The organism is Phytobacter sp. (assembly GCF_059074235.1).
The window spans coordinates 57,672-115,342 of the sequence record NZ_JCACPZ010000008.1; the positions used below are offsets into that span (position 1 = coordinate 57,672).

Sequence of the window (57,671 nt, forward strand, 5' to 3'; positions counted from 1 at the left end):
GGAGCCACTGACTGATACTGCCGCCGCGTTCGCTCCCACAAACACAGATTCACCCGGTAAGAGAGGCTGACAGTTTGCCCCGCTTTGCACGGTGAGTTCACCTTCAAGGCAGAGCAATATGGCCACGCTGCCTGCCGGGAGTGATGTTTCGCTGTCATCCAGTGTATAAATTGAAAAAGCAAAATCGTCGACCGGCACCGGGAAGTGGCTGGCTGCCCCCTCCAGAACGGGCACGGTCAGCAACTGCGACGCCGGTTTTGCGCTAAACGCAACGTTTGCAACCAGCTCCGGGATGTCGATGTATTTTTCGGTAAGTCCAGCGCGCAACACGTTGTCGGAATTGGCCATCACCTCCAGCGCAACGCCATTCAGGTAGGCATGCGGCGTTTTGGCAAACAGGAACATTGCCTGCCCTGGTGACAGCTTCACCACGTTCAACAACAGGGGCGAAAACAGGCCGCAATCCTCCGGGTAGAGCTGTGCTATTCGGCGGATCGTCTCCCAGGGTTCGCCCCGACGGGTTTCAAGCTCGCGTGTCAATGCCGCCAGAGCATACGCTTTTTCTTCGCCCTGCATCGCCAGCAACGCACTGAACAACAGCCGCAACGGCTGTTCATTCGGCTGAGCAACAAACTCAGCAATGGCCGGATGGGCATCAGCCAGAGGTTCCAGCAGCAGAGCGATGTCAGTAAATTCACGAAACCCGTTCATGGCCTCAAAGTCAGTTAGGGCGTAAACCAGCTCCGGCTTATGGTTTGCATCTTTGTAATTACGCGTCGGGTCGGTGAGCGAAATCCCCTGCGCATTCTCTTTCGCAAATCCCGCCACGGCGGCCTGCTTGTTCGGATGGACCTGAACAGAGAGCGGCTGACCGGCGCAGAGCACTTTGAACAGGAATGGCAGTTCTCCAAACCGCGCTGCCACCTCCTCACCCAGCAAAACCGTATTGTCTTTCGCAATCAGGTCATGCAATGAGCACACCTGCCCGCCTGCTTGTTCAATGGCGGAGCTGCTCTTCGGATGTGCGCCCATCCACAGCTCGGCCATCGGCAACTGCTGAGGATTGGGGGTGCCGTAAAGTGCAGTGAGCGCCGTTTTGCTGCCCCAGGCGTAATGCTGCACCGTGTTGATCAGTTTGTGCATGGTTCCCTCCGTTATCTCACATTCGCTCTTACCGCCAGCCAGGCCGCGCCGCGCATACCACTGCTGTCACCGTGCCGGGCCTTCACCACCGGCGTGCGGAAACTGTCGGTAAATACCAGCGGGGCAATCTCGTCTGCTATCCCTTCCAGCAGGATTGGCTCATTCGACAGCCCCCCGCCAATCACAATCACGTGAGGGTCGATGACGTTGACCACCGTCGCCAACAGTCGCGCCAGTTGGTTGCGAAAGCGGGCGACCTGTTCAGCAGCGAGTACCTGGCCCTCTTTCGCCAGTCGCAGGATCTCCGGTGCGGTTCGCGTTTCTCCGCTGAGATGGACGTAGCGTTCGGCAATACCGGTGCCGGAAACAAAAGATTCGGTGCAGTTCTGTTTGCCGCAGTAACAGGTCACCGGGGGGCCATCCTGCTCCGGCTGGTAACCCGGTAGCGTGATATGCCCGCACTCGGCAGCATTACCCCATGCGCCGGAAAAAGGCTGTTTCGCGATGGCGATCCCACCACCACACCCGGTGCCCAGCGTCACACCGAACACCACGGTGTGCCCCTGCCCTGCGCCATCACAGGCTTCCGACAACGCAAAACAGTTGGCGTCGTTCTCAATAATCACCGTGGTACCAAGGTGATTCTCAAGGTCAGATTTAAGATCCCGGCCATTAAGCACCAGGATATTGGAATTCTTGATTTTGCCATTAATGGGCGACACGCCACCCGGCAGGGCAATGCCGATAGCAAACGGCTCATGAATCTCTTTTTTTATATCGCTAATAAAACCGCCCAGCCCGGAAATAAAAGCTTCGTAGCTCTCTTTCACCGTCTCCTGGCGATAACGACCGAATTCTTCTCCAGCGTCATTAATGACAACAGCGGCCATTTTGGTTCCGCCAATATCCAGCCCGAGATATAACATAATGCCTCCCTGAAAATAAAAAAGAGTCTGCTCGTTATGGCCATGCGTGAATAACGGCAAAGAGGGAGCCCTGCACTATTAATGCAGCAAGCAGACTCAACAACGACAGGTAATATCAGAAGTGATATTTAAATCTTACGCGCGCACCATAACGGTCTTTATCATCATGCGATTCATCAATACTGATTCGTGACCAGTACGCACCGAGATAAACATCAAAATTATCCATATCCATCACATTGCGAATACGATAAGAGCTGTGAACGGTATGAATATTGTACTTGCCTAAAATAAAGTCACTGGCGTTCGTCACATCAATGTTATTAACATTGAAGGCTTTGACATCATTTTTGGCATAGATATAGCCGAGTTCAAAATCATGCCAGAGGGCGTTGGCCCCGGCGCTAAAATCTTTCTCATCCGTCGCATCCATATAGGCGGTGCTCAGGTTCAGTACCACGCCGTCATCCGGGTTAGATTTTTGCCCGTTCCAGGTCAGGGTGGCACCGTAGCCATTACGCTTTGACTGATCGACAAACTTCCCGTCAGTGGAGGTGTAACCATAGGCGTTATTCACCACGTTGCTTTCCATGGCAATTGCGGCGGTTACATCGTCCACGTTGAGGGCAATAACCGGACGCAAGTAGATAACGTTTTTCTTATTTTCCAGTGAATTACCGTGGTAATCGCTGTCCTGGAACAGCTTTGTCCCGTCACGTGCGGAGGTGTTCAGCTCGAAGTAGAACGGCCCGCTGTTCTTACTTAACTGGATAGCCCCGCCGGAGCTACGACCACGCCCTTCTTTCATCATGTAGATGTAGCCAAACCCATCGTCATAAAGATCGTTGGCGGTATTCCCGGAATACTCGATGTAGGTATCCTGGTTCAGCGGGAACATATCGAAGGCTTCGTAACGGCCGATTTTCACCTTCCAGTCTTTTTCCTGACCGAAGAAGAAAGCGGCATCATCGAGGTTCATTGAACCGGACAAGTCAGCCAGCGGCTGGACGGTAAAACCGGCAAAACGGTTATTTCCAGAAGTGCGGTAACCGTCCAGGCCAATTAAAATACGGCCATTCACGTCCCAGCGTTCTGAATCCCCGGCTTTCCAGTCTTTTCCGGTGCTGGTTTTTAATGACGTTAATTGTCCGGTGCGGCTTGCGCCGTCAACGTTAAATTCCACATCACCATAAAGCTTGAGACTGCCTTGTGGTGTATCGAAATTCATACCAGAAAAAGCAGGGGCAGAAAGCGCAAATAAGGCACAGAGGTAAGTTCTGTATTTCATCATCAACTCCTTTGTTATTGTAGAGATAAACCACACTGATTAATGGCAATACGTTCCTGAGTGCGCATCAGAATAATGCGCACCTGTTTTATAAATTTTGTTATTTAGCTATGCTTTATAAAAAGTATTTTTGCGATAGCGCTATAAATTCACCATAGGTTGAACACTGACTTAAATTATCAATGACGTCGTCATCAAGAATATTGGTCAGGTAGTCGTAAATCAGCATACTGTCGACGAAGGCATCCTCACTGATCGCCAGCATAAAGACCAGTTTCACTGTTTTGCCCGGATCCCATTCAATGCCTTCCGGGAAGATTGCCACGGTGACCATGGTGCTTAAAGCCACCAGCCCTAACGGGTGAGGAATGGCGATTTTGTCATCCAGCAGCGTCGAGGCCCGGGTTTCGCGTTCGAGTACAGAGCCTAAATAGTGCTCGTCGACCCGCCCCTGCACCTGCAATTTTCCCGACAAACACTGGATAAGGGATTCCTTGGTGTGAGCAGTACTGTCAAAAACAAAAAAGTGGTCCGCCGAGAAATAGTTGACCATTGCCGCCGGAGGGGCGCTTTCTGCGGTCAAAAAGTATTTCATGTTTTCCAGTTGCCATCTTTCCGGTAGCGGCGGCAGATTAATCACTCGCTTGTTTTTCTCTTCAATGCTCACCAGGCTAATGACGATGCTCTCTTCCACGCTGCTCATCGCTTTATACTGCTCAACAGAGATGCACTGGCTGATGGCAATATTCGGGTACATTCTGACAATTTTCTGGCACACGATACGTGTCGATGCGCCCCCTTCAGAACTCACCACCAGTGCGGTCAACGAGTGGCCTTCGTCGGTCAGGTGAGTCTCTTCCAGAATGGCCCCGATGTGCATCACCAGATAGCCAATTTCGTCATCACTCAGCGTGCCAGAGAAGAAATGCTCCAGCTCGCTGAAGGCGGCCAGCGTCATTTCGTACATCAGCGGATAATGGCGCTTAATCTGTTCAATCAGCGGGTTGATGATGGTGATGCCGTTGTTCACGCGGATACGCATCGCTTTAATGTGGTTGAGCAGATTCTTGCGTGACAGATCGTCATAGCGCACATCGCAGAACCACGCCGCGCTGACGTAGCTCAGAAAATGGTTCATCACCGCCCGTTCTGCGTCGTACTGCTCTTTTTCCAGCGCGCACTCACCCGGCATGGAGCAAAACGCAGCCAGGTTCATCGCCATATAATCCCTTTCACTTTGCGGCACGCTGTTTACCGCATCACCCAGCAACATGAGCAGAATGTCGCCTGCCACGCTTTTAAGGGCGGGATCGCAGGCATCAAATTCATAATCCAGTAACCAGCTTCCCCGGCGAATACGCTCACAGGTAATACCGCAAATCAGGGTGAAAAAGCGCAGATTGACGTCGCTGACCACCAGCCCGTGGTTAACGAAGTAGTGGCTCAATGACTGTTTGATGTCCGCCATTTTCACCGTTGCGTCGAAAATTTCCTGATACTCCTCTTCGGCCTCTTTCGAACGCAGAAGATGATCATACATGCAGCGACGCAGCGCCATTTCGCTACCGGAGAGACGAAACTTATCAGCCCCTTCCGAGGCAATATTCAGGTCATACAGCGCGAAGTGACGCTTGAGCAGCGTGATGTCGTTACGCAGGCTGTAGATGCTGATAAACCAGGTCGACTCCAGCTCTTCCAGAGACACATCGGCATCCTGGCGTAACAACGCTGCCAGCAGCGCACGGCGACGTTCCGCCGTCGAACGGGTCTCTTTCCACGGGCGCTGCGACTGTTCCAGCAACGTCTTGTGGCCCGTCGGGTTATCGACCTGAATCGAAAATCCTTTCTTACGATCGTGAATGAGACTGTTACCAAAACCGGCAATGATATCGTTTAGCTCTTTCAAATCGCTGCGGATAGTGCGCGTGGAGACGTTCATCTCCTTCGCGAGCGTGGCTTGCGTCACGTTACCCTGGGCAATCTGGGTGAAAATATCTCTGACACGCTTGTTGGTAAACAGTCTCATTTTTCTCTCTTTATTCTATTTCTACGTACAGTGTCTGGACATCATTCGGTTTGAGCATAGCCCGTGCCTGTGCCGGGGTTTTCTCATCGAGCAGCACATAGCGAGCGCGTTCCAGAGCCGGAAGCGCGGCTTCACTTTCCAGATTCGGGTTATAGAAGCGGCAAATCAGCCCCTCCCCCTCTTCCGCGCATTTCACCACACTGACCAGGGCATCCTGCGGGCCGTCCGGTAACGCCAGCAGGCTGTACTCCTGCGGGTAGGTGCGCGCTTCATCGCTCAGGCAGAAACGCAGACGCCCGTTGAGGAAGTCGCTGTCCTGGTAAACCGGGAACGTGGTCAGGAACGCTTTTGACACCCTGGCATGCTGCGCCTCATCAAACGCGCCGCTGTGCATACGCCAGCCAAAGTTAAAGGACAGTGGCCCCAGAAGCTGGGCGTCAGGCGTCGCGACAACCGATTCACCTGATGCGCGCCCCGGGCGATAGAGCAGATTCTCTTTGCCCATGTAACCGAATGAGCGGAACAGAGTAACGGAAATGTTATCGAAATTGTCACCGACGATTTCATATTCACGCACCCCATTGGTGTGGAAGGTGAAACCGTGCGTATCGTCATGCAGGTTGACGTAGCTTTGCATCGGTTCGATGGAGATCGGTTTCTCGTGCCAGTTCTCCTCTTCCCACACTCGCAGAGCGTTACTTAACTGCACCGGGCGGGCCACCACGCCAAACAACTGATCCGCATAAGAAACATTAGCCAGAATGTCGGTGGCAAAGTGCACGCAGAGACGGTGGCTGAGCACCTGGTTATCCACGTCAACAGCAAAGCGAATCATGTCGTCCTGTTGCAGGGTGATGCGTGCCGTCACTTTCATTGCGGCAGTCACACGGCCCTGAGCGCGCTCTTCCAGATTACCCGGCACCTGCATCACATACTCTAGCCGCAATGACTGGTTCAGTTCGTTGCTCTCGCGGCTGAATGAGGTCAGGCAGTCTTCAGAGGTGACAATCAGATCGCCACGCGGCGGCGAGTAGTTGTAGGAGTCGCCATCATCGCCGTTCTCCACCAGCAGCATCTGGCGCTCGTAGCGTTTGCCTGTTGCTTTCTGGGTAATGGACACCAGGCCGTTCTCATCCACCTCTACCCGGTAATGGGCGTTTTCAATCATCCGGGCATTGTCAGTAACTGACTCACTGGCCCCATCAGCGGCAAAATCCAGATGCCAGCGGGTGTAGCCGAGCGCCGGCAGATCGCTGCTGTTAACGGTCACTTTGCTGCGATACACCCTCTCTGGCTTGTGGTAAGGCTTGCCAGGGTTAAGGCGAATGGTCTGGTTCAGCACGTAGCTGGTCAGGTCGGTCTGCTCTTCAATCACATACGGCAGCGCCTTGCCCGTGGCATCACGCAGGGTGAACGGAATACCCGGCAGCCAGGCCTCAAAGGTGACCTGCGGTGCCGACGTGTTGGTCAGCGGGTTGAACACCGTGAAGGTGTAGTCGTGCTCACGTGGCGTGCGAATTGCAATTAAGCGGGTGTGCAACTCCAGCAAGTTGACGGCCAGATCCCGCGCCTGCTTATAGCGGAAGAAAATGTCCTGGTTAGTGTCATCGCTGTTGCAGCCACCGATGCTGTCATGCGCAGCGTTGTAGAACATCAGTTTCCAGATGTCCCCTACCACGCGTGACGGATATTCATTTCCGAGGCTGCGACTGATAGCCAGCACCGGCTCCAGGGTATTGACCAACAGCGCTTCAATCTCGTTGTTCAGCAGCTTAAGGTCAGCACGGCAGGAGAAGATGGTCTTGTGGACGCGTGAGTGCTTCCCTTCGGTCAACTCGCCCTGCAACACGCGCACGTCTCCGGCAGCCTCTTTCTCCAGCGCTTCCAGGAACGCCAGCGGGCTGCTTATCTGGTAATGACGCTCGTCATCGCAGGCGTTGAACTGCTCCACCAGTTCCGGCAGGTTTTCACGTACCGGCGCCTGATCAAAGCCGTGCGGATAAAGCAGGTTCGCCCGATTGCTGCGCGCTTCAATAGGAGCCATCTTCTCTTTCAGGAACGCTGACAGTGTTTCTGGCGTTTCATCCAGCAGGCCGCCGTAGTGGTAACCCCACGGCATCTGGACGGCAAAAAGCTGGTCGCCGTTGTCGCCCTGCCAGACAAATTCCGTCTCACGCAGGGTGTTGTCGGCAATTCCTCGCCAGAACAGCGCATGGTTAATACCAAACTGCTTGTAGATCTGCGGCATGTTGCCGCCCTGACCAAAGCAGTCCGGAACATAACCGAGCGCCATGCTGTTTCCGGCGTCAGTGGCGACATTAATTCCGTACCACAGGTTACGAATGACCGACTCCTGATGAATAACCAGTTGGTCAGTTTGGGTATACCACGGGCCAGTCAGCAGGCGTTTTTCCGCAATTAATTTGAATAATGCCTCTTTGTCTTCCGGCGCCCACTGCAAATAACTCTCAATTAAAGCACTTTGCGCATCCAGCAGGTAACAGGGGAAATCATCGTTATTCTCCAGTATACGAATCACGTTTTTAATGTGATTAAAAAGATAAATACGTGAGCGCGATGATGTGAAATACCATTCCTGATCCCAGTGAGTATGACTGTAAATATGGACAACTTTATTTTTCATACAATTCTCCCATTACGCAAAGTGCGACAATTAATCAAATTTTATTTCTATCTCTTCACCAGCCGTATTTTTACTGGCTTTCACACCCGGCTCTTCATCATTAAAATTCACCAGCATATTGGCTCCGAAGGCAATGACCGCCGTCCCCACCAGTGCGCCGATAAAATAGGCCCACGGATTGCCCACGGTGAAGCCGCCGTATAACCCACCCAGCGGTGGCATAATCGGATACGCTTTCAGTAAAGCTACGGTGACTGCGCCCAGTGTTCCCGCCAGAACGTTCAGCGGAATTAATCGCGCCGGGTTACGAAGAGTAAAGGGAATCGCCCCTTCGGAGATGCCGAGAATACCCATAATAATGGAACCATTACCGGCCTCTTTCAGCGTCTGATTAAAGTTATGTGGACGTAGGAAACGCGCAGCGGCATAACCCAATGGCGGAATAATAATAGCGACGTTGACCAGAATAGCGGGCAGATAAACACCGCTCAGAAACAGCACATTCGCCGTACCCCAGGCCGCTTTATTGACCGGACCACCGAGGTCAAAACAGATCATGCCGCCGAGAACGGCCGCCAGTACCACGGTGCTGGTGCCATCTTCGGTCATCCGCTGAACCCAGGCCATTAGAGAGATGTTAAGCCAGCTCAGGACATCGCCGAGCAGCAGCAACATCACCAGTACCTGCAGACCAACGGTGATAAACGGCAGAATAATCAGCGGAACGGAGCTTGCCGCCGAACCGGTAATGCGGATTTTGCGGGACACCCATTCTGAGGAATAACCCGCCAACAGGCCGCCCAGCACCGCGCCGAGGAAGCCGGAACCGGTCAACGAAGCAATCAACCCCGCCGTAAAACCAGAAGCCAGTCCTTTTTTACCGGCCACCGAGTAGGCAACGTAAGCACCGAGAACATAGTTCATCAGGCCGATAATTTTGAAACCAATATCTTGTGTGAGGTACAGCCAGTTTTCGAGGCCATCGCTTTTGGCAAAGGCATCAAGATTAGATTCACCCATCGCCAGACCAATAATCTTGGCCACTGCTACCATCAGGGAACCGGCAATAATGACGGGCAGAGCAAAGGAAATACCCGTCATAAGGTGATTCTTTATTTCTATCATTATTTTTTTCATAAACGCACCCAGATTATTGATTACGACGCGCCTCAACGGCCGTCACACATTTAGTGATAACGTCTGCGGCATGGCTTACGCACTGGCCGATTTTTACCCGAATAATTATTTTCCCGGCGAAGCGTTCTTCCTCTTCAATTGAGCGATCGGCAGCAATAAGAACAAAATCGGCAGCGGCGACTTCTTCAGCGGAGATCTTATTCATGATCCCCATTGCGCCCTGCTGTTCCATTTTTACCTGATGGCCCAGACGTGCCCCTTCCTTTTCCAGAGATTTAGCCGCCATCGGCGTATGGGCTAAACCGGCAATGCAGGATGTGACGCCGACAATATTCATACTTCCTCCTCAATGGCGATGCGTGACTTCATATAGTGAAATAACTCTTCTTCGTCGTTAACGGCGAACAGTTGCTCTCTGAATTCGTCGTCAACAATCTGGCTGGCGAGACTATTAATAATTTGCAGGTGCAAAACTTTGGCACCAGATTCAGGTACTAACAGACCAAAGATAATTTGTACCGGCTGGTCATCCAGACTTTCCCAGTCAATGGCCTGCTGTAGACGAATAAAAATGACTCCAGCCTGTGAGACATTCGCCGTCTTGGCATGCGGAATAGCAATCTGGCTTTCAAAACCAGTGGAATATTGATTTTCCCGCTCCCATAAATCCGCTTCAATTTTATCCGCATCGGCAGCCCAACCCTGAGCAACCGCATGGTTAGCGAGGAAATGAAAAATGGCTTTTTTATCCCTGAACGTCTGATTTAAAAAAATGTTCTCTCGAGCAATGAGCATATACGTACATCTCCAGTCGCGTATTACTTCAATTAAGTTGAGTAAGATACTAAGTCTTATTTTGTCGACAAACAGACAGGCGTTTTCCGCCTTGAAGAGGAAACACGTTCTACGCAGAGGGAAGAAAAGAGCGAGCCAGATCAAAAATGCACTGCACTTTGTGACGCGCATCATATTTATTGGCCGGAAATAGCGTTATTTCGGGCGGAAATATGTGAAGGAAATCATCAGCGGGAGGGTGAAAAGCTGACGCAGACATCGTGTCGCGCCAGCAAATTGGGATTTTGGTTGTTAAAGGCCTGGGCTTACCACCACACTTCCGCCTGCGCGCCGACGGTAAACTGGTCTTTCTTGTCGTCGTTAAAGGTGAACTGGGTGATTTCGTTATCAAACGTCTTCAGGTACGTGGCGAAGAAGCGGATCTCCGGGCGGGAGGTCAACATGCTGGTGCCCACCTTGAAGGTATGGAACAACGTCGTCTTCAGACCCGATTCATGGTATGTCTCACCGCCCGCTTTGTTGCGCTGATCGAACCAGCCCAGTTCAACCCCCGTCTGGTTAAAGGTGTCCCAGATATACGCCGGGCGCACCACCGCGCGCGTGGAGTGGAAGTCGGTATGAGCGCCAGTGTAGTAGTCGTAGATATCGTTGCCTGCGGCGTACACCAGGGCGTGGGCCATGATCACGTTCGGCAGCAGGTAGTTTTCCCCTTCGGTGAGAAGACGCCAGGCCGTGCCGTTGGTATGTTCACCATAATACTGACCGTTGTAACCGTAGAGTGCGCTGGAATCGGTCACCAGTCCCATGCCGCTGGCAATCGAGTTGTTTGCCATCTGGGCGGTGAGGTAAGTAAAACCGCCGTTCTGCCAGTTTTGCGTCAGTCTAGCCCCGGCGTGCCAGGCGTCTTTCACGCTGTAATAGGTACCGTTGTTCTCATCGCGTTTATTGAGATCGGTTTTATTGGCGGCGGAGTAACGGCCAAACAGATCCAGAGTGGCGTTATCCCAGACGGGCATCGCGGTATAGCGGGCATCAATCGTGTTGGTGTTGATCTGCTGAGTCTGGCTAACGCTGCTGTCGACGGCGTGCGCATCCAGGTCTTCACGCACCAGTGCAACATTGACCTTACCCGGCCCCAGTTGCCAGTTTTCCAGCCCAATCCCGGCGGCGGAATCTGACTTATGGTATTTGAAGTCGAGCATCTGAATTTCGAATTTTGGCAGCGTGTGTTTACCTACCCAGAAATCGGCCTCCGGGGCGAAAGGCAGAAAGCCTCGCGTGGTCAGATAAATATCGGAAAATTGCAGCAGGTTATCGGAAGTACTGTCAAACCAGCCTGCGCTATATTGCCCGCCAACGTTGCCATCCAGCATCACCACGGCTTTGGCCGTTTTATTGCCTTCGTGGTAAACACGTTGTGAGAGTTCAAGGTCAAACCAGGAGCTGTTTTCCTGACCAAAACGCCCCAGGGAGCCTATCGCATACGATTTTGCCGATCCCCGATTTCCGGCGGCATACCCCGAGCGGAAATAGCCGGAATAATTAAAGCCGATATCCTCTTTCACATATTTACTGATATCACTCAGCGTCATCGAAGACACCGGGGCAGTTTTTTCAGGCGTTGCCACATTGGCGGAAATGACCTCCACCGGTGGCGTTACCGATTCATACTTTTTCAGTTGGGCTTTAGTGGCATTCAACTCCTGCATATTCGTGGATAACTGACGTTCAAGCAGTGCCACACGTTCTTCAAGGGTCAGTGGTGCTGCATATAGCGCATTCGCCACCAATAACGAACAGGCACTTAATGTCATGGAGCAGAGTACGGGTATTTTAATGTTCATGTTAATCCTATAATTAAAGTTTTATTTATTGTTTACAGGCGTAATAAAGCTCACAAATAATATTATTCGTGTCGGTCGGTCTTATTATAAAAAAGGGCCATACTACCTGTAATGCGTAATACAGCCCGATGGCATGGTGCGGATTTATTTAAGCCCGGCAATACCTGTTTGCAGTAAATTAATTTGCAGCAAGGTTTCGTCGTCTTTTACTAGTTTTTCTTTGCCGTTAATAATCGTCTCATACAGGGCGTCATAATAACGCGCGTAATCACCTTGTACCGTGACGACTTTTTCTTCGTGATACACACCGGCATCATCCATCCAGGTCAACACGCCGTAATCTTCCGGCGTGTCCTGACCAAAATCGGCGTTGTCCGGCATATAAAAGAGCTTGAGATGGTGTTCCTGCTTATCTTTACTCTGTTTAATGAACATCCCTTTCTTGCCATAAACGACAAAGCTCGGGCGCTCTTTGATACGAAAATAGCTCGATTTAACAGAGACTTTTAATGCACCGTAATACATATCCACGTCGAAGTAATCGTTCATACGCCCGTCGCCTAACAGCTGGCGCACGTCGTAATTCACCTTATCCGGTGCGCCAAAGTACGAAATCACCTGGTCGAGGGTGTGGCAGCCGTGGCCATACAGATAGGAGTTAATGGCGCTGAATTCGTTGACCGACTCAGGAACAGACGGGCGGTAATAGTCGTAATGCATTTCCAGCTCGAGTAAATCCCCGAGCTTGCCGGATTCAATCACCTTTTGCGTGGTCAGAAAGTCGCTGTCGAAACGGCGATTCTGATAACACTGCACCATTAACCCTTTTTCTTTTGCCAGGTTATATAAAGTTTCGGCCTCTTCACGCGTGTGGGTAAAAGGTTTTTCAACTACACAGTGTTTTCCTGCCTGTAATACCTTGAGGGCGAACTCATAATGCAACGCAGACGGCGTACTGACCACCACCACCTGTATTTCCGGATCGCCTAAGAGCACATCCAGCTTATCGGTATAGGTAATCCCCGGTAATCGTGCCCACGCATCCCGATGTGCCGTGGCAGAATAAATAGTTTTAGTGGTTATTTTATCCGCACGCGAAAGAATAAATGGCAGATGATAGCGATTGGCACTTTTGCCATTACCGATAAAACCAAGAGTTAATTTTGTTGTCACTGTGTCACTCCACATTCAGCTGTTTTTTGCCACTTTCAATCATGCGGGCTGCGATCGTACTCACCTCAAGCAGACGGGCAGCGGTTGAATAATCCAGGCTATCAATAATGCGAATAAAGGACTGGAATTCGTAAAGCAGGCGATGCTCACGACGGTCGAACGAGAAATGAGCGCTATCCCCGTTATTCAGCGCCATGTCGAAACCGATCATCTGATTGACCGGCAGCGTGATTTGCATATTCCCCTTCTCTCCCTGAATTAAAGAGGTGGTCGGGGCTTTACAATCTTTTGCGCCAATGCAGACACATTTAAAATCGCCATAATCAATCAGCACCATGCCGCTGGTATCAATGTTGTTGTGCACGTTGGCGAAGTAATTGACCGTTTTCGGTTCGCCAAAGAGTCCGGCGACAAAATGCAGGTTGTAGATATTAATATCCATCAACGCCCCGCCGCCTTTTTTAGCATCAAAGGCCGGGTGGACAATGCCGGCCATAAAGTCGTCGTAGCGAGAGGAGTACTGGCTGTAATTGAGCGTCACCAGCTTAATATTGCCAATCCCGGCCAGTTGAGACTGGAGCGATAAATAGGCTGGAAGATGATGAATATTCATCGCTTCGAGCATGATGAGGTTTTGTTCACTCGCCATATTTTTCAGTGTGTTAAGTTCTTCCACACTGGTGGTAATCGGCTTTTCTATAATGACGTGCTTGCCTTTTTGCAGCGCCTGACTGGCAAACGGGAAATGCAAATGGTTTGGCAGCGCCACGTAAATCGTGTCGACGTCGCTGTTCAACATCTCCTGATAATCAAAATAGACATCATCAATGTTATAGCGGGTTGCCAGCTCGCGCGTTTCTGCTTCCGTTTGCGGCGTGCCTAATATCGCCAGACCGCTAAAGGGCAGTTTGTGTACCATAGAGAGCAAATCTTTGACGATCATGCCCGTGCCCAGAATGCCTAATTTCATATACCACCTCGTTGTGCCACCTGCACAATCGCAGGTGGCATCTGTTTAAATCACAACTCAGATCTACAGCTCAGCGCCGTTGGAATGGATAACGTTCTGATACCAGTAAAATGATTTTTTCTTGTAGCGGGCCAGTGAGCCTTTACCGTCGTCATCGCGATCGACGTAAATAAATCCGTAGCGTTTGGAAAGTTGTGCCGTCGAGGCACTGACCAGATCGATACAACCCCAGGTGGTGTAGCCCATCACCGGTACGCCGTCCTGAATCGCCTCATGAACCTGTTCGAGATGCTCGCGCAAATACTGGATGCGGTAATCGTCGTTAACCGTAGGCTCGCCCGCGCCATCGGTAATCAATACATCTTTCGCGCCCAGTCCGTTCTCCACGATGAAAAGAGGCAGCTGATAGCGGTCATAGTATTTATTTAAGATGTAGCGCAGCCCCTGTGGGTCTATTTGCCAGCCCCACTCACTGGCGGTTAAGTGCGGGTTTTTCACCCCGCCCATTAAATTGCCGGTAGCGCCATCCACGTCAGTTTGTACCGTTTCGCAGGTGCTGAAGTAATAACTGAATGAGAGGAAATCGACGGTATGGGTCAGGATCTGCGCATCCTCTTCTTCCCATTGCAGGTGAATGTTTTGCTCGCGGAAATAACGCTGCATATAGCCGGGGTAATAACCGCGCACGTGTACATCCGCAAAGAAATCATTCCGGTGATCGGCATGCATACAGGCGATCACGTCATCTGGATTTGGCGTCAACGGGTAAATGGGCAGGCTTAATACCATGCAGCCAAATTTCGCCTGCGGCATGATTTCCCGGCCGATCTTCGTCGCCAGGGCGCTGGCAACCAGTTCGTGGTGCACGGCCTGATAGAGATCCTGTTGGCTCAGTTCATTCTTAGGCGTAAAAATGCCGCCGCTCATCAGGGGATGATGCAGCACGGAGTTAATTTCATTGAAAGTCAGCCAGTATTTCACCTTGTGCTGGTAGCGGGTAAATACCGTGGTGGCATAACGGGTATAAAAACCGATCATCGCCCGGTTTGCCCAGCCGTTATATTCTTTGGTCAGATGCAGTGGTGTTTCGTAATGCGACAGGGTCACCAACGGTTCAATACCGTATTTATGGCACTCATCGAAAAGTGCATCATAAAAAGCGAGGCCCGCTTCATTCGGCGTGTGTTCATCGCCGTTGGGAAAGATTCGTGACCAGGCAATCGAGGTGCGAAAAACCTTAAAGCCCATTTCCGCAAAGAGTTTAATGTCCTCTTTATAGCGGTGGTAAAAATCGATCCCCTCAAGCTTCAGGTTATTGTCGGTCGGCTGTGCCGTCATCGGCCCCATCACCCCTTGTGGAGTGACATCCTGAATACTTGGGCCCTTACCGTCGATATTCCAGGCACCTTCGCATTGGTTAGCCGCAACCGCGCCGCCCCACAAAAAATCACGTGGAAATGTCATTTTTTACTCCTGAATAAGAAGGTTAGTGCTGTAGCTGGCGCTGTACGTCGATGATTTCTGCAATCAGTTCACGGGCCAGCATTGAGGTCATGATGTGATCCTGCGCGTGGACCAGCACCAGATTGACCTGCACTTTGCCGCAGCCTTCGTCCAGGCCAATCAGCATGGTCTGAACATCGTGAGCGCGTTTCGAGGCTTCCGCCGAAGCAGCAAGCTTCGCGTCCACCTGATCCCACTCTCCCCGTTTAGCGGCACGCAGCGCTTCCATCGCGTAGCTGCGTGACTCCCCTGCGTTGATAATCAGCTCCATGACCGTTGATTCCATATCCATGTTCTGTCTCCACTCAATAAAAGAAGGCGGAATGGGCGGCTTATGCCGTAGCCACTTCCTGCTCACGTTCTTGCTCAAGAAGCTGCTTTTCGTAAATTTTGAAGAAAGGCAGGTAGATAAAGATGTCGATAACAATCAGGGCGATAACCAGTATCGTGTTGTTCATCACCCAGCCTGCGCCCCATGCTGCGCCAACCGGTGCGGGCGTGGTCCAGGGAACCAGTGAGATCACTTTGGCGATCAAACCACTGGTTGTGGCAAACCAGGCAATGACAGCGTTGACCACCGGGGCGATGATGAAAGGAATAAAGAGAATTGGATTCATGACCACCGGGCTTCCGAAAATGACCGGTTCGTTGATGTTGAAGCAGACCGGCACGACCGAAAGTTTGCCGATGGCACGCAGGTGTACCGCTTTACTGCGCATGTAGAGCAGAACCAGTGCCAGCGTGGCACCCGAACCGCCGAGGTTGATAAAGAAGGCCCAGAACGCCTCGGCAAAAATGTGCGGGATCGGCAACCCGTTGGCGAGCGCCGTCTGGTTAAGTCCAAGGTTAATCAGATAGAACGGTTGCAGAATGCCGCCGACAATCGCCCCGCCGTTAATACCGGAAAACCACAATACCTGGCAGAGTAAAACCGCAATCAGCACCGCTGGCAGGGAGTCCGCCGCGGAAATCAGCGGGGTGAATGCCGTCATGATGATTTCCGGCAGCAGCATACCGAACTGGTGCTGCAGCACCACATTGAGGGGGTAAATCGTGCAGATGATGACGATTGCCGGGATCAGCAGGTTAAAGGAGTGACGAATCTTGTCCGGTACCTGTTCCGGCAACTTAATGCCAATGTTGTACACCTTCAGGATGCGGACCAACTCGACGCAGAAAATCCCCACCAGAATCGCGGTAAAAATCCCCGATCCGCCAAGGAAGGCCGCAGGCAGCGAACCGTCTTTATAAGGCGAAGTGATCAAGAGGAAGGTCATCAGCGATAACATGGCGCAGGAGAACGCATCCAGCTTGTAGGTTTGCGCCAGGTTATAGGCAATCCCTGCACTGATGTAACAGGCCATAATCCCCATCGTCATGTGGAACGGGGTCATGATTTCGTTGAAGTACTGCTGAGAAACGGACAGCCACAGCTTGCCGATAAAAAACGTGGTATCCGGGGCGAAAGGGGGGAAGGCAAAAATAAGTAAAAAGGAGCCGACGATCATAAAGGGCATCGCGCCTATAAAACCATCACGTACCGCCATAATATGACGTTGGGTTCCTGCAACGGCGGCAACGGGCGTAATTTTATTCTCAATAAAATTAAAAAATGCGTTCGACATAATAATACCCTGTAGAATTATTGTACTGGGTGAGTTTTAGAATCGCGGATCATTTTCAAAGCATCATCAAGGATTTTTTCACCTTTAAGCATGCCGTAATCCATATTGCTGATAATGGCAATAGGCTTCCCTTCTCTCTGGGCAATGGTTTTAAATTCTTCGAATTTATATTTAATTTGTGGCCCTAACAGGCAGCAATCAAAACGTGTAATGGTCGATTCAAACTCTTCCATTGCCACGGCAATAATTTCCGCTTCAATACCTTTGGCACTGGCAGCTTGTTTCATTTTATTGACGACAATACTGGTCGACATTCCGGCGGCACAGCAGAGAAAAATTTTGTTCATCTTCAGCCCTCGTTATAAAAAGTGTGTGTGACTTAGCCCTGGCATTTCATTTCCAACACAACCTCAATCCTGATGATGGGTTACTCATCAACGGTCAGGTGTCGGCTCTGAACTCGCCAGAAAACATGCTTTTCTTGTGACGAGTGCATGCTGTCAGTCCGGGCAGCAGGATTCCGTGACTCGAATCCCAAAAAACAGCAAATCACTTAACTATCATTATATTTATGTGACTTACTCCGCACAAAACCACCAAAACACTTAAGTAATCGTGCGCAAACTTACCATAATGCCGCTTATGATGACAATCCATTACGCATTCGTAAGTGTTTTATTTACTTAAACAGGAGGCAATTCCCCCCGCCATCAATGAAGAATCGGCCTGCCATGAATCCGTGTACGCACGGGGCGTAATCGGCTAACATGGCCCCCGTTACCCTTACTCAAAGCAGAATGGAATACGTGATGACACAAGAAGAGCGGTTGATCGAGTTAGAGGAGTTAATTAAAACGCAGGGTAAAGTGACGCTCGATTACATCTGCCAGCAGTACAATATTTCATCTGATTCTGCGCGTCGTGATTTAGTCAAACTGACACAACTTCCGCATATTTTGCGTATTCGCGGCGGGGCTATTCTGGCAGAAAAGCGTATTGAGGAGCCTTATGTTCAGCGGGCACAATATAGCCCGGAAAAAACATTGCTTTCGGGCTGGGCAGCCAAAACCATTAATGAAAAAGAGATTCTGTTTATTGATGCGGGCACAACATCTGCCGCCCTCGCCCGCCAGTTACCCTCTCCGGTCAGCGTGATAACCAATTCCATTGAAGTGTTGGGTGAAATTATTGGTAAGAAAGGGATCAGCGTGTCGGTGCTGGGGGGGAATTTTGATGATTATTCTCATGCAATATTAGGTAATACCGCACTTGAGCAAATTAAGCGCTATTACGCGGATAAAGCGTTTATTGGCGTCAGCGCGTTGTCAGAAAGTGGAATTACCACCGATACCGAACTTGATGCCCTGCAAAAAGTGGCGATGGCAAAGCAGTCCAAAAAAGTCATTTGTATTGCGACCTTTGCCAAGTTTAATTTGCAGCTGATGTATCAGTCCTGCACCTGGTCGGACATTGACCACATCATTACCGATAAAACACCCCCGAAGAACATCCTCAAACTGATTGAAGAACACGATGTGGAACTGATCGTCGTGGGTGAACAGGAGCCCTGAGAATCGTTAAACTCCCGATGGCGCAGGCTTATGGGGCGTACGGGGAGCAAAGCAGCGCTTTGAAGACGAGATGTAATAAACCAGGGCCGGTCACCCGGCCCTTCTGTTCTGACTACTTCATCAACTGATGGGCTATCGCCTGTAACTGTTCAGCGATAGCCTGCAGGTTGGTCTCTTTGCTCTGCAATGGGCCAGTGGAATGGCGCACAATCAGCCGCGCCGGAAGCACCGATGAGGTACGCGTCGGGTCACTATGGCCGCTGTCGAGCAGCCGCCGAACCGCCTCTTTGCCCTGCAGATCCAGATCCAGCGACACAGTGGTCAGCGCCGGGTGGAAGAACGAGCTTTCGTAGGTGTCATCGTAGCCCACCACCGACTTCTCACTGGGTATGGCGATGTGATGTTGATGGAATGCACTCAACGCCCCCAGTGCCATCTGGTCGTTCCCGACCAGCACCGCAGTGAAGTTCGGCGTCTCACGCAGCATCTTCAACGCCCCCGCATAGCCGCTTTGCGCATCCCAGTTCCCGTGAAAGACCATCACCGGTTTCAGGCCGTAACTATTCAGAGTTTCCACCCAGCTTTTCAGGCGCAGATTCGCAGAGACGGAGTCCTCCGGCCCGGCCAGCAGCGTGATCTCCCGGTGCCCCTGATCGTACAGGTGTTTAACGCTGGCACGGGTGCCATCTGCCGGGTTAAACGAAACGTTAAACACAGAGCTGTAGGGGTCTACATCGAGAAACAGACAGACGATGTCATCGTTGTCTGACGCGATTTTCTGCGCCCTTTCAGTCTCCAGGGGGACGTTGATGATCATCTTATCCACCAACTGAGACTTCAGTTCGTTGATGGCCGACTGGATATCTTGATTGACGTTCTCATCAATCATCGAAATGAGTACATGATAACCATCCAGATTTGCGTAACGTTTTACCGCCGCCGCAACCTGTGAAGGGGCATGCAGTGCCAGGGATGTTGTCACTAACCCAATAGTCTGACTTTGCTTGCCAACCAGCTGTTGCGCCAGCCGATTAGGCACATAGCGTAGCAGCTCAATGGACTTCTCTACCTTGAGACGTGTGGCTTCGGATACATTGGCAGATTTATTGAGTACCCTGGACACGGTCTGATAGGAGACGCCCGCATGACGGGCAACGTCTTCTAATGTCGCGCTTTTAGACTTCATGGTCCGGTTCCTTATGTTGTTATGCGCCAATTGTAACAGGGGCCATTTAAAAAAACGCTCACTCCGCTTTTCCTACGCTAAAAACCCGCAATTAAGTATCACGCTCACATTACATGACATCGTGAACACATTCTCCTTTCGTAACAAAAAAGGCTGATTTATTTGCAGTTAATCACACAATTGCGATTGTTAGTTTGCCAGTTTTTACAATTAGGCATTTTATGACAGCGTTTATGTGAACGTAATACAAAACTATAAGAGGATTGATATGAACACTACGCTACGCACAGTTGCCATTGCGTTAGCCACTGCGCTGACTTCACCTTCATTACTGGCTGCTTCTTCTGTCCCTATCGACTTCCACGGCTACCTGCGCTCAGGCGTGGGTGTATCCGGGGATGGCGGGATGCAGGAGTGGCAAAAGAACAAACTGGGTCGTCTGGGTAACGAAGCAGATACCTACGGTGAGCTGGAGTTGGGCTCCGAAGTCTACAAAAAGGACGAGGTGAGTTTCTACCTGGATACCATGGTCAGCATGGTGTCAGACGGCTCAAACGACAGTGAAACAACCTTTGGTGACGACGCTGAATTTGGTCTGCGTCAGTTAAACCTGCAGATTAAAGGGTTGATCCCGGGTGATCCGAACGCGGTGATTTGGGGCGGTAAACGCTACTACCAGCGCCACGACCTGCACATCATCGACACCAAGTACTGGAACATCTCCGGTTCAGGTGCAGGGATTGAAAACTACACCGTCGGGCCGGGCGCGGTATCTGTTGCCTGGATCCGCGGTGATGCTAACGATGTCGACTATCGTGTAGATGGCGACAACGATGTGAACATCAACTACATCGACCTGCGCTATGCAGGCTGGAAACCCTGGGCTGGCGCATGGACAGAAGTGGGCATTGATTACGCCATGCCAAACCCAACCAAGAAGCAGAAAGACTACGGTGGCCTGTACGAAGCGGATGACGGCGTGATGGTGACCGGCGAAATCAGCCAGGACATGCTCGGTGGCTATAACAAACTGGTTCTGCAGTACGCCAACAAAGGTCTGGCACAGAACATGGTGTCACAGGGCGGCGGCTGGTATGACATGTGGCACTACGTGAACGATGCATCCGGCTATCGCGTGATCAACACGGGTCTTATCCCTATCACCGACAAGTTCTCCTTTAACCACGTGTTGACCTACGGATCAGCGGACGACATCACCGATTACACCGACAAGTCACGTCTGGTCTCTCTGGTTGGCCGTGCGCAGTATCAGTTCACCGATTATGTCCGTCTGATTGGCGAAGTGGGTGGTTTCTACCAGAAAGACACCTATAACAACGGGACCCATTACAAACAGAGCGGTGAGAAATACACCATTGCACTGGGACTGGCAGATGGTCGTGATTTTATGTCGCGCCCTGAATTACGTGTATTTGCGTCTTATCTGAATGATTCAGAAAACGGTAAATCATTTGATGACCATACCGCTAATAATACCTGGAACTTCGGTGTGCAGGTAGAAGCCTGGTGGTAATACCCGTCATACTTCAAGTTGCAAGTGCGTTGGCTGCGTTTGTTCACCCCAGTCACTTACTTCAGTAAGCTCCCGGGGATTCACGCTCTTGCCAACTTCCTGCAACTCGAATTATTTAGGGTATAAATTTTTACTGTTTTATTTCGCGCTTTACATCGTTATTTATCTCCGAGACCTGGCAGTTTATTAGCGGGTAGTGACCTTTATTGCCATTGCTTTTCAGTGTAACTGTTTGGGATACCTTCGCAGGTATCCCTTTTTTTATTTAACGCTGTTCTCAATTTTTATTTAACGACGAACTGAAAAATGCTCATCAAGTAATTTTCGCAACGCATCTGACTGTTTACCAAATATTGCGTGCACCTGCTGGCCAAGAATAATCACCCCCAGTGCCCCTTCCTGTTGCAGCGCCTGAGAATCTACGGTAGCAAGGTTATTTACCGTCACGCGCAGGCGGGTAATACAGGCATCGACGTGGCTGATATTCTCCTCGCCGCCAAAGGCCGCTACCAGGCGCTGAATAGTCGCCATATCGCTGTCACTCAGCGGTGTAGTGGATTGCGGTTGCGAGAAGTAATGCAGAAAAGATTTAAGGCTCACCATGGTAGTTGTCTCCTGTGAATTGCGGATACAAAAACGCCTGCTCGGGCGAGCAGGCGTGGATGGAACGCTTAGGCTTTACGACGAAGGATACGGCAGTCGAACGCAGACAGAGTGAGCGGAGCCGTCACCGGTGCCGAAGAGAGGCAGTCCGTGTAGCCCTGCGGTAGTGTCACCGTCTGCGACTGACGGGCATAGTTCTGAATAAAGACAAAGGTGGATTCACCGTCGGTACGCGCAGTCGCCACCACACCCGGCGGGAAATCCGCCTCTACGGCGCGTGGCAGTGCCAGCTCATCAATAATACCGGCGAAGAAATCACGCTGGAACGCGAGATCGTTGCGCGAGGCCACATGCCAGGCTTTACCTTTACCAAACGCATTCACCGTTACTGCCGGGCGACCGGCATAGAAATCGTCACGGTATGTGGCAAGCGAGATGGCGCTTTCGGTGTGGATTAATTCACACAGATGGCGCACCTGATAGGGCCCTTGCAGACCCGCTTCATTACCGGCCAGCCCCTGAACCAGATTGCTTTCACCATCGGCCAGGCAATCAATCTCTTCCGCCCAGATACCCAGCAGATTGCGCAGTGGCCCCGGGAAGCCGCCGGTGTAACACAGATCGGTTTCGTTGACGATCCCGGTCCAGTAGGTGGTCACCAGATGGCCGCCACCCTCGACAAAGGCTTCCGCCCGTGGCGCAAAGCCTTCGCGCACCATGTAGAGCATCGGTGCAATCACCAGCGCATAACGGCTTAAATCGCCGTCTGCATCGATGATGTCCACGGCAATACCCTTTTCCCAGAATGCCCGGTAGTGCTCGTTAACTGTTTTTTCATATTCCATGCCGATGTTGCGCGGCCCTTGCGCATCATCCAGCGCCCAGCGGTTTTGCTGGTCAAAGATAATCGCCACGCGCGCGTCGGTGCGACACCCCATCACCCCCGGCAGGCGGCTGAGAATATCGCCCAGCGCGGTGACTTCACGGCCAACACGGGTATCGAGATGCCCGACGTGGTCGATAATCGCACCGTGGAATTTCTCTACCGAGCCGCGGCTTTTACGCCACTGGAAGTACTGCACCGAATCCGCCCCGTGTGCCACGGCCTGCAGGGAAGAGAGAATGTGCATGCCCGGTTTCTTCAGCTTGCTGGTCGGCTGCCAGTTAGTGACGCTCGGCGAGGACTCCATCAGCACGAAGGGTTTTCCGCCTTTCAGGGTACGCATCATGTCGTGGAACATCGCCGTATAGCAGGCAAGCGCAGTGTCGTCGTTATCACGGTGCCACATGGGGTAGCTGTCCCAGGAGATGAAATCCAGCGGCTCAGCCAGTTGCCAGTAGTCGTAATCGTAGAAGTACTCCATGAAGTTGGTGGTCACCGGCAGTGACGCATTCGCCGCTTTCAGTGGCGCAATTTCATGGCGGCAGAATTCAGTGACCTGCGAGGTATTAAAACGACGCCAGTCAATGTTGAGGCCATGAATGGAGACTTCACCCTGCGGCGACGGAGACTGAATCTGCGACCAGTCGCTGTAGGTATGGCTCCAGAAGTCGCTCCACCATGCGTGGTTCAGGGCTTCCAGCGTCTTATACCGTGCTTTCACCCAGTCACGGAATTTCTCCTGGCACAGGTCACAGTGGCATTCGCCGCCGTACTCGTTGGACAGGTGCCAGCCCAGTACCGCCGGATGCTGGCTGTAGCGCTCGGCCAGCAGGCTGTTAATTTTCAATGTCTTTTCGCGGTAAACCGGCGAGGTCATGCAGTGGTTGTGACGCCCGCCGTGCAGCGCAGGCACACGGTCACGCCCGACCCTTAAGACTTCCGGGTATTTTTGCGACATCCAGGCTGGGCGCGCCCCGCTTGGCGTAGCCAGAAAAACATGGATCCCCGCCGCATACAGTTTCTCCAGAATGTTATCCAGCCAGCCAAAATTAAATACCCCTTCCTGCGGCTCCAGTTTCGACCAACTGAAGATACCGACAGACATGACATTGCATTTTGCCTCTTTCATCATGGCAATATCGTTATCAATAATATCGGGGTAATTCTCCCACTGCTCCGGATTGTAGTCAGCGCCATGCAATAGCGTGGCGACCTTCGGACTCAAAGGCGCAAATTTATTCATATTAAAATCCTTCAAAATTGACAGCGTTTACCCTAAATAATTCGAGTTGCAGGAAGGCGGCAACGCAGCGAATCCCCAGGAGCTTACTCCAGTAAGTGACTGGGGTGAGCGAGGAAAGCCAACGCACATGCAACTTGAAGTATGACGGGTAAAATTAATTAAAGACTTTTACCGACGGCAGTACCTTCCCCTGGCAATCAAATAACGCCTGGTTTTCGCGGGCATTACCTTCTTTCCATTGGTCGTTGATATATTTCATTCCGGCCTGAGTGGCCCAGGTATTTCCGCCCACGGCAATCCAGGTCGGTTCCCAATAAAATATTCCTTTACCGCGATGGTCCGGCACATTTACAACGGCCTGCATTAAATCGTGAATATAGTTATATTGCCCCTGCACGGTTCCCGGATAACCGCCGTCTTTTTCCTCTTTGGCCTGGAAACTGTTTTCGGCGTTATCGCAATTGGCCAGGGTATAGGCGTAGGCCGCCTCAACCACAATCACATCTTTGTTGTAACGCTTGCTGATATCATCCATGTTGCTTTTCAGCGCGCTGATAGGCCCGTTCCAGTAGGTGTACATCGACAGTCCAATCACATCGAACGGCACATTGCGTTTGGTGATTTCATCGAACCACCAGCGGAAGGTATCGTTTTTCGTCCCTTCAGCCAGGTGCAACATGATTTTGACCTGCTCACCGTTTTTCAGGTTCTCTTTGAGGCCGTCGATAGCCGCGTTCAGCAGGCCCGCCAGACGATCAAACTCACCGCCGCCCTGCCCCCAGCTTTTGCCTTCCGGCCACAGCATGCCGCCGTTAATTTCGTTACCAATCTGTACCATATCTGGCAGCACACCTTCCTGCTTAAAGCGGGCGATGGTGTCACGAGTGTAATCGTGGATCGTGGTTTTCAGCTGCGGGTAATCCATTTTCTCCCAGGCTTTTGGCTTGAACTGTTTACCCGGATCGGTCCAGAAGTCGCTGTAATGGAAGTCCAGCAGCAGCTTCATGCCCTGCGCTTTGGCCCGTTTAGCAAGCGTAATGGTGCTGGCAAGATCGTTATCGCCGCCGCCGTAAGCCTGGCCTTGAGCATCTTTTGGATCGACCCACAGACGCAGGCGCACATAGTTAACGCCGTTCTCTTTCAGAATGGCGATCGCATCCTGCTGCTGGTTCTTATCGTTAAAAAACTTCGCGCCGTGCTTTTCGGTATCCAGCAGCGTGGAGATATCCGCGCCCTTAATAAAATCCGCCGGCATCGCAGTAAACTGCCGCGTGGTGATAGCCTCGGCGGCGAACACACTGGCGGTAAAACTGCAGGACAGGCAAACAGCAAGCAAAGCGGGTGCAAACCTTTTCATGTAATCATCCTTTGGTACTGCCGGAGGTCAGGCCGGAGACGAAGTATTTTTGTAATGCCAGGTAGAGGATTGCCACCGGCACGGCGATCAGAACCGCCCCCGCCGCGTAGGTGGTGTAACTGGCGCCCATTTTTTGCGCCACCAGGTTGTAAAGCCCAATAGGCAGCGTGAATTTGTCCGGGGTACGCAAAATGGTGCTGGAGAGAATGAAATCCCCAAGCGGTCCGGTGAAGGAGAACAGCGCCACCACCGCCACAATTGGCTTGGAGAGCGGCATGATGATCTCGATAAAAATGCGGAAGTTGCTGGCACCGTCCATGCGTGCCGACTCATCCAGATCTTTCGGAATGGCGTCGAGGTAACCCTTCATCAGATAGGTGTTCATCGGGATCATCCCGGCGACGTAGATCAGCACCAGCGCCAGATGGCTGTTAATCAGTCCCAGCAGTTGCGACAGCACGAAAATGGCAATCAGTGCGGAGAACTGCGGGATCATTTGCAGCAGCAAAAACAGCATTAACCCGTTCTGCCGCCCCTTAAAGCGGAAGCGTGAGAAGGCGTAGGCGGTAAAGCTGACGCTGATTAAGGTCAGCACCATGGTCATAAAGCTGATTTTCATGGAGTTCCAGTACCAGGTGAGGTAATTCACCTGGCCGTTGAACAGGTCCGCATAGTGCTGGAACGAGACGTTTTCCGGGATTATCGAGGTGCTGAGCAAGCTGTTACCCGCATTCAGCGACGCCCCTACCGTCCACACCAGCGGGTAGATGATAATCAGCGAAACCAGCCCGATAATCAGCCAGGAGAGGGAAAGACGAACCCACTTCTCGCGGCGAATACTTTGTGATGTAGCCATTTTTCTTCCCTACGCCATGTCGTCGTTTTTAAAGGATTTGGTTGCGCGGAACTGCCACAACGCCAGGCCGACAACAAAAATCGACAGCAGAATGGTGATGGTCGCGGCGATCGCGTACTGCGATGAAGACATGGTCAGCTTGTAGATCCACGACACCAGAATGTCCGTCCCACCCGCATTAGAGCCCGCCACCGCAGGGCCACCGTTGTTAAACAGGTAGATAATGTTGAAGTTGTTAAAGTTGAAGGTGTACTGGGTGATGATGATCGGTGCAATCGAGTACAGCACCAGCGGCAACGTAATGGTTCGTAAACGGGTCCAGGTGCCCGCGCCGTCCATCTTGGCGGCTTCGTACAAATCATCAGGGATGGCCTGCAACACACCGGTGGTCATGGCGAAGACAAACGGGAAACCCAGCCAGGTTTGCATCATGATCAGCGCCGTTTTGGTCCAGAACGGATCCGTCAGCCAGGCTTTTGGCCCGATGCCAAAAAAGGCGAGAATAGCGTTGTTAATCACCCCAAAGGTATCGTTAAACATGCCGGCAAACACCAGAATGGTGACAAAGCCTGGTACCGCCCACGGCAGAATAAAGATGGTGCGCACCAGCGGCTTAAAGCGCAGATCTTTCTGGTTTACCAGGATTGCGAGCAACACGCCGACCGTGCATTGCAGCGTCGTTGCGAGCAGCGTCCACACCACCGTCCATTGCAGCACGTCCAGGAAGGTTGAACGCCAGATGGAAAGCGTGAAAATGTTGACGAAATTCTTCAGCCCAACCCAGTCCACCAGCTTCGCCGGCGGCGTGTGATAGAGGTTGTAGTTGGTAAACGCGATGGCAAAGCCAAACAGAATCGGGAAAATAACCACAAACACCAGCAAGATGAAGCCAGGCGTTATCATCAGATAGGGAAAACCGTCGCTTAACAGCATCTGATACTGCTTACGCACGCTGTTGAGCTGTTGGCCTTCATCGCGCTTTTTGCCATTCACCCAGGCATCGCGCAGCGAGAAGTAATAGACCGTGACGCCAAAAGCGATAATCAGGACGCTGATAATCCCTTCTGCCAGCAAGAAGATGGAGTTATCCCGGGGAACCTCTTCACCGAGGGTGTATAAGCCCCATAGCCCTTCGCGCAAAAAATCATAGAAAATGCCCATAAAGCTGCTGAGCAACACCAGGAAGACAAGGCCCTTTAACCACTGACGGTGATAAAACTGACCAAAGCCCGGCACAATAGCCAGCAGCAGCCCGCACCACGCGTGCCGTCCGGCGCTTCGCGCTTTCGCAAAATTTTCGCTGGGACTGATAATCACGTACGACTCCTTCTCAAAACGGGAGGCACACCCTCCCGTTCAATACCGCTTTGTTTGTTCAATGCCCTGGATATTTCGCGTTGCAGGAAGATGGCAAGAGAGTGACGCCAGTGCCCCTGTAACGTGAAAGATGACGGGCATTTATTGGTTGCTGGCCTGCATCGCTTCCACTTGCATATGAATCTGCTTCGCCGCGCCATCGAGCGCTGCTTTTGGTTCCTGTTTTCCGGTCAGGCTCAGTTCAAGGGCGGCGTTTGCCGGTCCCCAGACTTCGCCCATTTCCGGAATGCCCGGCATGGCGGTGGCACGTGCGGCCTGTACGGCAACGGCACTGGCTTTCTCGTCATTTTTAATCATCGGATCGTCAATCATCGCTTTCTGCGCCGGGATCTCACGAGTGGAGATGTAGCGGATCTTCACGTACTTAGGCTGATTGATAAATTCGATGAATTTCTGCGCCATGACTTTGTCTTTGCTCCAGGTGGAGACGACATAGCCTTTTACGCCGAGGAAGGAACTCATCGGTTTACCGTCCGGCAGCGCTGGCAATGGTGCAACGCCATAGTTAATGCCCGCCGCTTCATACGGCTGGAACGCCCACGGACCATTGATCACCGCCGCGGCTTTTTTCTCGGTAAAGAGGGAGTCGATTGCGTTCAGGCCGTTGTCGCCCAAAATCCCCGACGGGAAGACGCCTTCGGAATAGAATTTTTTCAGGAAGGTAACGGCGGCCACGGCACCTGGCTGATTAAGGCCGATATCGGTTGGGTTGTAGCCGCCTTTGTCGTTTTTACCGAACAGGTAACCGCCCATCGGGCCGATAGCCCCCCAGCTGTAATAGATCTGGTCAAACTTCGCCAGCAGGCCGTATTTGTTCTCTGCACGCTGTTTTTTCGAGTAGTCGAGCCATGCCTGTAGGCTGTCGAGCGGTTTGTCGATCAAGTCTTTGTTGTAAATCAGTACCAGGGTTTCAACGGCTTTCGGCACGCCATACAGCGCGTTATCCATCCGAAACGCGTTGATCGAGGCTGGTGTGAAGGCGTCAACCTGTTCTTTGTCCAGATTCAGGGGGGTCAACAGCCCTTGCACAACGGCACCGCCCACCTGATCATTAGGAATCACCAACACATCAGGGCCAATCCCCGCCGGACCATCGAGGCGTAATTTTTCCAGTTGCTGCGCGAAAGGCATCTCCTGCACGTTGACCTTTACGTCATTCTCTTTTTCGAAGTCCTTGATGGCATCCTGGATGCCAACGGATTTCTTAATGTCCTCCCAGACATTGAGCTGGGTGGTGGCATGTGCCTGAACAGTCAGGGATTGCCCCACGGCCAGTGCGGAAAGGATCAGTGCAGTAAGAGTGTTCTTTTTCATTATCAACCTCATGTCAAGGTATAACAATTTCATGGTTTTTATTGCGCGCCACCTGATGTCGTTACAGCAAAAGCACCTGATATTGCGTGAGTTAAAGCGCGTTAGCTCGCCTTATTGATTTTGGTATACGCTACACTTGAGGTCGCAATAAAACGAGAATTAACTGCCAGTTGTGTGACAGGAACGACAAAATCGACAATTCGATATAGGGCGCGCAAATGCTGGAAGTTATAGTCTGACCATGAATTATCGCTGTTGTACGGCATTATCGATGGCTTGTTATACGTAAAACAAAACTTCATTAAACAGCCCAATTCGCAACAGCAACCAACCGCTACCAACTTCGGGGAAACTTGATGTCCAATATACGATTGAGGAATGTCACCAAGCGCTTTGGCGACACTGTCACACTGCACAATGTGAATCTGGATATTGAAGACGGCGAGTTTGCCGTGTTTGTCGGGCCGTCCGGCTGCGGGAAGTCCACCCTGCTGCGCATGATTGCCGGCTTAGAAGAGGTCAGCGATGGTGAAGTGCTGATTGGCGATGAAGTGATGAACGATGTCGCCCCGGCCCACCGAGGTGTGTCGATGGTGTTCCAGTCCTATGCGCTCTACCCGCACATGACGGTAGCGGAGAACATGGGTTACGGGTTGAAAGTGAACAAAGTGCCAAAAGATGAAATCCGTCGTCAGGTGGAAATGGTCGCCAAAACCCTGCAACTGGTGCATCTGCTGGACCGTAAACCAAAGCAACTTTCTGGTGGTCAGCGCCAGCGCGTGGCAATTGGCCGCGCCATCGTGCGTAACCCACGGGTGTTTATGTTCGACGAACCACTCTCCAACCTCGATGCCGAATTGCGTGTTGATATGCGTCTGCACATTGCCCGCCTGCATCAGGAGCTGAAAACCACCATGGTGTATGTGACCCACGATCAGGTTGAGGCCATGACCCTGGCCGATAAAATCGTGGTGATGAACTACGGCAACGTCGAGCAGATGGGCTCTCCGATGGAGCTTTACTACAACCCGGTGAACAAATTTGTAGCCGGGTTTATCGGCTCGCCGAAAATGAACTTCCTGCCTGCAACCGTCGCCCAGTGGCAGCCGGGTGAGCTGATCGTCACGCTGGCGCAGGGCAACACGCTGACGCTCGGCGTGACCACCTCGCCGCTGGAGCCAGGAGCAAATGTCACGCTGGGTATACGCCCTGAGCATCTGGCGACGGACACCACGCGCGGCACCACGCTGGAGTTTCAGTGTGAAGTGGTGGAGCGACTGGGGAACAATACTTACCTCTTCGGGCAGAGCTACGGGCACGATAACGTTAAAATCCTGCTGCCTGGCGATGTGCATTTCCGCCCGTGGCAGAAGATCACCCTCTCTTTTGAGAATAAGCATTGCATGGTGTTTGATGACCAGGATAAGCGGATTAGTGCGGATATTGATGTGCCGAATGTGCATTGAGGGGAGTAATTGATTCTGTGGAAAGGTTCCGTTCACCTTGAGTAAGTGTTCATGTTAATCATGTGGAATCGTTCCGTTCACCTTAGGTTCATGACTTTTCTGAGGCCTCTCCACACGTGAACGTGTTAAGGAGGCTCTCCGCCGCCTCCTTAACAATCCTGGCTCCCGGCGGGAAAATTGCCGCTGACGCGGTCCACTCCGCTTATCCCTTCAGGCTATCGGGTCGGGCGCGACGTTACATCCCTGTAACTCGCACCCTCGCCGCGCATCCATGCGCAGCGCCCCGGCCTTACGGAAACACGTCGCCAATTTTCAGCCGGCCCCGCCACACCTGACTTCCTATGCACTGGCTTAAAAGCAAAACCGATTTATTTGTGAAGTCATTACTTGCAGCGAGGGTTTTCTGGTCCGGCTGAAAATCGATGAGGTGTTGACGGCTGACCGGGGCCGCCCACATGGATGTGGGCGGAGGGGATAGCCTACAGGGATGTAGGCTGGTCCCCGACCCGATAGTCAGACGGCATAAGACGAATGCACCGCGTTAGCGGCGATTTTCGGAGCCGGGAACCCGTGAACGTGCAAGGGAGGCGGCGGTGAGCCTCCCTTGCACGTTCACGGGTTCCCCTGTTTCAGAAAAGCAATGAACTCAAGGTGAACGGAACCTTTCCACAGGATTAAAATGTACGCTTACCCAGAGTGAACGGAACGATTCCACCAATGCCACCAGCTCCCCCTCAGAAAATAAAATCGCCCCCATTTTCACTCCTGGAAGATAAGTCCTACCTCCCTTCCCCCATTTTTCTTCCTCTCTCCCTCGACTAGCCTTACTCCATTCCCTCTTCACATGGAGTCTGTATGAAAGCTATCGCTATTACCCGCGCCGCTCAGGGTGCCAGTAACATTGATTTTTTAACCGACATTGAACTACCCACCCCGGTTGCTCAGGGACACGACCTGCTGGTAGAAGTCAAAGCCATCTCGGTGAACCCGGTGGATACCAAAGTTCGCGCCGGTTTTAACGCCGATACCCCTCGCGTATTAGGATGGGATGCCGTCGGCGTCGTCGTTGCCACCGGTGAGGCCGTCACATTGTTTAAACCCGGCGATGAAATCTGGTACGCCGGTGCCCTGACCCGCCCTGGCAGCAACAGCGAATACCAACTGGTGGATGAGCGCATTGCGGCATTAAAACCCAAATCTCTCGATAACGCCTCTGCGGCAGCCCTGCCATTGACCGCCATCACCGCCTGGGAAATGCTCTTCGACCGTCTGGGTGTGCAGGAAAATGGCAATGAGGGTGATGTGCTACTGATTGTTGGCGCTGCGGGTGGCGTGGGATCTATTCTGACGCAACTGGCCCGTCAGCTCACAAAACTGACGGTGGTTGGCACCGCTTCGCGTCCTGAAAGTCAGCAATGGGTGAAAGAGCGTGGCGCACATCATGTCATTGACCACTCAAAGCCCATTACGGAAGAGCTGGCACGCATTGGTATCAAGCAGGTCAGTCACGTTGCCAGCCTCACCAACACCGAAGACCATTATCAGCAGCTGATTAACGCACTGCAGCCGCAGGGCAAACTGGCGCTGATTGATGACCCTGAAACGCTGGACGCCCGTCCGTTAAAAGTGAAGAGCATCTCACTGCACTGGGAATTTATGTTTACCCGTTCGATGTTTGAGACCACCGACATCATTGAACAGCACCGCCTGCTCACCCGTGTCGCCTCACTCATTGATGAAGGCGCAGTGAAAACGACGCTGGGTGAGCATTTCGGCGAAATTAACGCGCAAAACCTGCGTCGTGCACATCAGCGGATTGAAACCCAGCGTGCCGTCGGCAAAATCGTGCTGGAAGGTTTTACTTCTCGCTAAACCCGGCCAGGATTCCTCTTAAAAACGTGTTTCCTCTCAAGCGGATAGCAAATTATGCTCTCCGCTTATCCTGCTGTGCTTCGCTTTTGTTTACACTTTTTACCATTACCGTAACTTCATAACATTTTTGCGATTGCGAGCCGGTAGCGCTCCGGCAATCATGGCAGTTTGCAAAATGAAAAAAACCTCAGGAATCTGGAGAGATCATGGGTAAGACAAAAGTTGTACTTCTGGGAATACTGCTGGCCGCAGCAAGCAGCGCCTTTGCAGCACCACAAACTGCTGCTGGTTCGACGGGAATCAAGTCTTATGAAATCCAGGCCTTCGTTGCCGATTTCACCAAATTCAACATTGGCGATACCGTGCCAGAAATGTACCGCACTGACGAGTACGCCATTAAGCAATATCAACTGCGTAATCTGCCCGCCCCCGACCCGGACACTCACTGGACCTACATGGGCGGCTGCTATGTGCTGATCACCAACACGGACGGCAAGATTGTAAAAGCTTATGATGGCGACATTTTCTATCACCGTTAAGGAAAGTACGATTTGCTGATTATTCGCCCCTGGCAAGAGAGTGACCGTCCGTTTCTGCGTACTCTGTTCCTCCATTCTCGACGTGCCAACTGGACCTGGCTTGATGGTAGCGACTGGACGCTGGAAGATTTTGATTCCACTACTATTGGCGAAGTCATCTGGGTGGCCGAAGAAGACGGTCACCGCAAAGGCTTTGCCGCCGTCCACGTTAACGAGAACTTCCTGCATAGCCTGTTTGTGGACCCGACCTGTCAGGGCCAGGGCGTCGGCAGTGCGTTACTGAAAAAAGTACAGACGGAATTCACCAGCACCGGTGCATTAAAATGTCTGACGCGTAATGAACATGCGCTGGCGTTTTACCGGCATCACGGCTGGCATGTGGAAGCGGAAGGGATATCGCCACAAGGGGATTATCTGCTAATGCATTACCGGCTGCCCTCTCGGGCAGCCAGCAAGTGACTTACACTGAACGGAAAGAGATTTCACTCGGAATCACTTCACCCTGCCAGTAAAGCTGCGCGGCCACGCGACCGGCGAGCTGGCGATAGAGTGCGGTGAATTCGCTGTCCGGACGATGGATAACGGTCGGTGTGCCGTTATCCAAATCTTCACGAAGGCTAATATGCAGCGGCATTTTGCCCAGCAACTGCGTGTGGTATTGCTCGACCAGCTTCTCCGCACCACCGGTGCCGAAAATCGGTTCATGGTGACCACAGTTGCTGCACACGTGCATGCTCATGTTTTCCACCACGCCCAGAACCGGCACCTCCACCTTCTCAAACATCACGATGCCTTTTTTGGCGTCAATCAGCGCAATGTCCTGCGGTGTGGTCACGACCAGCGCGCCGGTCACCGGGATGTTCTGCGCCAGGGTTAACTGAATGTCACCGGTGCCCGGCGGCATATCCAGCACCAGGTAATCCAGATCCGGCCAGAGCGACTCCTGCAACAGTTGCAGCAGCGCTTTGCTCGCCATTGGGCCACGCCAGACCATGGCGTTATCGTCAGTCACAAGGTAACCGATGGAGTTGGTGGCGAGTCCATGGGCAATAATCGGTGCCATGTGGGTGCCATCCGGTGAGGTCGGACGCTCACCTTCCGCGCCCAGCATCATGGGAATCGACGGGCCATAAATATCGGCATCGAGGATACCGACCTTCGCCCCTTCCGCAGCCAGCGCCAGCGCCAGATTCACGGCGGTAGAGGATTTCCCTACCCCGCCTTTACCGGAACTGACAGCAATGATGTTCTTCACGCCATTCACGCCCGCCTGGTTTTTCACCCGCTTCATGGTGGCAATGTTGTGGGACAGCTTCCAGTCAATCGCACGGGCACCCGTGACGCGCAACAATTCTGCACTGCACTGCTCTTTAAGCACGTCAAACGCGCTGCGCCAGACAAATGGCATCACCAGTTCGATATGTACAGTATCGTCAAGCCAGGCAACGTGATGCACGGCTTTCAGGGCGGTGAGATTGTGCTTAAGGGTGGGGTGCTGAAAATTGGCCAGCGTTCCGGCGACCAGCGCACGCAAGGCTTCCGGGGATTTGGCCTGGGATTGAGAGTTCATCCCGACTCCTTGTTATGTTGTTCTGAAAAGACATTGTTAAGGTTCAAGTTTACTCCACTGTCACCAAATATTCATTTCTCAATAGTGCCCAATAGAGCGGCTCAGGTCGTGGATTGTGAAATGGAGGGGTTTTGTACGGCGGAAGAGCGCTGTTCACGTTGGGTAAGGGTTCATGTTAATCCTGTGGAATCGTTCCACACCAATCCCCCTCTCGCTTTTATGGCACAACAATCCCCTTTCAGGTAACATCAAAACCCCTTTTTACTAAAGAAGAAGTAATACCCACTATGACTCAAGTCGCGAAGAAAATTCTGGTAACGTGCGCACTGCCGTACGCCAACGGCTCAATCCACCTCGGCCATATGCTGGAGCACATCCAGGCTGATGTCTGGGTCCGTTACCAGCGAATGCGCGGCCACACTGTCAACTTCATCTGCGCGGACGATGCTCACGGCACGCCTATCATGCTCAAGGCGCAGCAACTGGGGATCACCCCAGAGCAGATGATTGGTGACATGAGTCAGGAACACCAGACGGATTTCGCTGGCTTTAACATCAGCTACGACAACTACCACTCCACGCACAGCGATGAGAACCGCGAGCTGTCGGAGCTGATCTACACCCGTCTGAAAGAGAACGGTTTTATTAAAAACCGCACCATCTCTCAGCTGTACGATCCGGAAAAAGGCATGTTCCTGCCGGATCGTTTCGTGAAAGGCACCTGTCCGAAATGTAAGTCACCGGACCAGTACGGCGATAACTGCGAAGTGTGCGGTGCGACCTACAGCCCGACGGAACTTATCGAGCCGAAATCCGTGGTGTCCGGCGCTACGCCTGAAATGCGTGACTCCGAACACTTCTTCTTTGATTTGCCTTCGTTCAGCGAAATGTTGCAGGCGTGGACCCGCAGTGGTGCACTGCAGGAGCAGGTCGCTAACAAAATGCAGGAGTGGTTTGAGTCTGGCCTGCAGCAGTGGGATATCTCCCGCGACGCGCCTTACTTCGGTTTCGAAATCCCAAATGCGCCGGGCAAATACTTCTACGTCTGGCTGGATGCGCCTATCGGCTACATGGGTTCCTTCAAGAACCTGTGCGACAAGCGCGGCGACACCGTGAGCTTCGACGAATACTGGAAGAAAGATTCTGACGCTGAGCTGTACCATTTCATCGGCAAAGATATCGTCTATTTCCACAGCCTGTTCTGGCCAGCGATGCTGGAAGGCAGCAACTTCCGCAAACCGACCAACTTGTTCGTCCACGGCTATGTGACGGTGAACGGTGCGAAGATGTCCAAATCTCGCGGTACCTTCATCAAAGCCAGTACCTGGCTGAACCACTTCGATGCGGACAGCCTGCGTTACTACTACGCGGCGAAACTGTCTTCCCGCATTGATGACATCGACCTGAATCTGGAAGATTTCATCCAGCGTGTTAACGCCGATATCGTCAACAAAGTGGTCAACCTGGCTTCCCGTTGCGCGGGCTTTATCGCCAAGCGTTTTGATGGCGTGCTGGCGGCTGAACTGGCCGATCCTGCGCTGTACAGAACCTTCACCGATGCGTCTGCATCCATCGGCGAAGCCTGGGAAAGCCGTGAATTTGGTAAAGCGATCCGTGAAATCATGGCGCTGGCTGACGTGGCAAACCGCTACGTTGACGAGCAGGCTCCGTGGGTTGTTGCCAAACAGGAAGGCCGTGATGCCGACCTGCAGGCCATCTGTTCCATGGGTATCAACCTGTTCCGCGTACTGATGACCTGGCTCAAGCCAGTACTGCCAACGCTGAGCGAGCGAGTGGAAGCGTTCCTCAACACCACACTTGAGTGGGATGCCATTGAGCAGCCATTGCTGAACCATAAGGTGAACACCTTCAAGGCGTTGTACAACCGTATCGAGATCAAACAGGTTGAAGCGCTGGTTGACGCCTCTAAAGAGGAAGTGAAAGCGGCGGCAGCACCGGTGACCGGCCCGCTGGCTGACGATCCGATTCAGGAAACCATCACCTTTGACGATTTCGCCAAAGTGGATCTGCGCGTGGCGCTGATTGAGAACGCTGAGTTCGTGGACGGTTCCGATAAACTGCTGCGCCTGACGTTGGATCTGGGTGGTGAGAAGCGTAACGTCTTCTCCGGCATTCGTTCTGCTTACCCAGACCCGCAGGTGCTGATTGGCCGTCTGACCGTGATGGTCGCCAACCTTGCACCGCGCAAAATGCGTTTCGGCATTTCTGAAGGCATGGTGATGGCCGCAGGTCCTGGCGGGAAAGATATCTTCCTGTTAAGCCCGGACGACGGTGCAAAACCGGGTCAACAGGTTAAATAAATCTCAAAAGGCGCTGCGAAATCAGCGCCTTTTTTTTAATGCACTATCCTTCTATGGACAGGAAATTTCTAACAAAAGGGGCTTTAAAATATGTTTAAAAAACTCATCGCTATCACACTGACCACTCTGATGCTGTTTGTCCTGAGCGGCTGTGGCGAAAAAGAACAGAGTAAGACGTTTAACTGGACCGATGGCAAGACCGAAATTTCACTGACCTACTACTACAAGGATGATGTGGTAACCCGTCAGTCAGCAAAAAACAAAATTAACTATGCCGCCATGGGCATTGCCAACAAAGAACAGGCTATGCAGCGTCTGGGGCCAATCAGCGAGAAATACAAAGCGATTAAAGGGGTAACAGAAAGTATCGATTATCAGGATACCTATGCGACCGAAACCCTGGATGTGGATTACTCCAAAGCAGACCGCGATGCACTGCAACAGATGCAAGGCTCCGCCTTCACTGGCGATGCAAAAGACGGTGTCAGCATGTCGAAATCCCAGCAGTTGCTTGAATCTCGCGGCTTTAAAGAAGTGAAATAACAGAAATTAACGCTTAAAAAAGCCAGCACGGTTATTGCCGTGCTGGCTTTTTTATTTGGCGGGTTTTGCGTGCTCACGTACAGCCAGTCCACGCAGGAAATAGCGCAGGAACTGGTCGCCACATTCACGGAAATTTTTATGCTCGCTGGCACGCATCATGGCAGTGATTTCCGGCATCGACACACGGAATTTCTGCTCAGTCAGAATCGCCAGAATATCATCGGTCTTTAAGGTAAAGGCGATGCGCAGTTTCTTCAGAATAAGGTTGTTGGTCATCTTACGCTCAGTGACCAGCGCAGGCTGAGATTCATCTTTGCCCCGACGCTCATAAATCAGGCCATTCAGGAATAAGGACATCATAATGTCCGGACAGCGCTGAAAGCCGTCTTCCTCTTCCTTACGCAACCAGCCGACCAATTGCTCGTCACTCACCGAGGCATCCGCCAGGGTAAAGATGCGCTTCAGGTCGTTGTTATTCATTTTCAGGGCGTAGCGCAAGCTACGTAAAATATCATTATTGAGCATAAAGCCTTCGGGACATATTTTTGCAAACGTGCAGTGTAACACCGAAGTTTACAACCCCAGTGCTTCTTTTCGCCAGCGTCAGGTGATGATGAGTTGAATGCGCTTACCAATAACCGTTGCCATTCCAACCAGCGCATCCAGAGTAAATTTTTCAGTTTTCTGATTAACCACATCGGAGACTCGAGGTCGTGAGACGTGCAGAATTTTTGCCGCATCAAGTTGCTTATGCCCGCAGCACTTCATCCAGTCCGCAATTTCCACCATGAGCTGCCGTTTTAGCTCATCAGCTCGGGCCATTTCATCCCGGGACTGAGCCTGCAGGACTGCGGCCTCTTCGGGGGCAAACCCCAGCTCAGCAAAAATGTTGCCGCCTGCTTTGGTGACATGACGTGTTTTGGTATCAATATTCTGCGCCATTCTTTGCTCTTGTTAGTTGATATCCTTTGCAATCATCACTCCGCATCCTTGCAGGATCTTAATTGCGTATAAAATTATATACGAAAATAAAACACAACAGCAGGAGAGATTTCTTGCGAACCGGTACGCGCTTTTTATCCAGCCCTTACAACCCCAGTGCTTCTTTTAAATTCTTCAGATAACGACGACTGACGGGCACGGTCTGACCGTTGCGCAGGAGCAGTTCAGCCTGACCGTTATCTTCAAGTTTGATCTCTTTGAGATGGGCCATGTTGACCAGATACTGGCGGTGGCAGCGCAGCAACGGCGTACGGCTTTCAAGGGTGCGTAAGGTCAACTCGGTAAACCCCTCTTTGCCCTCGCTGCTGGTCACGTATACACCGCTCATCCGGCTACTCACGAAAGCGACTTCGCTCATTTGTAACAGGTAGATGCGGCTATGCCCGGTGCAGGGGATAAACTTAAGCACTTCCTGGTTTTCAGGCAGCACGGACACATCCTGCACATTGCGCTCGTGGCGCAGGCGAGCCAGGGTTTTGTCCAGACGCTGAGTTTCGATAGGTTTCAGCAAGTAATCGAACGCATGTTCTTCAAATGCTTTGACAGCGTATTCATCGAACGCGGTGAGAAAGACCACATAGGGGCGGTGTTCCGGGTCAAGCATGCCGACCATCTCCAGGCCGCTGATCCGCGGCATCTGGATATCAAGAAACAGAACATCCGGGCGCAATTTATGCACCGCGCCGATGGCCTCCACCGCGTTGGCGCACTCGCCCACAATCTCAATATCGTTCTCTTCCTGGAGCAAAATTCGCAGGTTTTCCCGCGCCAGCGGTTCATCATCGACAATCAGCACTTTTAACATGCGCTTTCCTCCAGCGGGAGTCGTAGGGTAATTCGGGTAAAACTGTCCGGCTCACAGGCCACGGTAATGCCACAACCGTCGCCAAAGCGGGCGCGCAGGCGCTTATCCACCAGACTCATCCCTAATCCGCTGGCATCGGTTTTCGGCTGATATAGCCCCGCGTTATCTTCAATATCCAGCACCAGGTGGTTCCCGTCCTGGCTGGCATTGATGGTTATTTCGCCCACCCCAAGCAGTTGCGAGGTGCCGTGTTTAATGGCGTTTTCCACAATCGGTTGCAGCGTAAAGGCTGGCAAATGCTGGTGCGAGAGTGAATCCGGTACATGCAACTGCACCTGCAGACGGCTCTGGAAACGGGCCTGCTCAATCTGCAGATAAGCATTCACATGCTCAATCTCATCGGCCAGGGTGACGATTTCCGACGGACGCTTGAGGTTCTTACGGAAGAAGGTGGAGAGATACTGCACCAGCAGTCCGGCCTGATCGCTGTCGCGACGGATCACCGCTTTGAGGGTATTGAGCGCGTTAAACAGAAAATGCGGGTTCACCTGCGCATGCAGCAACTTGATTTCCGACTGGGTGAGCAGCGCTTTTTGTCGCTCATACTGCCCGGCAAGAATTTGCGCCGACAGCAACTGGGCAATCCCCTCCCCCAGCGTGCGGTTGATCGAGCTGAACAGGCGGTTTTTGGCTTCATATAATTTAATGGTGCCTACCACGCGCTGGTTTTCGCCACGCAGTGGAATGACTAATGTTGAGCCTAATTTGCACTGCGGATGCAGCGAACAACGGTAAGGCACTTCGTTGCCATCGGCATAAACGACTTCGCCGCTATCAATCGCTTTTTGCGTCCAGCCGGATGAAATAGGTCGGCCCGGCAGATGGTGGTCGTCCCCTGCCCCTCTGAAAGCCAGCAGTTTTTCGCGATCGGTAATCGCCACTGCGCCAATATCCAGCTCGTTATAGAGCACCTGGGCGACCTTCATGCTGTTCTCTTCGTTAAAGCCCTGGCGCAAAATCCCCTCGGTTGAGGCCGCAACTTTAAGCGCCGTGGCAGAAAACGCCGAAGTGTACTTTTCAAACATCGCGCGCTTATCCAGCAGGATACGCATAAACAGCGCCGCCCCCACGGTGTTGGTCACCATCATCGGCGCCGCAATGCTCTGTACCAAATGCAAAGCGCTGTCATACGGGCGGGCAATCAGCAGGATAATCAGCATCTGGGTCAGTTCAGCCACGCAGGTGATCGCCCCGGCGGTTAGCGGGCTGAAGACCTTATCGGTGCGCCCACGCTTGATCAAAATGCTGTGCACCAGACCACCCAACAGCCCTTCAACAATGGTCGAGATCATGCAGCTCAGCGCCGTCATCCCGCCCATTGAGTAACGATGCAGTCCGCCGGTTAAGCCCACCAGCCCACCGACAACCGGGCCGCCCAACAGACCTCCCATCACCGCGCCAATCGCGCGGGTGTTGGCTATCGAGTCTTCAATATGCAGACCAAAATAGGTGCCGAGAATACAGAAGATCGAGAACGTCACGTAGCACAACAGCTTGTGCGGCAGGCGCACGGTCACTTGCATCAGAGGAATAAACAGGCGGGTTTTACTCATCAGCCACGCGATAACCAAAAACACACACATCTGCTGAAGCAGCAGCAACACCAGATTAAATTCGTACATATTTGCATCACCGCGAAAACAGGAAGCGCGTACCATACAGTGAGTCGCGCCAGGATTCTTTGAAGGGTTCCAAAAAACTCGAAATTCGTGCGCATTATCACAAACCTGGCGACAGGATGATACGTAAGCGTTACAAAATGAACAAAAAACACACAACCCTGCCTGGTTTTTACCACAACGGCTAAAGTTAAAGTGGGGATCTTTCGGTACAGGTGAACGCATGGCGCTTTATACGATTGGCGAAGTGGCGTTGTTGTGTGATGTCAATCCCATCACTCTGCGGGCATGGCAGCGGCGTTATGGGCTGGTCAAACCCCAGCGAACCGAGGGTGGCCACCGCCTGTTTACGGATGCCGATATCGAGCGTATCCGGGAAATCAAACGCTGGGTCGACACCGGTGTTCAGGTCAGTAAAGTCCAGTCATTATTGAGTAACGAACCCGACAGCGAGCGTGATGGCTGGCGCGCCCAGCAGGAAATGGTGTTGCAGTACCTGCAAAGCGGCAACCTTCAGCGCCTGCGTCTATGGATGAAAGAACGCGGGCACGACTACTCCGCCGAAACCCTGATCACCCATTTACTCCTTCCCCTGCGTCGGCGTTTACAATGCCAGCAACCCGCGCTGCTGCTCATGCTCAGTCTGCTTGACGGTGTGCTGATCAGCTATATCTGTAGCTGCCTGAGCAGCGCCCGCAAAAGAAACAACCGCGAGGCACTGGTGATCGGCTGGAATGTGCAGGACACCACCCGCCTGTGGCTCGAAGGCTGGATGGCAAGCCAGCAGGGCTGGCGCGTGGAGGTATTAGCGCACTCCATCAGCAATTTTCGCCCGGAGATGTTTGAAGGCCAGACACTGCTGGTGTGGTGTGGTGAAGCCCCCACGGCAGCCCAGCAAAAACAACTGCTGGACTGGCGTGAGAGTGGACATGCTATCTTCCCGCTCGGAAATTAATGGTTCATTAACACCTGCGCTTCGCCTTATAATACTTTTCTTAACAAAAGGAGAGCGCAATGAATCTGTCCAAAATCACTGTCATCACTATTTTCCTGCTGATGGCTATCGGCGGTATCAGCGGCGTGATGCTCGCAGGTTACTCATTTATTGTACGTGGCGGTGTTGGCTGAAGCGCAGCGCCAGACGCTCAAAGCCGCGGTCAACGATAATGGCCGCCAGAGCCACCAGAACTGCCCCCTGAATCACATACGCCGTATTGAATCCGCTCAGCCCAATAATAATGGGCGTTCCCAGCGTGCTGGCCCCGACCGTTGAGGCAATGGTCGCCGTTCCGATGTTAATGATGACCGAGGTACGGATCCCGGCAATGATGACTGGCGCAGCCAGTGGCAGTTCGACGTTAAACAGGCGCTGCCTGTCACTCATTCCCACGCCTCTGGCAACATCCTGAACCCCTTCCGGCACGGCAGCCATCCCTGCAAGCGTACCCTGTAAAATCGGCAGCACACCGTAAAGCACTAGCGCGATAACCGCAGGCTCGCTGCCAAAGCCAATCACCGGTACCGCAATCGCCAGCACCGCCACCGGAGGAAAGGTCTGCCCGACGGCTGCAATGGTCTCCACCAGCGGGCGAAATTCACTTCCCCACGGGCGGGTGACCACAATACCTGCGCCTACACCAAGTAAAATCGCCAGCAAGCTGGAAATGCCTACCAGTTCAAAATGCGCCAGCGTAAGCGCCAGAAACGTTTCCTGCTGATAAAGCGGGCGCGGCAGTTGCGGAAAGAGTGCGCTGAACAGCACGGTACTATGCGGCAATAGCAGCAGCAGCGCAACAAACACAGCAACCAACCACCAGCAACGGATCACGAAAGGCTTTCACGTGCACTCTCCGCGGTTAGCAGGTCGCTAAAATGCAGCGTCCCGTAGGGCACGCCGTCAGCACGGGCGACGGGTAGCACATCGCTCTGGCGCGCCACAAAAGCGGAAAGCGCCTCGCGCAGCGTCATCTCCTCATTCAGGGGTTCCCCCGCAACCGGCGGCTCGTTCTCACGCACCCAGGCTTTAACCTGATGCAACGAGAGCAAGCGCACGCCCAACTCACTGCGCCCGAAAAAGTCCTTCACGAAGCCGGTGGCCGGGCGAGTCAGCATCTCCAGTGGGGTTCCCTGCTGAATAATCGCCCCGTTATCCATCAGCACCAGGTGATCGGCAAGCTGTAGCGCCTCATCAATATCGTGGGTGACCAGCACAATCGTGCGCCCGAGCAGGCGATGGATGCGGATCATCTCTTGTTGCAGCGCACCGCGGGTAACCGGATCCAACGCACCAAAGGGTTCATCCATCAGCAGCACTTCCGGATCGGCCGCCAGAGCGCGGGCCACGCCAACACGCTGCTGCTGCCCGCCGGAAAGCTGATGCGGATACCGATCGCGCAGGCCCATTTCCAGCCCCAGTAGCGCCATCAACTCATCAATTCTGTTGGCGATTTTGGCTTTCGACCATTTTTGCAGTTGCAGCACGGTGGCAATGTTCTGCGCCACCGTCCAGTGCGGAAACAGGCCGATGGATTGAATGGCATAGCCCATGCGCCGACGCAGTTCGAGTATCGGCAGGCTGCGTATCTCTTCACCGGCAAACAGAATAGTGCCTTCATCGTGCTCCACCAGCCGGTTGATCATCTTCAGGGTGGTCGATTTTCCTGAACCCGAAGTGCCAATCAGCACGGAAAATGCGCCTGTCTTGCACTCCAGATTCAAATCACTGACCGCCGGTACACCGGCAAACACTTTACTGACATGACGAAATTCGATCATGATCCTTTCACCTCCAGCAGCGCGATACCCAGCGCAAATAACGCATCCACGACCACCGCCAGGGCAATCACCGGTATCACGCCTAACAATACTAAATCCAGCGCACTGCTTAACAATCCCTGGAACACCAGCGCCCCAAAGCCACCGGCACCAATCAGAGCGGCAATCACTGCCATGCCAACGGTCTGGACGGCCACCACCCGAATGCTGCGCAGCAAAATGGGCAGTGCGAGAGGAAAACGCACCTGCCAGAACCGCTGACTGGCGCTCATCCCCATCCCTTTAGCGCTCTCCAGTACGTCTGCAGGCACCTGATTCAGCCCTGCCACTACACCGCGCACCAGGGGCAACAGTGCATAAAGAATCAAGGCGATCAACGCGGGCGTCATGCCGGTTCCCGCCACGCCAAGCGAACCTAGCCACGGGAAACTCGCCACCAACCCAGCCAGCGGCGCAATCAGCAGGCCAAAAAGGGCAACAGAGGGCACCGTCTGAATGACGTTAAGCACCCCGAACACTGGCCCCTGGCGCGCAGGATGGCGATAGCACCACAGCCCAACCAGCAGCCCAATAGCCAACGAAGGAACCAGCGTCGAAAACAGCAGCGTCAGATGTCGACCCAGCGCATCATCAAACACATCCTGGCGATTAACGTACTCTTTAAGCAGCGACAGGTTATCGAGCTGCCCGGTGAGCAGAAGCACGATGGGGAGCCACCAGATCTGGGCATGCAATAGCCAGCGCCAGACGGGATCCGGCGTCAGGCGGCGGATAACATCGCTACAGGCAAGCAGTGACAGCCCCAGCCATAACCACCAACCGCTGCCGGGAGAGGTGCGCGCCAGTTGACTGCCGGTCAGAGCAAGATCGCTTGCCGCTCTACCCACACTCCAGACCAGGATCCAGAATGCGCCCTGGGCAATGATCAGCGTGGCAATCAGGGGGAACCGTCGTGGTGCAAAACTAAGCAGCAGTAAACTGACGGGCACAATCAACCCGACCAGCACGTAGCCCGGCCACAACTGCCAGAGGGCCCGGCTTTCACCGGAGACCAGTCGATTGGGAGCGTAATTGACGAACGGAAGCGCCGTGGCTGCCAGCGCAAGAATAACCAGCAGCAGCACGACGCGATTATGACAACGAATATCCACCTTTATTTAACGAGTCCCTTTTCCTTCAGGTAATCTGCTGCCACTTTTTTAGCATCCAGGCCTTCAACTGCAATACTGGCGTTCAACTTCTGCAGCGTTTTCTCATCAAGACTGGCGAAGACCGGTTTCAGCCATTCGTCCAGTTTTGGATACTCTTTTAACACCGCTTCACGCACCACCGGTGCAGGAGCATAAATAGGTTGAACCCCTTTCGGGTCGGTGAGGGTTTGCAGGCCCAGCGCCGCAACTGGGCCATCAGTACCGTATGCCATAGCCGCATTGACGCCAGAGGTTTGCTGAGCAGCTGCCTTGATGGTCACTGCGGTATCACCACCGGCCAAAGAGAGCAGTTGTGGCTGACTCAGTTTAAAGCCGTAAGCTTTTTCAAAGGCAGGCAACGCATCGGTACGCTCGATAAATTCTGCCGAGGCCGCCAGTTTGAAGGTGCCGCCCTCTTTCAGATAGCGGCTGAGGTCGTCCAGAGAAACCAGTTTGTTCTTCTCTGCCAGATCCTGACGTACCGCGATGGTCCAGGTATTATTCGCCGGAGCCGGCGTCAGCCAGACCAGCTTGTTCTGCTCGGCATCCAGCTTTTTGACTTTCTCATAGCCCTGCTGGGCATTTTTCCACGCAGGGTCATTCTCCTGTTTGAAGAAGAATGCGCCATTGCCGGTGTATTCCGGGTAGATATCCAGTTCGCCAGAGGTGATAGCACCGCGCACCACTGGTGTGGTTCCTAACTGGACTTTGTTGACCGTTTTAACGCCATGACTTTCCAGTACCTGCAAAATGATATTGCCCAGCAGCGCCCCTTCGGTATCAATTTTAGAACCGACCTTAACCGGCTCGGCTGCCTGCGCGCCCGCAGCCAGTATCAATAGTCCTGCAGCGCTCCATTGCGAAAATGATTTCATGTTCGTTCCTCATTCTTTTTGTGATGCCCGGAATTCTGGCTGTGCAAAAAGCGTAGTTGAGAATTGGTCCGGAGGACATCTCTGGCTAAGATTTTGATGTTACTGGTTAGATGAAGCGGTTATAACGTGGCGATTTTAAAGAAGAAAGGCCGCTTTCCAGCGGCCTTATGCGATCACTTCAGCTCAAACGAACTCTGCTTCACGCGGGCAGAATCCACGCCAACAAAGACATTGAACTTACCCGGTTCCGCATCGTATTTCATACGCTGATTCCAGAACTTCAGCGCATCCAGATCGATTGGGAAACTCACAGTTTTGGTCTCACCTGCTTTCAGATCCACCTTCTCAAAGCCACGCAGCTCTTTCACTGGGCGACTCATCGACGCGGTTTCATCCTGCAGGTACATCTGAATCACCGTTGCACCATCACGCTTACCGGTGTTGGTCACCTCAACGCTGGCGGTCACTTTGCCATCGCGGGTCATGGTTGGTGCTGACATTTTCACGTTAGAGACGTTAAAGGTGGTGTAGCTCAGACCATAACCAAACGGATAGAGCGGACCGTTGGCTTCATCGAAGTAACGGGAAGTGTACTTGTTCGGTTTATCCGCATTGTACGGACGACCGGTATTGAGATGGCTGTAATACACCGGCACCTGACCGACAGAGCGCGGGAAGGACATCGGCAGCTTACCGGACGGGTTGTAATCGCCAAACAGCACGTCGGCAATGGCATTCCCGCCTTCCGTACCGGCAAACCAGGTTTCCAGAATCGCATCAGCCTGCTGGTCTTCTTTCACCAGCGCCAGCGGGCGACCATTCATCAGCACCAGCACCAACGGCTTACCGGTGGCTTTCAGTGCGGCAATCAGATTGCGTTGGCTCTGCGGGATGGTCAGATCGGTACGGCTGGAGGCTTCATGTGCCATACCCTGAGCCTCACCCACAACGGCCACGACCACATCGGATTTCTTCGCCGCTTCAACGGCCTCGTCAATCATTGCCTGCGGGGTACGTTTGTCCTGCACAACTGCCGGTTCGTACTCATTAAGGAAATCGACAATACCCTGATCGTCCGTCACGTTTGAGCCACGGGCATAAATCACCGTGCCCTTGATGCCAACGGCGTTGCGAATCCCGGTCAGGACGGTCACGGACTGCCCTGCCACACCCGCAGCGGACCAACTGCCCATCATGTCACGCTTGCTGTCAGCCAGCGCGCCGACCACAGCCACGGTGGCATCTTTCTTCAGCGGCAAGGTGTCGAGACGGTTTTTCAGCAGCACCAGGCTCTGACGCGCCACTTCGCGGGCTTCTTTGCGATGCAGACGGCTTTCCGCATTGGTGTCTTTCGGGTCGGTCTCTTTCGCACCGAGGTGGCTGTACGGATCGTTAAACAGCCCCATGTCATATTTCACGTTGAGCACATGACGGGTCGCATCATCCAGCTCTGCCATCGTCACCTTGCCGGATTTCACCAGGCCTGGCAGATATTTGCTGTAGTACTCGTCGCTCATACTCATGTTGATGCCGGACTTGATCGCCACGAGAACCGCGTGTTCCGGGTCTGAAGCCACACCGTGTTTGATGAGCTCTTTAATTGCGCCGTGGTCAGAAACGGTAATGCCTTTGAAGCCCCATTCGTCGCGCAGCACATCTTTCAGCAGCCAGGAATCAGACGTCGCCGGAGTACCGTTCAGGGAGTTCAGCGCCACCATTACCGCGCCGCTGCCCGCATCCAGCCCCGCTTTGTACGGAGGCATGTAGTCGTTAAACAGGCGCTGCGGACTCATGTCGACGGTGTTGTACTCTTTACCGCCTTCTACCGCACCATAGGCCGCAAAGTGTTTGACGCTGGTCATCACCGAATAGCGGTCTGCCGGGCTGTTGCCCTGCATGGCTTTGACCATCGCCACGCCCATTTCAGTAGTCAGGAAGGTATCTTCACCGAAGCCCTCTGAGGCACGGCCCCAGCGCGGATCGCGCGAGACGTCAACCATCGGCGCCCAGGTCATATTCAGGCCATCATCTGCCGCTTCGTATGCAGAAATGCGCCCAACGGTTTTCACCGCATCAAGGTTAAAGCTGGAGGCAAGGCCGAGGCTAATCGGGAAGACCGTGCGCTGGCCGTGCAGCACATCGTAAGCAAAGAACAGGGGAATTTTCAGGCGGCTCAGTTGCATCGCCTGGTCCTGCATGGCGCGGATATCCGGGCGGGTCACGGTATTAAAAATCGCGCCAACCTGATTTTTGCCAATCATGTCGCGGATCGCTTCTTTCGGGTTGTCCGGGCCGACGCTGATTAAACGGAGCTGGCCGATTTTTTCGTCGACCGTCATTTTTTTGAGTAAATCCGTGACAAACGCATCCCGAGCTTCAGGCGTTAACGGATGATTACCAAACATCTCTTCCGCCAGCGCAGGCTGCAACGCCAGGCTCACAGCGACACCTACAGTACATAGCCATTTCATGTCGTACATTCTCTCGTTTTAAAGCCCACACACCGACCAGAGCGTGAAAAAACGCAGTGTGCCATAATCGTAGTCGGGCTTGCAGAGTTATTCTCTGATTTTTCTGAGAATTCCTCACTTTCCGGGACTATTCTTTAAGGCGAGATCGTTCTTTCACCACAAGGAGTGGAAAATGTCTTCCGCAACTTCTCAGGAAAATGTCGCCTTTATCGGCGAACTACAACGTATTGTCGGCTCGAATCATCTGCTCACCGACCCGGCCAAAACGGCCCGTTATCGCAAAGGCTTCCGTTCCGGCCAGGGCGATGCGCTGGCGGTGGCCTTCCCCGGCTCATTACTGGAACTCTGGCGTCTTCTTGCCGCCTGCGTGAGCACCGATAAAATCATCCTTATGCAGGCTGCCAATACCGGGCTAACCGAAGGCTCAACGCCGAACGGCAATGATTACGACCGTGACATCGTTATCATCAGCACCTTAAGGCTGGATAAACTGCATCTGATCGACAAAGGCGAGCAGGTCCTGGCCTTCCCGGGCACCACGCTCTATTCGCTGGAAAAAGCACTTAAACCGCTGGGACGCGAACCCCACTCGGTGATCGGTTCCTCCTGTATCGGTGCGTCAGTCATCGGCGGGATCTGTAATAACTCCGGCGGTGCGCTGGTGCAGCGCGGCCCGGCTTATACCGAAATGTCGCTCTATGCCCGCATTGACGAGAGCGGCAAACTGCAACTGGTCAATCACCTGGGCATTGATCTGGGTACCACGCCGGAGCAGATATTAAGCAAGCTTGATGATGAACGTGTGAAGGATGCGGACGTGCGCCACGATGGTCGCCACGGGCACGATCTGGATTATGTCTCCCGCGTGCGCGATGTGAACGCGGATACCCCGGCGCGCTATAACGCTGACCCTGACCGACTGTTTGAATCCTCCGGCTGCGCGGGAAAACTGGCCGTCTTTGCCGTACGACTGGACACCTTTGTGGCCCAGACTCGTCAGCAGGTGTTTTACATCGGCACCAACCAACCGGACGTGCTCAACCACATTCGCCGCCATATCCTCAGCGAATTTACCCATCTGCCGGTCGCGGGTGAGTATATGCATCGGGATATCTACGATATTGCTGAACGCTACGGCAAAGATACCTTCCTGATGATCGACAAGCTCGGCACTGACAAAATGCCGTTCTTCTTTACGCTTAAAGGGCGTACCGATGCACTGCTGGCAAAGGCGTCAGTGTTTAAACCGCACTTCACCGATCGCGCGATGCAAAAGCTGGGGCATCTGTTCCCTTCCCACCTGCCGCCACGGATGAAAAGCTGGCGGGACAAATACGAACACCACCTGCTACTAAAAATGTCCGGCGACGGTATTGCCGAGGCGCAGCAGTGGCTGGCTGAATGCTTCGCCACCGCTGAAGGCGATTTTTTTGCCTGCACCACCGAAGAAGGTAACAAAGCCTTCCTGCACCGTTTCGCCGCGGCGGGCGCGGCGATTCGTTACCAGGCGGTACATGCAGATGAAGTGGAAGATATTCTGGCGCTGGACATCGCGCTGCGTCGTAACGATAACGACTGGTTTGAACATCTGCCGCCGGAAATCGACAGCCAGGTGACGCACAAACTCTATTACGGTCATTTTTTCTGCCATGTTTTCCATCAGGATTACATCGTCAAGAAAGGGGTCGACACCCATGTTCTTAAAGAGAAAATGCTCGAATTGTTGCGTCAACGCGGTGCGCAATATCCTGCAGAACATAACGTCGGGCATTTATATGACGCGGACGATAATTTAAAACGTTTTTACCTGGAAAATGATCCCACCAACAGCATGAACCCTGGTATTGGCAAGACAAGCAAGAGAAAGAACTGGCAGTAACCGGTTGCCTAAGCAAAAGCTCATCGTCTAACTTAGGGCAATTCTTAAGCCGGGCTGTATTGTGTGCTTTATTCGTACTACAGTATCGCGGAAGCCAGAGAAACGTTTCTCTGGCTTGCTATCCTGAGGAGTACACCATCATGTCTGCTGTTGATGTCCTGTCTGAAAATGCCCTCGTCGTCCGTGATGCCTGCCTTGATGATGTTCACGCGATTGCCTCGTTATATGCCTGGCACGTTCTTCATGGCCGCGCCTCGTTTGAAGAAGTGCCGCCAACCATCGACGAAATGCGCCAACGGATGATCAAGACAGCCAATGAAGGACTCCCCTGGATGGTCGCCCTCTACCACGGTATTGTCGTCGGCTACTGCTATGCCACCACGTACCGCCCTCGCCCCGCCTATCGTTACACGCTTGAAGAGTCTATTTATGTTGACGCCAGCATGACCGGTCATGGCATAGGCAGCGCCTTGATGAGCGCGCTGATAACGCGTTGCGAAGAGGGTCCGTGGAGACAGATGATTGCGATAATTGGCGATGGCAACAACAATGCAGGTTCTCTGCGACTACACAAGAAACATGGTTTTGAACTGGCAGGACAACTGCGCAGCGTCGGCTACAAAAAAGGGGACTGGCGGGATACGTTGATTATGCAGCGCCCACTCAACGATGGTGACTGGACGCTGCCCGAGTAATTAGTCGTTTTGCGCGGTTTGAGCACCCTGATTCTGCGCCATTTGCGCGGCCTTCTGGCGCTTATAATCTAATGCAGAGGCCGGTACAGGCTGTACTTTCCCGGTTTCAATCCAGGTTCGTAGACGGCTGGCATCGGCAAAGTGCGTAAATTTGCCAAATGCATCCATCACCACCAGCGCCACCGGTTTGTTGTTGATAACCGTGCGCATCACCAGACAATGTCCGGCTGCATTGGTAAACCCGGTTTTGGTTAACTGAATATTCCAGTTATCGCGGTATACCAGATGGTTGGTATTGCGGAAAGGCAGCGTATAACCCGGATTCGAGAAAGTCGCCATATCTTCACGCGTGGTACTCAACTGACCTAACAGCGGATACTGCTTCGTCGCAATCAGCAATTTAATCAAATCTTCGGCTGTCGAGACATTGCTGGTGGACAGCCCGGTTGGCTCCACATAGCGAGTATGCGTCATGCCCAGCGCTTGCGCTTTAGCATTCATTGCACGAATAAAGGCACCGTAGCCACCCGGGTAATGGTGTGCCAGACTTGCAGCAGCACGGTTTTCTGAGGACATCAGGGCCAGCAGCAGCATATCTTTACGGCTGATCTCGCTGTTCAGACGCACGCGAGAATAGATGCCTTTCATTTCTGGCGTCTGGCTGATATCCACTTTTAACTTTTCATCCAGCGGCAAATGCGCATCCAGAACCACCATTGCCGTCATTAACTTGGTAATAGACGCTATGGGACGAACCAGATTGGGATGACTGGAATAGATGACCTTATTGGTCTGAAGATCGACAATCATCGCGCTTCCTGACGCGATTTCCGGCTGTGCTGCGGTAGTGGCGGCAACCGGGGTTTTTGCCAGCACCTGAGGGGCAACAGGCACGGTAAAGAGAAGCGCGAGGCTTAATAAAGAAACACGGAATTTCGGCATGGTGTGACTTCTGATGATTATTCAGGCACGTTATTACGCACACCGCATCTGTTTGGGATATGAATAACAGAAGCTGGCTTTCGCATAATAGCCGCCCTGCTTTATCGCCGCCACCGAAGATTCATTGCAGAAGATTGCGTTGCTGGCATTTACGCCAGCAACGCCGAAAGTCAGAACAGACGGTAGCCGTAGCCCCACAGTATTACTGTCAGAGCCAGTAATACTTCGAGGACCAACACACCGATAGCCAGCGTTGAACTGGAGAAACTCAAGCCTTCCTCGCGATTAATATTGAGGAACGTTGGAATCCCCACATACAGCAGATAGCCAGTGTAAAATAGCGCCGCCGTCCCCACTAATGCGCATAGCCAGACCAGCGGGTAGAGTGCAACGATCCCGCTGACAAAAAGCGGTGTTGCCACGTACCCGGCAAAGACCATACAGTGCGCCAGTGAAGGCCGTTGAGGATAATTTCGTGCCATCCACCAGATGACCCGTCCCATAATGGCAACACCCGCCAGCATCAACGCATAAAACAAAACTGCAAGGTAAAAGCCAGTGAACCAGTTCAACTGGACCACACTGTTTTCACCAAAATTCCAGCCTATTTGCGTGGTGCCAATAAACGCACAGATAACCGGGATGGCCGCCATGAACAAGACATGGTGGGTGTAGTGATGCGAAATTGTTTCGTTTTCGCCCTTGATAGCATGCATTTCACGATCGGGATGGGAAAAGAGTCCCCAGACATGGTTCATAACGCCCCCTTGCTGACTGCCCGAACTACGACACTTCAAGTATAAGCCACTCTATAGGTTATTTTATGAACAGAAGAAAAAATAGCTTCCCTGCGCAATTAATTCGCAGGGTGTATGCTTAGAGGGATTAACAGGAGAGTGGTTTACTATGGATATCAATACGCTTATCAGTCAGTACGGTTATGCCGCGCTGATAGTCGGAAGCGTCGCAGAAGGGGAAACCATCACCCTATTGGGCGGCGTGGCAGCGCATCAGGGGCTGCTGAAATTCCCCCTGGTGGTCGCCGCCGTCGCGCTCGGTGGCATGATTGGCGATCAGTTGCTGTATCTGATTGGCCGCCGGTTTGGCATGAAAATCTTACACCGGTTTAAAAAACACCAGGACAAGATCGAAAAAGCGCAGCGACTCATTAACCGTCACCCCTGGCTGTTTGTTATTGGTACCCGCTTCATGTACGGCTTTCGCATTATTGGGCCAATACTTATCGGGGCCAGCCATCTGCCGCCGAAGATCTTTCTGCCACTGAATGTTTTCGGCGCCATTGTCTGGGCGCTGATTTTCACCACCCTTGGCTATGTGGGTGGTGAAGTGATTGGTCCGTGGCTGCATCAGTTCGACCAACACGTCAAACGCTTCATCTGGCTGGCGCTGGCCATCGTCCTGGTTTTTTCAGTTCGCTGGTGGTTCCGTCGTCGGCAGAAAAAACAACGTAACCCTTCTCCCCCTCCTTCCGAATAGAAAAGCGGACTTGCACACTGTTGCCTACACTTTGCAGTGAGTAACAACAAAAAGGGAGATAAGGCTATGTTGAAATTACTGCTTTGGGTTGTGTTGATTATTTTTATTATTGGGTTGTTGGTGGTAACCGGCGTGTTTAAGATGATTTTCTGATGTGATGCGCCCTCCCCTTCGGGAGGGCGCTACCTTTGGCGTTTATCGTTTGAGAGAGGCCCCTTTGCTGGCGATCACTTCTTTGTACCAGAAGAAACTTTTCTTGCGGCTGCGCGCCAGGGTGCCATTGCCGTTGTCGTCACGATCAACGTAGATGAACCCGTAGCGTTTAGAGATTTCTGCCTTTGATGCACTCACCAGGTCGATAGGACCCCAACTGGTGTACCCCATCACTTCCACACCATCTTCAATGGCTTCACCCACCTGCACCAGGTGATCGTTCAGGTAGCTGATACGGTAGTCATCGTTAACGCTACCGTCTGCTTCTTGCTTATCCTTTGCGCCCAGACCGTTTTCGACAATGAACAGCGGCTTCTGCCAGCGATCCCACATCACGTTTAGCAACGTACGCAGGCCCACCGGATCAATCTGCCAGCCCCATTCAGAACTTGCCAAATGTGGATTCGGCACCATGCTCAGGATGTTGCCACGTGCTTTCTGATTCAGCTCTTCATCAGTGGTTACGCACCCGGTCATGTAGTAGCTGAAAGAGATAAAGTCGATGGTGGTTTTCAGCGCAGCACGGTCTGCATCGGTGATATCGAGCACAATGCCGTTTTCACGGAAGAAGCGCAGCATGTAGCCCGGATATTCACCACGGCACTGCACGTCACCGAAGAACTGCCAGGTGCGGTTCTGCTGTAGCGTTTCCAGCACGTCGTCCGGTTTGCAGCTCAGCGGATACATCAGACCGCCGAGGATCATGTTGCCAATTTTGGCGTCAGGAATGATCTCGTGGCAGGCTTTCACCGCCAGGGCACTGGCCACCAGTTGGTGGTGAATGGCCTGGAAAATCTCCGCTTTGCTGCTGCTTTCCACCAGCCCCACGCCGGTCATTGGCGCGTGCAGGGACATGTTGATTTCATTGAAGGTCAGCCACAGTTTCACTTTGTTTTTGTAGCGTTCAAACACGGTAAGGGCATAACGTTCAAAGAAGGTGATGGTCTGGCGGCTACCCCAGCCACCGTAGCCTTTCACCAGGCCCCACGGCATTTCGTAGTGGGACAACGTCACCAGCGGCGTCATCCCTTTGCTCAACATCTCGTCGAACAGCTTGTCGTAGAACGCAAGACCCGCCTCGTTCGGCGCAGTTTCGTCGCCGTTCGGGAAGATACGCGTCCAGGCAATGGAGACGCGCAGGCAGCTAAAGCCCATCTCCGCGAACAGTGAGATATCTTCCGGGTAGCGGTGATAGAAATCGATGGCCACATCTTTCAGGCCGCTGTCGCCCGCCACGCGCTCTACCACGTCGCCGAACACGCCTTTAGGTTGAACGTCAGAGGTGGAAAGGCCTTTGCCGTCTTCCAGATACGCGCCTTCTACCTGGTTGGCGGCGATGGCACCGCCCCATAAGAAGTCATTCGGGAATGCTTTCATTGATATCTCCTTTGATTAACGATTGACCGTCAGCAGCGGCATGCCGGATTCCACAGCCGAGGCTGCCACGGTCGTCACAGCGCGGTAACTGTCGCTGTTACTGATAATGATCGGGGTCGCCAGATCGTAGCCGGCGGAGAGGATCGCCTCGCGATCGAACTCCAGCAGCAGATCGCCCGGTTGTACTTTATCGCCGACGTTAACATGTGCGGTAAAGGGTTTGCCGTCCAGTTTCACGGTGTCAATTCCGACGTGGATCAGCAGTTCAATGCCGCTGTCGCTCAGCAAGCCGATGGCATGCCTGGTCTGGAACAGTGAAGCCACTTCTCCGGCAAAAGGCGCAATCACTTTGTTACCCGATGGGATAATTGCCGTGCCTTCGCCCAGTACACCAGCAGCAAAGGTGCTGTCGGGTACCTGCTCAAGGGCCAGTACGGTACCCGTCATCGGCGCCAGAATATCGTTTTCACCAGGGGGCACGACAACCGGTTGAGCGACAACCGGCGTTTTCGGCATGCCAGCCACAAAGGTCATCACGCAGGCTAATACCAGAGAAACTACCGTGCCCAGAATGCCACCCCACAGAGTGCCATCCACGCCGCCTGGCGGGATCATTTGCGCCAGGGTAAAGACGTTGGCAAAGCCGAAGGAGTAAACATGGCTGTCGCTGAAGCCGACAATTGCCCCACCAATCGACCCGGCCACACAGCCGAAGATAAACGGACGGCGCAGCGGCAGCGTCAGGCCATATACCGCAGGCTCGGTGATACCAAAAATACCGGCAGTTGCCGCGGAGCCCGCAAGGATTTTCTGCCGTGGGTCACGGGTACGCAGGAAGATACCCAGCACCGCCCCCACCTGCCCCAGAACCGCAGGCAGCAGAATCGGCAGCATGGTGTCCTGACCAAAGACGGTCAGGTTGTTGATCATCAGCGGTACCAGACCCCAGTGCAGACCGAAGATCACACAGACCTGCCACATCGCCCCAAGGGCTGCACCTGCCAACCAGGGGGCAAAGACGTAAATCGTTTGATAGCCGTGCGCCAGTCCCTGACTGAGCAGTGTGGCAAGCGGACCAATAACGAGGAAGGTCAGCGGCACAATCACTGCGATGCAAATCAGCGGGCCAAAGAAGTTTTTCACCGCCGAGTGCAGGAATTTGTTGCACTGTTTTTCCAGCCAGCAGCTCGCCCAGGCGGCGACAATGATTGGAATCACCGAGCCGCTGTAGTTGATAAAGGTCACCGGAATACCGAAGAAGGTTTCACCGGCAGCCCCCTGGACCTGGCTGGCTTCAAAGGCTTTGATCATCAACGGGTGAGTCAACGCCCCCCCGATCGCCATGGTCACGAAGGCGTTACCGCCGAATTTTTTCCCGGCGGTATACCCGAGGATCAGCGGGAAGAAGAAGAATAACGCGTCACTGGCAGCAAACCAGATCTGATATGTGCCGCTGGTGGTCGAGAGCCACCCGCACACCACTGCCAGTGCCAGCAGCCCTTTCAGGATACCCGACGCTGCCATAATGCCGATAAACGGCGTGAAAATGCCGGAAACGATGTCGATCATGCGCCCCAAAAGGGAGATTTTATCGTCTTTGCCCGTAGTGGCTATCGGCGTGTCATCCGTCAGGCCGGCTTCATTGCGCACCGCCTGCCAGACGTCGTTGACGTGATTACCGATGACAACCTGAAATTGTCCACCGCTCTCCACCACCATAATGATACCGGGATTTGCCTTCAGGCCTTCGGCATCTGCTTTCTTACCATCCTTGAGTTTGAAGCGTAATCGGGTGGCGCAGTGTACCAGGCTGCCAATGTTCTCCTTGCCCCCAACGTGGCTGAGAATATCTTTCGCCAGCGCTTGATATTCCATGTTTATTTCCTTGCTTCTTGTATGCCCGTAGGCGGTGACTGAGTAAAAAAAAACCTGAGTCCGGCACCTTGCGGGCCGGGCTCAGGTTTTGCCTGCGTGTCGCAGTAACAATCCTGTTTTACCCTTCATTATTCACGCCGCCTGTGCGGACACGAATATTTTGGGGTAAATCTTCGCGCTTATTTTTAGCGCTTATCTTTTCGTACACGCTCTATATGGATCGCGAGAAACATAATCTCTTCGGTCGTTAAGTTACGTTGATAGTTCTTCTGCAGGTGGCGCTCGACCTTTTCTGCACAGCGCCAGGCTCGGGCATAGTTGTCTTTAACCGCCTGATGCAGTGACAGATCGTCATCTTCCACGACGGTGCGTGTCAGCATCCGTTGGGAGAAAAACTTCAGGTGCGTCACAAAACGGTGGTAACTCAACGACTCTTCGTTGTATTCCAGTTTTAATTCGTACTTCACGATATGCAGGATCTCTTGCATCACTTTGGTGATGTGCATGACTTCCGGCATCTCACTGTTCAGTTGCGCTGTCACCAGGTGCAACGCAATAAATCCGGCTTCATCTTCCGGCAGTTCCACGCCCAGGCGCTTTGCAATAATGGCGCGCGCTTCCTGCCCCAATTGAAACTCTTTCGGGTACAGGCGACGAATTTCCCACAACAGTACGTTGCGGATCACCTGACCGTTTTTCATTCGCTCCATGGCGAAGAAACAGTGGTCCGTCAGGGTGATATACAGGCTCTCCTGTAATTTCCCCAGCCGTTCACGGGCTAAATCAATGATGCGATCGCAGGTGGTCATCACTTCCAGCGGGATCTGATTAAGCAACTCGCTTAACCGCCCAATCAGCTCGTCGCTTTGCAGGGCAAAAATCTTCTCGATTTTGCGCTCGTCCAGCTCATCGCCGATACGTTTCTGGAACGCAAGCCCCCGGCCCATAACGACCTGCTCGCGTTGCTGTTCATCCAGCACGACCACCACATTATTATTGAGTATTTTGGCGATTTTCATCCGAACCCCAGAAACAAAAAAACCTGACTTCCGGCAAATGCCAGAACATCAGGTTTAGCCTGCTTTCG

General features: G+C 52.9%; 50 protein-coding genes and 1 pseudogene (1 of these 51 only partly in view). 14 read left to right on the plus strand and 37 right to left on the minus strand.

Going from position 1 to position 57,671, the window contains the following annotated elements; genetic code table 11:
* The 15 genes from manA to AC5JPW_RS18255 all read right to left on the minus strand — a co-directional run.
* On the minus strand, window positions 1-1,143 hold the 5' portion of the coding sequence (manA, locus tag AC5JPW_RS18185; protein ID WP_494242533.1) for a mannose-6-phosphate isomerase. Its footprint begins 78 nt before the window's first position; the window shows 1,143 of its 1,221 coding nt (coding positions 1-1,143); it begins with the start codon at window positions 1,141-1,143; the stop codon falls past the left edge of the window.
* Between the two features lie 11 nt (window positions 1,144-1,154).
* Window positions 1,155-2,069, minus strand: a complete 915-nt coding sequence (locus tag AC5JPW_RS18190) for an ROK family protein (RefSeq protein ID WP_494242534.1) — start codon at window positions 2,067-2,069, stop codon at window positions 1,155-1,157.
* 115 nt (window positions 2,070-2,184) lie between these two features.
* Window positions 2,185-3,357: a carbohydrate porin gene (locus tag AC5JPW_RS18195; protein WP_494243853.1), complete on the minus strand. Its 1,173-nt coding sequence runs from the start codon at window positions 3,355-3,357 to the stop codon at window positions 2,185-2,187.
* A 115-nt stretch (window positions 3,358-3,472) separates the two neighbouring features.
* On the minus strand, window positions 3,473-5,383 hold the full coding sequence (locus AC5JPW_RS18200; RefSeq protein ID WP_494242535.1) for a BglG family transcription antiterminator: 1,911 nt from the start codon (window positions 5,381-5,383) through the stop codon (window positions 3,473-3,475).
* A gap of 10 nt (window positions 5,384-5,393) precedes the next feature.
* Window positions 5,394-8,027, minus strand: a complete 2,634-nt coding sequence (mngB, locus tag AC5JPW_RS18205; RefSeq protein WP_494242536.1) for a mannosylglycerate hydrolase — start codon at window positions 8,025-8,027, stop codon at window positions 5,394-5,396.
* Between the two features lie 30 nt (window positions 8,028-8,057).
* The gene (locus AC5JPW_RS18210) at window positions 8,058-9,164 is read right to left on the minus strand and encodes a PTS fructose transporter subunit IIC (RefSeq protein WP_494242537.1); all 1,107 of its coding nucleotides are present in this window, start codon (window positions 9,162-9,164) and stop codon (window positions 8,058-8,060) included.
* A gap of 13 nt (window positions 9,165-9,177) precedes the next feature.
* Entirely contained in the window at window positions 9,178-9,501 is a 324-nt protein-coding gene (locus AC5JPW_RS18215) for a PTS fructose transporter subunit IIB (RefSeq protein WP_494242538.1), read from the minus strand.
* Window positions 9,498-9,959 carry a PTS sugar transporter subunit IIA gene (locus AC5JPW_RS18220; protein ID WP_494242539.1) on the minus strand — a complete coding sequence of 154 codons (462 nt, stop codon included), beginning with the start codon at window positions 9,957-9,959 and terminating at the stop codon, window positions 9,498-9,500. The genes AC5JPW_RS18215 and AC5JPW_RS18220 overlap by 4 nt, the downstream gene beginning before the upstream one ends.
* Before the next feature lie 305 nt (window positions 9,960-10,264).
* Window positions 10,265-11,803: a carbohydrate porin gene (locus AC5JPW_RS18225; protein ID WP_494242540.1), complete on the minus strand. Its 1,539-nt coding sequence runs from the start codon at window positions 11,801-11,803 to the stop codon at window positions 10,265-10,267.
* Window positions 11,804-11,947: 144 nt separating this feature from the next.
* On the minus strand, window positions 11,948-12,976 hold the full coding sequence (locus AC5JPW_RS18230; RefSeq protein WP_494242541.1) for a Gfo/Idh/MocA family oxidoreductase: 1,029 nt from the start codon (window positions 12,974-12,976) through the stop codon (window positions 11,948-11,950).
* Between the two features lie 4 nt (window positions 12,977-12,980).
* Window positions 12,981-13,946, minus strand: coding sequence for a Gfo/Idh/MocA family protein (locus tag AC5JPW_RS18235; RefSeq protein ID WP_494242542.1), 966 nt, complete (start codon window positions 13,944-13,946; stop codon window positions 12,981-12,983).
* A 63-nt stretch (window positions 13,947-14,009) separates the two neighbouring features.
* Window positions 14,010-15,410 (minus strand): glycoside hydrolase family 1 protein, encoded by a 1,401-nt coding sequence (locus tag AC5JPW_RS18240; protein ID WP_494242543.1) that lies wholly within the window; start codon window positions 15,408-15,410, stop codon window positions 14,010-14,012.
* 22 nt (window positions 15,411-15,432) lie between these two features.
* Window positions 15,433-15,741 (minus strand): PTS lactose/cellobiose transporter subunit IIA, encoded by a 309-nt coding sequence (locus AC5JPW_RS18245; protein WP_494242544.1) that lies wholly within the window; start codon window positions 15,739-15,741, stop codon window positions 15,433-15,435.
* Between the two features lie 40 nt (window positions 15,742-15,781).
* On the minus strand, window positions 15,782-17,074 hold the full coding sequence (locus AC5JPW_RS18250; protein WP_494242545.1) for a PTS sugar transporter subunit IIC: 1,293 nt from the start codon (window positions 17,072-17,074) through the stop codon (window positions 15,782-15,784).
* Window positions 17,075-17,091: 17 nt separating this feature from the next.
* A complete protein-coding gene (locus AC5JPW_RS18255) occupies window positions 17,092-17,421 on the minus strand; it encodes a PTS sugar transporter subunit IIB (RefSeq protein ID WP_494242546.1) in 330 nt (109 codons plus the stop codon).
* A gap of 462 nt (window positions 17,422-17,883) precedes the next feature.
* Between AC5JPW_RS18255 and AC5JPW_RS18260 the strand changes: the two genes are divergently transcribed.
* The gene (locus AC5JPW_RS18260) at window positions 17,884-18,645 is read left to right on the plus strand and encodes a DeoR/GlpR family DNA-binding transcription regulator (protein WP_494242547.1); all 762 of its coding nucleotides are present in this window, start codon (window positions 17,884-17,886) and stop codon (window positions 18,643-18,645) included.
* A 112-nt stretch (window positions 18,646-18,757) separates the two neighbouring features.
* Here the strand turns inward: AC5JPW_RS18260 and AC5JPW_RS18265 are convergent, their stop codons facing one another.
* The gene (locus AC5JPW_RS18265) at window positions 18,758-19,831 is read right to left on the minus strand and encodes a LacI family DNA-binding transcriptional regulator (protein WP_494242548.1); all 1,074 of its coding nucleotides are present in this window, start codon (window positions 19,829-19,831) and stop codon (window positions 18,758-18,760) included.
* Window positions 19,832-20,099: 268 nt separating this feature from the next.
* Between AC5JPW_RS18265 and AC5JPW_RS18270 the strand changes: the two genes are divergently transcribed.
* Entirely contained in the window at window positions 20,100-21,365 is a 1,266-nt protein-coding gene (locus AC5JPW_RS18270) for a maltoporin (protein ID WP_494242549.1), read from the plus strand.
* A 288-nt stretch (window positions 21,366-21,653) separates the two neighbouring features.
* On the opposite strand, the gene AC5JPW_RS18275 is transcribed toward AC5JPW_RS18270, so the two are convergent.
* The 6 genes from AC5JPW_RS18275 to AC5JPW_RS18300 form a co-directional block, all read right to left on the minus strand.
* Entirely contained in the window at window positions 21,654-21,968 is a 315-nt protein-coding gene (locus AC5JPW_RS18275; RefSeq protein ID WP_494242550.1) for a PTS sugar transporter subunit IIB, read from the minus strand.
* 68 nt (window positions 21,969-22,036) lie between these two features.
* Entirely contained in the window at window positions 22,037-24,094 is a 2,058-nt protein-coding gene (locus AC5JPW_RS18280) for a beta-galactosidase (protein ID WP_494242551.1), read from the minus strand.
* Between the two features lie 154 nt (window positions 24,095-24,248).
* Window positions 24,249-25,451 (minus strand): glycoside hydrolase family 53 protein, encoded by a 1,203-nt coding sequence (locus AC5JPW_RS18285; protein WP_494242552.1) that lies wholly within the window; start codon window positions 25,449-25,451, stop codon window positions 24,249-24,251.
* 4 nt (window positions 25,452-25,455) lie between these two features.
* Window positions 25,456-26,307 (minus strand): sugar ABC transporter permease, encoded by an 852-nt coding sequence (locus AC5JPW_RS18290; protein ID WP_494242553.1) that lies wholly within the window; start codon window positions 26,305-26,307, stop codon window positions 25,456-25,458.
* 9 nt (window positions 26,308-26,316) lie between these two features.
* Window positions 26,317-27,624: a carbohydrate ABC transporter permease gene (locus tag AC5JPW_RS18295; protein ID WP_494242554.1), complete on the minus strand. Its 1,308-nt coding sequence runs from the start codon at window positions 27,622-27,624 to the stop codon at window positions 26,317-26,319.
* 141 nt (window positions 27,625-27,765) lie between these two features.
* On the minus strand, window positions 27,766-28,998 hold the full coding sequence (locus AC5JPW_RS18300; protein WP_494242555.1) for an extracellular solute-binding protein: 1,233 nt from the start codon (window positions 28,996-28,998) through the stop codon (window positions 27,766-27,768).
* 356 nt (window positions 28,999-29,354) lie between these two features.
* Between AC5JPW_RS18300 and AC5JPW_RS18305 the strand changes: the two genes are divergently transcribed.
* The 4 genes from AC5JPW_RS18305 (at window position 29,355) to AC5JPW_RS18320 (ending at window position 33,334) form a co-directional block, all read left to right on the plus strand.
* Entirely contained in the window at window positions 29,355-30,464 is a 1,110-nt protein-coding gene (locus AC5JPW_RS18305; RefSeq protein WP_494242556.1) for an ABC transporter ATP-binding protein, read from the plus strand.
* 855 nt (window positions 30,465-31,319) lie between these two features.
* Window positions 31,320-32,336 carry a zinc-binding alcohol dehydrogenase family protein gene (locus AC5JPW_RS18310; protein WP_494242557.1) on the plus strand — a complete coding sequence of 339 codons (1,017 nt, stop codon included), beginning with the start codon at window positions 31,320-31,322 and terminating at the stop codon, window positions 32,334-32,336.
* Between the two features lie 206 nt (window positions 32,337-32,542).
* Complete coding sequence (locus AC5JPW_RS18315; protein ID WP_494242558.1) at window positions 32,543-32,875, plus strand: RcnB family protein; 333 nt, start codon at window positions 32,543-32,545, stop codon at window positions 32,873-32,875.
* 15 nt (window positions 32,876-32,890) lie between these two features.
* Entirely contained in the window at window positions 32,891-33,334 is a 444-nt protein-coding gene (locus tag AC5JPW_RS18320; protein WP_494243855.1) for a GNAT family N-acetyltransferase, read from the plus strand.
* 1 nt (window position 33,335) lies between these two features.
* On the opposite strand, the gene apbC is transcribed toward AC5JPW_RS18320, so the two are convergent.
* The gene (gene apbC / locus AC5JPW_RS18325; RefSeq protein ID WP_494242559.1) at window positions 33,336-34,445 is read right to left on the minus strand and encodes an iron-sulfur cluster carrier protein ApbC; all 1,110 of its coding nucleotides are present in this window, start codon (window positions 34,443-34,445) and stop codon (window positions 33,336-33,338) included.
* A 287-nt stretch (window positions 34,446-34,732) separates the two neighbouring features.
* Between apbC and metG the strand changes: the two genes are divergently transcribed.
* Together metG and AC5JPW_RS18335 are read left to right on the plus strand one after the other, a co-directional pair.
* Complete coding sequence (gene metG, locus AC5JPW_RS18330; protein ID WP_494242560.1) at window positions 34,733-36,766, plus strand: methionine--tRNA ligase; 2,034 nt, start codon at window positions 34,733-34,735, stop codon at window positions 36,764-36,766.
* Between the two features lie 90 nt (window positions 36,767-36,856).
* Window positions 36,857-37,309 (plus strand): YehR family lipoprotein, encoded by a 453-nt coding sequence (locus tag AC5JPW_RS18335; protein WP_494242561.1) that lies wholly within the window; start codon window positions 36,857-36,859, stop codon window positions 37,307-37,309.
* A 51-nt stretch (window positions 37,310-37,360) separates the two neighbouring features.
* Here AC5JPW_RS18335 and AC5JPW_RS18340 read toward each other — a convergent pair whose 3' ends face one another.
* The 4 genes from AC5JPW_RS18340 to AC5JPW_RS18355 form a co-directional block, all read right to left on the minus strand.
* The gene (locus AC5JPW_RS18340; protein WP_494242562.1) at window positions 37,361-37,834 is read right to left on the minus strand and encodes a YehS family protein; all 474 of its coding nucleotides are present in this window, start codon (window positions 37,832-37,834) and stop codon (window positions 37,361-37,363) included.
* A 78-nt stretch (window positions 37,835-37,912) separates the two neighbouring features.
* Entirely contained in the window at window positions 37,913-38,251 is a 339-nt protein-coding gene (locus AC5JPW_RS18345; protein WP_494242563.1) for a helix-turn-helix domain-containing protein, read from the minus strand.
* 145 nt (window positions 38,252-38,396) lie between these two features.
* The gene (btsR, locus tag AC5JPW_RS18350) at window positions 38,397-39,116 is read right to left on the minus strand and encodes a two-component system response regulator BtsR (protein ID WP_494242564.1); all 720 of its coding nucleotides are present in this window, start codon (window positions 39,114-39,116) and stop codon (window positions 38,397-38,399) included.
* On the minus strand, window positions 39,110-40,798 hold the full coding sequence (locus tag AC5JPW_RS18355) for a LytS/YhcK type 5TM receptor domain-containing protein (protein ID WP_494242565.1): 1,689 nt from the start codon (window positions 40,796-40,798) through the stop codon (window positions 39,110-39,112). Before AC5JPW_RS18355 ends, btsR begins: the two co-directional genes overlap by 7 nt.
* Before the next feature lie 220 nt (window positions 40,799-41,018).
* On the opposite strand from AC5JPW_RS18355, the gene mlrA reads away from it, so the two are divergent.
* A complete protein-coding gene (gene mlrA / locus AC5JPW_RS18360) occupies window positions 41,019-41,750 on the plus strand; it encodes an HTH-type transcriptional regulator MlrA (protein ID WP_494242566.1) in 732 nt (243 codons plus the stop codon).
* 59 nt (window positions 41,751-41,809) lie between these two features.
* Window positions 41,810-41,923 (plus strand): protein YohO, encoded by a 114-nt coding sequence (locus AC5JPW_RS18365; protein ID WP_494242567.1) that lies wholly within the window; start codon window positions 41,810-41,812, stop codon window positions 41,921-41,923.
* On the opposite strand, the pseudogene AC5JPW_RS18370 reads toward AC5JPW_RS18365, so the two are convergent.
* The 5 genes and pseudogenes from AC5JPW_RS18370 to bglX all read right to left on the minus strand — a co-directional run bounded on the left by AC5JPW_RS18370 (window position 41,898) and on the right by bglX (window position 48,106).
* A pseudogene (locus tag AC5JPW_RS18370) lies at window positions 41,898-42,636 on the minus strand (ABC transporter permease). The gene AC5JPW_RS18365 and the pseudogene AC5JPW_RS18370 sit on opposite strands and share 26 nt — an antisense overlap.
* Window positions 42,620-43,570, minus strand: coding sequence for an ABC transporter ATP-binding protein (locus AC5JPW_RS18375; protein ID WP_494242568.1), 951 nt, complete (start codon window positions 43,568-43,570; stop codon window positions 42,620-42,622). The pseudogene AC5JPW_RS18370 and the gene AC5JPW_RS18375 overlap by 17 nt, the downstream one beginning before the upstream one ends.
* Window positions 43,567-44,721: an ABC transporter permease gene (locus AC5JPW_RS18380; RefSeq protein ID WP_494242569.1), complete on the minus strand. Its 1,155-nt coding sequence runs from the start codon at window positions 44,719-44,721 to the stop codon at window positions 43,567-43,569. The genes AC5JPW_RS18375 and AC5JPW_RS18380 overlap by 4 nt, the downstream gene beginning before the upstream one ends.
* A gap of 2 nt (window positions 44,722-44,723) precedes the next feature.
* Window positions 44,724-45,635 (minus strand): glycine betaine ABC transporter substrate-binding protein OsmF, encoded by a 912-nt coding sequence (gene osmF, locus AC5JPW_RS18385; RefSeq protein ID WP_494242570.1) that lies wholly within the window; start codon window positions 45,633-45,635, stop codon window positions 44,724-44,726.
* Between the two features lie 173 nt (window positions 45,636-45,808).
* Window positions 45,809-48,106, minus strand: a complete 2,298-nt coding sequence (gene bglX / locus AC5JPW_RS18390) for a beta-glucosidase BglX (protein WP_494243857.1) — start codon at window positions 48,104-48,106, stop codon at window positions 45,809-45,811.
* 172 nt (window positions 48,107-48,278) lie between these two features.
* On the opposite strand from bglX, the gene dld reads away from it, so the two are divergent.
* Window positions 48,279-49,985 (plus strand): D-lactate dehydrogenase, encoded by a 1,707-nt coding sequence (dld, locus tag AC5JPW_RS18395; protein ID WP_494242571.1) that lies wholly within the window; start codon window positions 48,279-48,281, stop codon window positions 49,983-49,985.
* A gap of 140 nt (window positions 49,986-50,125) precedes the next feature.
* A complete protein-coding gene (locus tag AC5JPW_RS18400; protein ID WP_494242572.1) occupies window positions 50,126-50,680 on the plus strand; it encodes a GNAT family N-acetyltransferase in 555 nt (184 codons plus the stop codon).
* Here AC5JPW_RS18400 and pbpG read toward each other — a convergent pair whose 3' ends face one another.
* The gene (gene pbpG, locus AC5JPW_RS18405; RefSeq protein ID WP_494242573.1) at window positions 50,681-51,622 is read right to left on the minus strand and encodes a D-alanyl-D-alanine endopeptidase; all 942 of its coding nucleotides are present in this window, start codon (window positions 51,620-51,622) and stop codon (window positions 50,681-50,683) included.
* A gap of 170 nt (window positions 51,623-51,792) precedes the next feature.
* The gene (locus tag AC5JPW_RS18410; RefSeq protein WP_494242574.1) at window positions 51,793-52,380 is read right to left on the minus strand and encodes a Yip1 family protein; all 588 of its coding nucleotides are present in this window, start codon (window positions 52,378-52,380) and stop codon (window positions 51,793-51,795) included.
* A 148-nt stretch (window positions 52,381-52,528) separates the two neighbouring features.
* Between AC5JPW_RS18410 and AC5JPW_RS18415 the strand changes: the two genes are divergently transcribed.
* The gene (locus AC5JPW_RS18415; protein WP_494242575.1) at window positions 52,529-53,119 is read left to right on the plus strand and encodes a DedA family protein; all 591 of its coding nucleotides are present in this window, start codon (window positions 52,529-52,531) and stop codon (window positions 53,117-53,119) included.
* Window positions 53,120-53,188: 69 nt separating this feature from the next.
* Complete coding sequence (locus AC5JPW_RS18420; protein ID WP_494243859.1) at window positions 53,189-53,272, plus strand: small membrane protein YohP; 84 nt, start codon at window positions 53,189-53,191, stop codon at window positions 53,270-53,272.
* Between the two features lie 42 nt (window positions 53,273-53,314).
* Here the strand turns inward: AC5JPW_RS18420 and AC5JPW_RS18425 are convergent, their stop codons facing one another.
* The 3 genes from AC5JPW_RS18425 to bglG all read right to left on the minus strand — a co-directional run bounded on the left by AC5JPW_RS18425 (window position 53,315) and on the right by bglG (window position 57,603).
* Complete coding sequence (locus tag AC5JPW_RS18425) at window positions 53,315-54,709, minus strand: glycoside hydrolase family 1 protein (RefSeq protein WP_494242576.1); 1,395 nt, start codon at window positions 54,707-54,709, stop codon at window positions 53,315-53,317.
* 15 nt (window positions 54,710-54,724) lie between these two features.
* Window positions 54,725-56,584, minus strand: a complete 1,860-nt coding sequence (gene bglF, locus AC5JPW_RS18430; protein ID WP_494242577.1) for a PTS beta-glucoside transporter subunit IIABC — start codon at window positions 56,582-56,584, stop codon at window positions 54,725-54,727.
* 185 nt (window positions 56,585-56,769) lie between these two features.
* Window positions 56,770-57,603, minus strand: coding sequence for a transcriptional antiterminator BglG (gene bglG / locus AC5JPW_RS18435; protein WP_494242578.1), 834 nt, complete (start codon window positions 57,601-57,603; stop codon window positions 56,770-56,772).
* Between the last annotated feature and the right edge of the window lie 68 nt (window positions 57,604-57,671).

Bases quoted from the DNA above. Each gene is read 5' to 3' on its own strand.
- AC5JPW_RS18355 (WP_494242565.1), bottom strand. From the start codon at position 40,798: ATGTACGAATTTAATCTGGTGTTGCTGCTGCTTCAGCAGATGTGTGTG.
- AC5JPW_RS18225 (WP_494242540.1), bottom strand. From the start codon at position 11,803: ATGAACATTAAAATACCCGTACTCTGCTCCATGACATTAAGTGCCTGT.
- AC5JPW_RS18280 (WP_494242551.1), bottom strand. From the start codon at position 24,094: ATGAATAAATTTGCGCCTTTGAGTCCGAAGGTCGCCACGCTATTGCAT.
- AC5JPW_RS18200 (WP_494242535.1), bottom strand. From the start codon at position 5,383: ATGAGACTGTTTACCAACAAGCGTGTCAGAGATATTTTCACCCAGATT.
- AC5JPW_RS18305 (WP_494242556.1), top strand. From the start codon at position 29,355: ATGTCCAATATACGATTGAGGAATGTCACCAAGCGCTTTGGCGACACT.
- AC5JPW_RS18310 (WP_494242557.1), top strand. From the start codon at position 31,320: ATGAAAGCTATCGCTATTACCCGCGCCGCTCAGGGTGCCAGTAACATT.
- AC5JPW_RS18300 (WP_494242555.1), bottom strand. From the start codon at position 28,998: ATGAAAAAGAACACTCTTACTGCACTGATCCTTTCCGCACTGGCCGTG.
- dld (WP_494242571.1), top strand. From the start codon at position 48,279: ATGTCTTCCGCAACTTCTCAGGAAAATGTCGCCTTTATCGGCGAACTA.
- osmF (WP_494242570.1), bottom strand. From the start codon at position 45,635: ATGAAATCATTTTCGCAATGGAGCGCTGCAGGACTATTGATACTGGCT.
- AC5JPW_RS18240 (WP_494242543.1), bottom strand. From the start codon at position 15,410: ATGACATTTCCACGTGATTTTTTGTGGGGCGGCGCGGTTGCGGCTAAC.
- AC5JPW_RS18190 (WP_494242534.1), bottom strand. From the start codon at position 2,069: ATGTTATATCTCGGGCTGGATATTGGCGGAACCAAAATGGCCGCTGTT.
- AC5JPW_RS18425 (WP_494242576.1), bottom strand. From the start codon at position 54,709: ATGAAAGCATTCCCGAATGACTTCTTATGGGGCGGTGCCATCGCCGCC.
- AC5JPW_RS18365 (WP_494242567.1), top strand. From the start codon at position 41,810: ATGAATCTGTCCAAAATCACTGTCATCACTATTTTCCTGCTGATGGCT.
- AC5JPW_RS18265 (WP_494242548.1), bottom strand. From the start codon at position 19,831: ATGAAGTCTAAAAGCGCGACATTAGAAGACGTTGCCCGTCATGCGGGC.
- pbpG (WP_494242573.1), bottom strand. From the start codon at position 51,622: ATGCCGAAATTCCGTGTTTCTTTATTAAGCCTCGCGCTTCTCTTTACC.
- AC5JPW_RS18275 (WP_494242550.1), bottom strand. From the start codon at position 21,968: ATGGTGAGCCTTAAATCTTTTCTGCATTACTTCTCGCAACCGCAATCC.
- AC5JPW_RS18340 (WP_494242562.1), bottom strand. From the start codon at position 37,834: ATGCTCAATAATGATATTTTACGTAGCTTGCGCTACGCCCTGAAAATG.
- AC5JPW_RS18245 (WP_494242544.1), bottom strand. From the start codon at position 15,741: ATGGATATGGAATCAACGGTCATGGAGCTGATTATCAACGCAGGGGAG.
- mngB (WP_494242536.1), bottom strand. From the start codon at position 8,027: ATGAAAAATAAAGTTGTCCATATTTACAGTCATACTCACTGGGATCAG.
- AC5JPW_RS18410 (WP_494242574.1), bottom strand. From the start codon at position 52,380: ATGAACCATGTCTGGGGACTCTTTTCCCATCCCGATCGTGAAATGCAT.
- AC5JPW_RS18235 (WP_494242542.1), bottom strand. From the start codon at position 13,946: ATGAAATTAGGCATTCTGGGCACGGGCATGATCGTCAAAGATTTGCTC.
- AC5JPW_RS18375 (WP_494242568.1), bottom strand. From the start codon at position 43,570: ATGATCGAATTTCGTCATGTCAGTAAAGTGTTTGCCGGTGTACCGGCG.
- btsR (WP_494242564.1), bottom strand. From the start codon at position 39,116: ATGTTAAAAGTGCTGATTGTCGATGATGAACCGCTGGCGCGGGAAAAC.
- bglF (WP_494242577.1), bottom strand. From the start codon at position 56,584: ATGGAATATCAAGCGCTGGCGAAAGATATTCTCAGCCACGTTGGGGGC.
- AC5JPW_RS18250 (WP_494242545.1), bottom strand. From the start codon at position 17,074: ATGTCGAACGCATTTTTTAATTTTATTGAGAATAAAATTACGCCCGTT.
- AC5JPW_RS18215 (WP_494242538.1), bottom strand. From the start codon at position 9,501: ATGAATATTGTCGGCGTCACATCCTGCATTGCCGGTTTAGCCCATACG.
- AC5JPW_RS18285 (WP_494242552.1), bottom strand. From the start codon at position 25,451: ATGAAAAGGTTTGCACCCGCTTTGCTTGCTGTTTGCCTGTCCTGCAGT.
- AC5JPW_RS18220 (WP_494242539.1), bottom strand. From the start codon at position 9,959: ATGCTCATTGCTCGAGAGAACATTTTTTTAAATCAGACGTTCAGGGAT.
- AC5JPW_RS18270 (WP_494242549.1), top strand. From the start codon at position 20,100: ATGAACACTACGCTACGCACAGTTGCCATTGCGTTAGCCACTGCGCTG.
- AC5JPW_RS18335 (WP_494242561.1), top strand. From the start codon at position 36,857: ATGTTTAAAAAACTCATCGCTATCACACTGACCACTCTGATGCTGTTT.
- AC5JPW_RS18290 (WP_494242553.1), bottom strand. From the start codon at position 26,307: ATGGCTACATCACAAAGTATTCGCCGCGAGAAGTGGGTTCGTCTTTCC.
- mlrA (WP_494242566.1), top strand. From the start codon at position 41,019: ATGGCGCTTTATACGATTGGCGAAGTGGCGTTGTTGTGTGATGTCAAT.
- AC5JPW_RS18255 (WP_494242546.1), bottom strand. From the start codon at position 17,421: ATGAACAAAATTTTTCTCTGCTGTGCCGCCGGAATGTCGACCAGTATT.
- AC5JPW_RS18315 (WP_494242558.1), top strand. From the start codon at position 32,543: ATGGGTAAGACAAAAGTTGTACTTCTGGGAATACTGCTGGCCGCAGCA.
- AC5JPW_RS18415 (WP_494242575.1), top strand. From the start codon at position 52,529: ATGGATATCAATACGCTTATCAGTCAGTACGGTTATGCCGCGCTGATA.
- AC5JPW_RS18195 (WP_494243853.1), bottom strand. From the start codon at position 3,357: ATGAAATACAGAACTTACCTCTGTGCCTTATTTGCGCTTTCTGCCCCT.
- AC5JPW_RS18345 (WP_494242563.1), bottom strand. From the start codon at position 38,251: ATGGCGCAGAATATTGATACCAAAACACGTCATGTCACCAAAGCAGGC.
- metG (WP_494242560.1), top strand. From the start codon at position 34,733: ATGACTCAAGTCGCGAAGAAAATTCTGGTAACGTGCGCACTGCCGTAC.
- AC5JPW_RS18260 (WP_494242547.1), top strand. From the start codon at position 17,884: ATGACACAAGAAGAGCGGTTGATCGAGTTAGAGGAGTTAATTAAAACG.
- AC5JPW_RS18210 (WP_494242537.1), bottom strand. From the start codon at position 9,164: ATGAAAAAAATAATGATAGAAATAAAGAATCACCTTATGACGGGTATT.
- AC5JPW_RS18400 (WP_494242572.1), top strand. From the start codon at position 50,126: ATGTCTGCTGTTGATGTCCTGTCTGAAAATGCCCTCGTCGTCCGTGAT.
- bglG (WP_494242578.1), bottom strand. From the start codon at position 57,603: ATGAAAATCGCCAAAATACTCAATAATAATGTGGTGGTCGTGCTGGAT.
- bglX (WP_494243857.1), bottom strand. From the start codon at position 48,106: ATGAAATGGCTATGTACTGTAGGTGTCGCTGTGAGCCTGGCGTTGCAG.
- apbC (WP_494242559.1), bottom strand. From the start codon at position 34,445: ATGAACTCTCAATCCCAGGCCAAATCCCCGGAAGCCTTGCGTGCGCTG.